Annotated in this window: 48 protein-coding genes (1 of these 48 cut by a window edge); 24 read left to right on the forward strand and 24 right to left on the reverse strand. The window is 70.0% G+C overall.

Features of this window, described 5'->3' with window-relative positions:
• Nucleotides 1-207, reverse strand: a 207-nt coding sequence (locus ACFXI3_RS19790) for a hypothetical protein (RefSeq protein ID WP_378401065.1), incomplete at its 3' end; no start/stop codon positions are given.
• A gap of 26 nt (nucleotides 208-233) precedes the next feature.
• On the opposite strand from ACFXI3_RS19790, the gene ACFXI3_RS19795 reads away from it, so the two are divergent.
• Nucleotides 234-737, forward strand: a complete 504-nt coding sequence (locus ACFXI3_RS19795; RefSeq protein WP_378401067.1) for a hypothetical protein — start codon at nucleotides 234-236, stop codon at nucleotides 735-737.
• 1 nt (nucleotide 738) lies between these two features.
• On the opposite strand, the gene ACFXI3_RS19800 is transcribed toward ACFXI3_RS19795, so the two are convergent.
• Together ACFXI3_RS19800 and ACFXI3_RS19805 are read right to left on the reverse strand one after the other, a co-directional pair.
• The gene (locus ACFXI3_RS19800; RefSeq protein ID WP_378401069.1) at nucleotides 739-2,811 is read right to left on the reverse strand and encodes a HelD family protein; all 2,073 of its coding nucleotides are present in this window, start codon (nucleotides 2,809-2,811) and stop codon (nucleotides 739-741) included.
• A gap of 87 nt (nucleotides 2,812-2,898) precedes the next feature.
• Nucleotides 2,899-3,642 carry an IclR family transcriptional regulator gene (locus ACFXI3_RS19805; RefSeq protein ID WP_378401071.1) on the reverse strand — a complete coding sequence of 248 codons (744 nt, stop codon included), beginning with the start codon at nucleotides 3,640-3,642 and terminating at the stop codon, nucleotides 2,899-2,901.
• 365 nt (nucleotides 3,643-4,007) lie between these two features.
• Here ACFXI3_RS19805 and ligA point away from each other — a divergent pair, with 365 nt between their 5' ends.
• Nucleotides 4,008-5,999 carry an NAD-dependent DNA ligase LigA gene (gene ligA / locus ACFXI3_RS19810; RefSeq protein WP_378401073.1) on the forward strand — a complete coding sequence of 664 codons (1,992 nt, stop codon included), beginning with the start codon at nucleotides 4,008-4,010 and terminating at the stop codon, nucleotides 5,997-5,999.
• 127 nt (nucleotides 6,000-6,126) lie between these two features.
• Nucleotides 6,127-6,513: a hypothetical protein gene (locus tag ACFXI3_RS19815; protein ID WP_378401075.1), complete on the forward strand. Its 387-nt coding sequence runs from the start codon at nucleotides 6,127-6,129 to the stop codon at nucleotides 6,511-6,513.
• 525 nt (nucleotides 6,514-7,038) lie between these two features.
• On the opposite strand, the gene ACFXI3_RS19820 is transcribed toward ACFXI3_RS19815, so the two are convergent.
• From ACFXI3_RS19820 to ACFXI3_RS19840, 5 genes are all read right to left on the reverse strand, one after another.
• Nucleotides 7,039-8,760, reverse strand: coding sequence for an ATP-binding cassette domain-containing protein (locus ACFXI3_RS19820; RefSeq protein ID WP_378401077.1), 1,722 nt, complete (start codon nucleotides 8,758-8,760; stop codon nucleotides 7,039-7,041).
• 166 nt (nucleotides 8,761-8,926) lie between these two features.
• A complete protein-coding gene (locus ACFXI3_RS19825; RefSeq protein ID WP_378401079.1) occupies nucleotides 8,927-10,579 on the reverse strand; it encodes an ABC transporter ATP-binding protein in 1,653 nt (550 codons plus the stop codon).
• 702 nt (nucleotides 10,580-11,281) lie between these two features.
• Nucleotides 11,282-11,416, reverse strand: coding sequence for a class III lanthipeptide (locus tag ACFXI3_RS19830; protein ID WP_158242558.1), 135 nt, complete (start codon nucleotides 11,414-11,416; stop codon nucleotides 11,282-11,284).
• Between the two features lie 32 nt (nucleotides 11,417-11,448).
• Nucleotides 11,449-13,986: a class III lanthionine synthetase LanKC gene (gene lanKC / locus ACFXI3_RS19835; protein ID WP_378401081.1), complete on the reverse strand. Its 2,538-nt coding sequence runs from the start codon at nucleotides 13,984-13,986 to the stop codon at nucleotides 11,449-11,451.
• Nucleotides 13,987-14,731: 745 nt separating this feature from the next.
• A complete protein-coding gene (locus ACFXI3_RS19840) occupies nucleotides 14,732-15,625 on the reverse strand; it encodes a LysR family transcriptional regulator (protein WP_378401083.1) in 894 nt (297 codons plus the stop codon).
• An 82-nt stretch (nucleotides 15,626-15,707) separates the two neighbouring features.
• Here ACFXI3_RS19840 and ACFXI3_RS19845 point away from each other — a divergent pair, with 82 nt between their 5' ends.
• The gene (locus ACFXI3_RS19845) at nucleotides 15,708-16,604 is read left to right on the forward strand and encodes a DMT family transporter (RefSeq protein WP_378401085.1); all 897 of its coding nucleotides are present in this window, start codon (nucleotides 15,708-15,710) and stop codon (nucleotides 16,602-16,604) included.
• Here the strand turns inward: ACFXI3_RS19845 and ACFXI3_RS19850 are convergent.
• From ACFXI3_RS19850 to ACFXI3_RS19890, 9 genes are all read right to left on the reverse strand, one after another.
• Nucleotides 16,601-17,383, reverse strand: a complete 783-nt coding sequence (locus ACFXI3_RS19850) for a class I SAM-dependent methyltransferase (RefSeq protein WP_378401087.1) — start codon at nucleotides 17,381-17,383, stop codon at nucleotides 16,601-16,603. The genes ACFXI3_RS19845 and ACFXI3_RS19850 overlap by 4 nt on opposite strands.
• Before the next feature lie 52 nt (nucleotides 17,384-17,435).
• Nucleotides 17,436-18,278 (reverse strand): endo alpha-1,4 polygalactosaminidase, encoded by an 843-nt coding sequence (locus ACFXI3_RS19855; protein ID WP_378401089.1) that lies wholly within the window; start codon nucleotides 18,276-18,278, stop codon nucleotides 17,436-17,438.
• Between the two features lie 178 nt (nucleotides 18,279-18,456).
• Nucleotides 18,457-19,761: an alpha-glucosidase/alpha-galactosidase gene (locus ACFXI3_RS19860; RefSeq protein WP_378401091.1), complete on the reverse strand. Its 1,305-nt coding sequence runs from the start codon at nucleotides 19,759-19,761 to the stop codon at nucleotides 18,457-18,459.
• Nucleotides 19,758-20,705: a carbohydrate kinase family protein gene (locus tag ACFXI3_RS19865; RefSeq protein ID WP_378401092.1), complete on the reverse strand. Its 948-nt coding sequence runs from the start codon at nucleotides 20,703-20,705 to the stop codon at nucleotides 19,758-19,760. Before ACFXI3_RS19865 ends, ACFXI3_RS19860 begins: the two co-directional genes overlap by 4 nt.
• 23 nt (nucleotides 20,706-20,728) lie before the next feature.
• Entirely contained in the window at nucleotides 20,729-21,616 is an 888-nt protein-coding gene (locus ACFXI3_RS19870; protein WP_378401094.1) for a carbohydrate ABC transporter permease, read from the reverse strand.
• A complete protein-coding gene (locus tag ACFXI3_RS19875) occupies nucleotides 21,613-22,527 on the reverse strand; it encodes a carbohydrate ABC transporter permease (protein WP_378401096.1) in 915 nt (304 codons plus the stop codon). Before ACFXI3_RS19875 ends, ACFXI3_RS19870 begins: the two co-directional genes overlap by 4 nt.
• 10 nt (nucleotides 22,528-22,537) lie before the next feature.
• The gene (locus tag ACFXI3_RS19880) at nucleotides 22,538-23,815 is read right to left on the reverse strand and encodes an ABC transporter substrate-binding protein (RefSeq protein ID WP_378401098.1); all 1,278 of its coding nucleotides are present in this window, start codon (nucleotides 23,813-23,815) and stop codon (nucleotides 22,538-22,540) included.
• Nucleotides 23,816-23,872: 57 nt separating this feature from the next.
• The gene (locus ACFXI3_RS19885) at nucleotides 23,873-25,054 is read right to left on the reverse strand and encodes a Gfo/Idh/MocA family protein (RefSeq protein ID WP_378401100.1); all 1,182 of its coding nucleotides are present in this window, start codon (nucleotides 25,052-25,054) and stop codon (nucleotides 23,873-23,875) included.
• A 79-nt stretch (nucleotides 25,055-25,133) separates the two neighbouring features.
• Complete coding sequence (locus ACFXI3_RS19890) at nucleotides 25,134-25,922, reverse strand: DeoR/GlpR family DNA-binding transcription regulator (RefSeq protein WP_378401102.1); 789 nt, start codon at nucleotides 25,920-25,922, stop codon at nucleotides 25,134-25,136.
• A 233-nt stretch (nucleotides 25,923-26,155) separates the two neighbouring features.
• Here ACFXI3_RS19890 and ACFXI3_RS19895 point away from each other — a divergent pair, with 233 nt between their 5' ends.
• The 5 genes from ACFXI3_RS19895 to ACFXI3_RS19915 all read left to right on the forward strand — a co-directional run bounded on the left by ACFXI3_RS19895 (nucleotide 26,156) and on the right by ACFXI3_RS19915 (nucleotide 32,566).
• Complete coding sequence (locus ACFXI3_RS19895; RefSeq protein ID WP_344274459.1) at nucleotides 26,156-26,983, forward strand: SIS domain-containing protein; 828 nt, start codon at nucleotides 26,156-26,158, stop codon at nucleotides 26,981-26,983.
• Complete coding sequence (locus ACFXI3_RS19900) at nucleotides 26,983-27,870, forward strand: 1-phosphofructokinase family hexose kinase (RefSeq protein WP_378401104.1); 888 nt, start codon at nucleotides 26,983-26,985, stop codon at nucleotides 27,868-27,870. The genes ACFXI3_RS19895 and ACFXI3_RS19900 overlap by 1 nt, the downstream gene beginning before the upstream one ends.
• Nucleotides 27,867-28,703 (forward strand): ketose-bisphosphate aldolase, encoded by an 837-nt coding sequence (locus ACFXI3_RS19905; protein ID WP_378401106.1) that lies wholly within the window; start codon nucleotides 27,867-27,869, stop codon nucleotides 28,701-28,703. The genes ACFXI3_RS19900 and ACFXI3_RS19905 overlap by 4 nt, the downstream gene beginning before the upstream one ends.
• Before the next feature lie 273 nt (nucleotides 28,704-28,976).
• The gene (locus tag ACFXI3_RS19910; RefSeq protein WP_378401108.1) at nucleotides 28,977-31,601 is read left to right on the forward strand and encodes an HAD family hydrolase; all 2,625 of its coding nucleotides are present in this window, start codon (nucleotides 28,977-28,979) and stop codon (nucleotides 31,599-31,601) included.
• A complete protein-coding gene (locus ACFXI3_RS19915; RefSeq protein ID WP_378401110.1) occupies nucleotides 31,601-32,566 on the forward strand; it encodes a class I SAM-dependent methyltransferase in 966 nt (321 codons plus the stop codon). Before ACFXI3_RS19910 ends, ACFXI3_RS19915 begins: the two co-directional genes overlap by 1 nt.
• A 50-nt stretch (nucleotides 32,567-32,616) precedes the next feature.
• On the opposite strand, the gene ACFXI3_RS19920 is transcribed toward ACFXI3_RS19915, so the two are convergent.
• A complete protein-coding gene (locus ACFXI3_RS19920; RefSeq protein ID WP_378401112.1) occupies nucleotides 32,617-34,074 on the reverse strand; it encodes a glucosyltransferase in 1,458 nt (485 codons plus the stop codon).
• 414 nt (nucleotides 34,075-34,488) lie between these two features.
• Between ACFXI3_RS19920 and ACFXI3_RS19925 the strand changes: the two genes are divergently transcribed.
• Nucleotides 34,489-35,700, forward strand: a complete 1,212-nt coding sequence (locus ACFXI3_RS19925; protein ID WP_378401114.1) for an amidohydrolase family protein — start codon at nucleotides 34,489-34,491, stop codon at nucleotides 35,698-35,700.
• Between the two features lie 214 nt (nucleotides 35,701-35,914).
• On the opposite strand, the gene ACFXI3_RS19930 is transcribed toward ACFXI3_RS19925, so the two are convergent.
• Nucleotides 35,915-36,571 (reverse strand): GntR family transcriptional regulator, encoded by a 657-nt coding sequence (locus ACFXI3_RS19930; RefSeq protein WP_378401115.1) that lies wholly within the window; start codon nucleotides 36,569-36,571, stop codon nucleotides 35,915-35,917.
• A 137-nt stretch (nucleotides 36,572-36,708) separates the two neighbouring features.
• On the opposite strand from ACFXI3_RS19930, the gene ACFXI3_RS19935 reads away from it, so the two are divergent.
• Nucleotides 36,709-38,175, forward strand: a complete 1,467-nt coding sequence (locus ACFXI3_RS19935) for a chlorohydrolase family protein (RefSeq protein ID WP_378401117.1) — start codon at nucleotides 36,709-36,711, stop codon at nucleotides 38,173-38,175.
• A gap of 70 nt (nucleotides 38,176-38,245) precedes the next feature.
• Here the strand turns inward: ACFXI3_RS19935 and ACFXI3_RS19940 are convergent, their stop codons facing one another.
• From ACFXI3_RS19940 to ACFXI3_RS19950, 3 genes are read right to left on the reverse strand one after another with little or no spacing between them, the layout of a single operon-like run.
• Complete coding sequence (locus ACFXI3_RS19940; RefSeq protein ID WP_378401119.1) at nucleotides 38,246-39,418, reverse strand: amidohydrolase; 1,173 nt, start codon at nucleotides 39,416-39,418, stop codon at nucleotides 38,246-38,248.
• Nucleotides 39,415-40,869 (reverse strand): sodium:solute symporter, encoded by a 1,455-nt coding sequence (locus tag ACFXI3_RS19945; RefSeq protein ID WP_378401121.1) that lies wholly within the window; start codon nucleotides 40,867-40,869, stop codon nucleotides 39,415-39,417. Before ACFXI3_RS19945 ends, ACFXI3_RS19940 begins: the two co-directional genes overlap by 4 nt.
• Nucleotides 40,866-41,081: a hypothetical protein gene (locus tag ACFXI3_RS19950; protein WP_162834513.1), complete on the reverse strand. Its 216-nt coding sequence runs from the start codon at nucleotides 41,079-41,081 to the stop codon at nucleotides 40,866-40,868. The genes ACFXI3_RS19945 and ACFXI3_RS19950 overlap by 4 nt, the downstream gene beginning before the upstream one ends.
• Before the next feature lie 302 nt (nucleotides 41,082-41,383).
• Here ACFXI3_RS19950 and ACFXI3_RS19955 point away from each other — a divergent pair, with 302 nt between their 5' ends.
• Nucleotides 41,384-41,731, forward strand: a complete 348-nt coding sequence (locus tag ACFXI3_RS19955) for a hypothetical protein (protein WP_378401123.1) — start codon at nucleotides 41,384-41,386, stop codon at nucleotides 41,729-41,731.
• A 22-nt stretch (nucleotides 41,732-41,753) separates the two neighbouring features.
• On the opposite strand, the gene ACFXI3_RS19960 is transcribed toward ACFXI3_RS19955, so the two are convergent.
• On the reverse strand, nucleotides 41,754-42,359 hold the full coding sequence (locus ACFXI3_RS19960) for a TetR family transcriptional regulator (RefSeq protein ID WP_344272820.1): 606 nt from the start codon (nucleotides 42,357-42,359) through the stop codon (nucleotides 41,754-41,756).
• A gap of 101 nt (nucleotides 42,360-42,460) precedes the next feature.
• On the opposite strand from ACFXI3_RS19960, the gene ACFXI3_RS19965 reads away from it, so the two are divergent.
• From ACFXI3_RS19965 to ACFXI3_RS19975, 3 genes are all read left to right on the forward strand, one after another.
• Nucleotides 42,461-43,246 (forward strand): SDR family NAD(P)-dependent oxidoreductase, encoded by a 786-nt coding sequence (locus ACFXI3_RS19965; protein WP_378401125.1) that lies wholly within the window; start codon nucleotides 42,461-42,463, stop codon nucleotides 43,244-43,246.
• Between the two features lie 88 nt (nucleotides 43,247-43,334).
• The gene (locus ACFXI3_RS19970; RefSeq protein ID WP_378401127.1) at nucleotides 43,335-44,243 is read left to right on the forward strand and encodes an NAD-dependent epimerase/dehydratase family protein; all 909 of its coding nucleotides are present in this window, start codon (nucleotides 43,335-43,337) and stop codon (nucleotides 44,241-44,243) included.
• Between the two features lie 48 nt (nucleotides 44,244-44,291).
• Complete coding sequence (locus ACFXI3_RS19975; protein ID WP_344272826.1) at nucleotides 44,292-44,936, forward strand: GntR family transcriptional regulator; 645 nt, start codon at nucleotides 44,292-44,294, stop codon at nucleotides 44,934-44,936.
• 283 nt (nucleotides 44,937-45,219) lie between these two features.
• Here ACFXI3_RS19975 and ACFXI3_RS19980 read toward each other — a convergent pair whose 3' ends face one another.
• Nucleotides 45,220-46,149 (reverse strand): carbamate kinase, encoded by a 930-nt coding sequence (locus ACFXI3_RS19980; protein WP_344272828.1) that lies wholly within the window; start codon nucleotides 46,147-46,149, stop codon nucleotides 45,220-45,222.
• A 98-nt stretch (nucleotides 46,150-46,247) separates the two neighbouring features.
• On the opposite strand from ACFXI3_RS19980, the gene ACFXI3_RS19985 reads away from it, so the two are divergent.
• From ACFXI3_RS19985 to ACFXI3_RS20025, 9 genes are all read left to right on the forward strand, one after another.
• Nucleotides 46,248-47,123, forward strand: a complete 876-nt coding sequence (locus ACFXI3_RS19985; RefSeq protein ID WP_378401129.1) for a DUF2877 domain-containing protein — start codon at nucleotides 46,248-46,250, stop codon at nucleotides 47,121-47,123.
• Nucleotides 47,120-48,661 carry an acyl-CoA synthetase FdrA gene (gene fdrA / locus ACFXI3_RS19990; RefSeq protein WP_378401131.1) on the forward strand — a complete coding sequence of 514 codons (1,542 nt, stop codon included), beginning with the start codon at nucleotides 47,120-47,122 and terminating at the stop codon, nucleotides 48,659-48,661. The genes ACFXI3_RS19985 and fdrA overlap by 4 nt, the downstream gene beginning before the upstream one ends.
• On the forward strand, nucleotides 48,658-50,100 hold the full coding sequence (locus ACFXI3_RS19995; protein ID WP_378401133.1) for a DUF1116 domain-containing protein: 1,443 nt from the start codon (nucleotides 48,658-48,660) through the stop codon (nucleotides 50,098-50,100). The genes fdrA and ACFXI3_RS19995 overlap by 4 nt, the downstream gene beginning before the upstream one ends.
• Entirely contained in the window at nucleotides 50,097-51,386 is a 1,290-nt protein-coding gene (locus tag ACFXI3_RS20000; RefSeq protein ID WP_378401135.1) for a cytosine permease, read from the forward strand. The genes ACFXI3_RS19995 and ACFXI3_RS20000 overlap by 4 nt, the downstream gene beginning before the upstream one ends.
• A gap of 214 nt (nucleotides 51,387-51,600) precedes the next feature.
• Nucleotides 51,601-52,602, forward strand: coding sequence for an ABC transporter permease (locus tag ACFXI3_RS20005; protein ID WP_344272840.1), 1,002 nt, complete (start codon nucleotides 51,601-51,603; stop codon nucleotides 52,600-52,602).
• 26 nt (nucleotides 52,603-52,628) lie between these two features.
• Nucleotides 52,629-54,350 (forward strand): ABC transporter substrate-binding protein, encoded by a 1,722-nt coding sequence (locus ACFXI3_RS20010; protein ID WP_378401138.1) that lies wholly within the window; start codon nucleotides 52,629-52,631, stop codon nucleotides 54,348-54,350.
• A gap of 48 nt (nucleotides 54,351-54,398) precedes the next feature.
• Complete coding sequence (locus ACFXI3_RS20015) at nucleotides 54,399-55,427, forward strand: ABC transporter permease (RefSeq protein WP_378401140.1); 1,029 nt, start codon at nucleotides 54,399-54,401, stop codon at nucleotides 55,425-55,427.
• A 6-nt stretch (nucleotides 55,428-55,433) separates the two neighbouring features.
• Nucleotides 55,434-56,426 carry an ABC transporter ATP-binding protein gene (locus tag ACFXI3_RS20020; RefSeq protein WP_378401142.1) on the forward strand — a complete coding sequence of 331 codons (993 nt, stop codon included), beginning with the start codon at nucleotides 55,434-55,436 and terminating at the stop codon, nucleotides 56,424-56,426.
• A protein-coding gene (locus ACFXI3_RS20025) for an ABC transporter ATP-binding protein (protein WP_378401144.1) crosses the window boundary here: on the forward strand, nucleotides 56,423-57,343 show its 5' portion. 69 nt of this gene lie beyond the right edge of the window; only the first 921 of its 990 coding nucleotides appear in the window; it begins with the start codon at nucleotides 56,423-56,425; its stop codon lies beyond the right edge, outside the window. The genes ACFXI3_RS20020 and ACFXI3_RS20025 overlap by 4 nt, the downstream gene beginning before the upstream one ends.

Consider the following 57,343-nt stretch of genomic DNA (forward strand, 5'->3'; position numbering starts at 1 on the left):
AGTGCGCACGGCCCCCCGGGCCGGGTGCACTGCCCCTCCGCACGTCGACTTAAAGGCGATCCCGCCCGCGGCGGCGAAGCCGACGCCATCAAACACCGCGCCATCAAACACCGCGCCATAGATACCGGCTAAAATCCCCTCACCCCTCCTGTCCCGGCACGCATAATCTCCCCTCACCGCCACGTCGTGATCGACAGCGGAACCCATCGACGAGTCGGGAGAGGCTGCAGATCGTGACGCTGCGGGAGAAGGTCGAGAGCCGTCTGGCCGGGGAGTTCGTGCCGGGGGAGCGCGTGCTGAGCGCACTTGTCGCTTTCCGGGTGGGTGGCGTGCGGAAGACGATGATCGGCGGCGCGGCGGGCATCGCCGGGCTCGCGGGCGCGGCCGGGATGGCGCTCGCCGTGCGTCGTGGGCAAGCGGAAGCCCCGCAGGTCGCGATCCCGACGCCGGGTCGGTTCGTTTTCGCGCTCACCTCGCACCGGGTGGCGCTGTTCACCGTGGGCGGCATCGTTCGCGCCGCGCCGGGGAAGCCGGTGCGCTCCTGGACCCTCGACCAGCTCGCCTGGGTCTCGGAACCCGAACTGAATTCCGGGGTCGCACAGGCGCTTCGGGGTCAGATCGGCGTCACCGGCGAAGGCGTCCTCGGCTACGAATTCGCGCGCCTCCAGGTCGACGACGGACGCTCCCTGATCAAGCGCCTGGCCCGCGCGCTGAAGGAACTCGACACGGCCTCCTGACCTACTTCTCCCGGATCCGCGCCAGCTCGGCCGGCACCGGTCCGAGATGGAGGATTCCCAGCCGCCGGGTCGCGCGCGTCATCGCGACGTAGAGGTCGTTGCGCCCGAGGGGAGCGTCGAGAATCCGCTTCGGATCGACGATCAGCACCGAATCGAACTCCAGGCCCTTCGCTGCCCCGGGCGTCAGCACCGTCGCGGCGCAACCCTCCCGCAGCGCGGCGAGATGACACGCCGGAGCGATGATCGCCAGCTGCCCGCTGCGGTGCTCAGCGGCAATAGCGCCGACCTCGGCAAGCGTGCCCTCCTGACGCCACGGCGATTCACCAGCAGCCCGCACCGACGGCGGCGGCTGGAGCCCAGGGTGCTGCGCCGCGAACAACTCGCTCGCAGCCGCCATGATCTCCCGCGGAGTCCGGTAGTTGACGCTCAACTCCGCCAACCGCCAGCGATCCGCGACATGCGGTGTCAACACCTGTTCCCACGACGTGGCTCCCGCCGGATCGCTGGTCTGCGCGAGGTCTCCGACGACCGTCATCGACTTCGCCGGACAGCGTCGCATCACCATCCGCCACGCCATCGCGGACAGCTCCTGCGCCTCGTCGACCACCACGTGCCCGAACGTCCCCACGGATTCGCCGATCACCGCGGAAGCCTCGTCCAGCAACGGAATGTCCGCCGCGCTCCAGCCGCCGTCCGGCTCGCCCGGCACCTCATCGTTTCGCGCACGGGTTCCGCTCGTCGCCGCATCCGCGAGCTGGACGCCGCCCAGCTCGCCGAACACCTCCGCCACCACCCCCTCCGCGGTCAGCGCGGGCCACAGCTCATCCAGCACCCGGCACACCGCGGCGTCGGCCAGCAACGCCTTGCGCAGGTCAGCCAAATCGACCTCGTCCAGCAGCCGCCGAGGCCCGTCGTCCTGATCCGGCCCGACCACCACCCCCGCCGCGGCCAGCGCCCGCAGGTCGGCCGCGCTGAGCCGGCCGTCGGCACTCCCGCCGTCGAGGGCCTCGCCGCTCTCGGTGAACACCACGTTCTCCATCCGGTCGGCCAACCGCTGCGCGAGAAGTTCCGCCATCCGCTGCTGAAAGACCCACCGCGCCGGGTGGTACGGCAACCCCTTGCCGGAAGCGAACTCCACCGCGGCTCGCCATTCGGCTGGCTCCAGCCGCACCGCCTGCTGCTCGAATTCCGCCTCGACCGCCTCGCCGGACGCCCCCGCGCGGCCCCACACCGCCGCGACGATCCGATCCGCCGCCTCCGCCCGCCCCTTGACCTCCGCGACCCCGGCCGGATCCACCCGGCTGACCTCGACGTCCGGCCGCAACCGGGCGATCGTCGCGGTCGCCACGGCGTGCTCGCCCAGCCCCGGCAGCACCTGTCCGATGTAGTCGAGAAAGACGTCGCTGGGCCCGATCACCAGCACCCCTCGCGTGCGCAGCCGCGGCCGGGTGTACATCAGATACGCCAGCCGATGCAGCGCCACCGCGGTCTTCCCGGTCCCCGGTCCGCCCTGCACCACCAGCACCCCGGCGTAACCGTCGCGGACGATCCGGTCCTGCTCTTCCTGCAGCGTCGTGACGATGTCGCCCATCCGCCCGGTCCGGTCCGCAGTGAGCGCCGCCAGCAACGCGGCTTCGCCGACCAGGGTCCCGGTCCCGGCGGCGTCGGGATCGAGCAACTCGTCGTCGAGCGCTGTCACTGTCCGTCTGCGGGTGGTGATCCGCCGCCGCCTCCGAACGCCGTGCGCCTCCGCCATGGTCGCGGTGTAGAACGGCTGCGCCGCCGGAGCCCGCCAGTCGAGCAGCAACGGTTCGTCCGCCTCGTCCCGGAACAGCCCCACCCGGCCGATGTACCTCCGGCTCCCGTCGTGCATCTCCAGCCGTCCGAAGCAAAGCCCGTCCTCGACGGCTTCGAGGCGCGCCAACTCCGCCTTCCAGCGCGCCGCCGCCTCCGGGTCCTCACTTCCGCAACCGCTCGCCGCTTGCGCGCGCAACGCGTCGAGCCTGCCGTACAAGGCGGTCACGTACTCCTGCTCGAGGACAAGCTCACGATCCACGTCGTTTTCGGCCGGCACCCCTGAACTCCCCGCTGTCGGGTGATCGATGGCACCGAGGGTGCGCGGGATTCCGATGGAATAACAGTCTTGTCTTTACCGGCGGCCTCAGCCGAGCGGGTCAAGGCCGCATGGCCCGTAGGACGGAAACCGCGCGAGATTCGCGCTGGCGACGTTCGCCGCCCGCCGCACCGCTTCCGCCAGCGACGGCAGCCTCCGCTGGTCCAGCGCGACCGCGCCCACCGCCGCGACGACGTCGCCCGACGCCGACCGCACTGGTGCGGCCACACAGCACAACGGCGAAACCCCGTCGCTATAATCGAACGCCACGCCCCGGTCCCTGGCCTCGGCGAGCAGCTTTTTCCATTCACGTCCGGAATACTTTTCGGGCGGCTCGGCCTGCGGCCCGGAAGCGGTGAGAACTATTTCCGCCGCGGCACCGGGCGGCAGCACCCAACCGGCGCGCATTGCGCAAATCTCGTCGGCTTCGCCGCGGATTCCGCAGCCGATCAGGATCCGTCCGGAATCAGCGGCGGGCACGCCGACGCTGACGCTCGTCCGGCGACTCGCCGCCGCGAGTTGCCGCAGCGGCGGCCCGACCGCGGCCCGGAGCACCCGGACCGGTTCCCACGCTTGCCCGAGCCGGAACATCTGCGGCCCCACGCGATAGCGACCGGCGCAGCGCTGGACGGCGCCGACGCCGACGAGCTGATCGAGCAACCGGTGCGCGGTCGCCTTGTGCAGCCCGGTCGCGGCCGCGAGCTGGGTCGGTCCCGCCTCGCCGTTTCGCGCCAGCTCCTCCAGCAGCAGAAAAGCGCCCTCCAGTACTCCGCGACCTGCTTTACGCTTCATCGGCAATCCCCTCCGGATTCCGCGAGCCGCCTTCTCGCGGTTTCATCGCCGGATCCGCCCTTTTCGTGACACGGTGTCTCGGCTGATTCGGGAAACCGGATTGCCGATGTCCGGAACAGGCATTCCAGAAAAGCATGCGGAGAATATTCCTGGCTGTGCTGGCGAGGCGGCGCCGGTGGCGGGTCGAAGCCGCGCGGAGCCTCCGGAACGACTGCCCCGCCGGGTCTGAGCGACGACGGACCTGTACGGACCGCCGTCCCGCCGCCCGGTCAGGCTCGGCGCCGGCGCGCGGCGACTGCCGTCCTGACCTCCCGGTTTGCGTCGCAGCCGGGTTTTGTCGGTGGGGCCGGGTAGCGTTCCGGGTCGTGGACGTTCGGGAACGTATTCAGGAGCTCGCTGATCAGGTCGTGGTGCTGCGCGACGCGTACTACCGGGGTTCGCCGGCGGTGGCGGACGCGGAGTACGACGCGATCGAGGACGAGCTGCGCGGGCTGATCGAGGCGAGCCCGGAGCTGGCCCCGGACCCGAACCCGCTGGACCAGGTGGGCGGGCCCGCGGTGCTGCACGCGCCGATCCGGCATTCGCGGCCGATGCTGTCGCTGGAGAAGGCGACGAAGCCGGAGCAGGTCGAGGCGTTTTTCGGCCGGTTCCCCGGCCAGCCGGTGGTCGTGATGCCCAAGCTCGACGGCCTGTCGCTGGCACTGGTGTACGAGGACGGCCGCCTCGCCCGGGCGGTCACCCGCGGCGACGGGACCACGGGAGACGACGTGACCATGCTGGTCCGGGCGCTGACGGACGGCATTCCGCACCAGGTCGGCGCCCCGGGCCGGGTCGAGGTCCGCGGCGAGGCGGTGATGCTGCGCTCGACGTTCGCCGCTTACAACACCGCGCACCCGGACAAACCGCTGATCAACCCGCGCAACGCCGCGGCGGGCACCCTGCGCGCGAAAGACCCGGCCGCGGTCGCCGAGCGCCGGCTGCGCTTTTTCGCCTTCGACCTGGACACCGAGCCCGGCAGCGCGGAAACCGACCTGGACAGCGGCCTGCTGGCGCTCGGGTTCACCGCGGCGGACATGCGCCGCTGCGCCGACGCGGCCTCCGCGCAGGAGGTGATCACCACGATCGAACAGCAGCGCAACGACCTGGACTACGACATCGACGGCGCCGTCCTGCGCCTCGCCGACCGCGCCGCGTACGCCGCCGCGGGCACCCGTTCGAGTTCGCCGCGCGGGGCGCTGGCGTACAAGTTCGCCGCCGAGGAGAAGACGACCGTACTGTCCGATGTGGTCTGGGACGTCGGCAAGACCGGCAAGATCGCGCCGGTCGCGTGGCTGGAGCCGGTGTTCGTCGGCGGGACCACGGTCACGCGCGCGACGCTGGCCAACCAGGAGGTCATCCGCGCTCGCGGCATCAAGATCGGCGACACCGTGCTGGTGCGCCGGGCAGGCGACGTCATCCCGTTCGTCGCCGGGGTGCTCGACGAGTCGAAACGGACCGGCGCGGAGCAGGAGATCGTGCCGCCCTCGGCGTGCCCGTCGTGCGAGCAGCCGCTCACCGAGCAGGGCAACAGCCGGGAACTGTTCTGCACCAACGTCTCCTGCCCCGCGCAGACCGTCCGGCGGCTGATCCACTGGGCGTCCCGGGCGGCCGCGGACATCGACGCGATCGGCGGCGTGTGGATCGAACGGCTGGCCGAGGCCGGGATCCTGGAGCACCCGTCGGACTTCTACCGGCTGACCAAGGAACGCCTGCTGGAATTCGACCGCATCGGCGAGGTCTCGGCGACGCGGATGATCGAGTCGATCGACGCCAGCCGCCGGGTCGGGCTGCGCCGGGCGCTGATCGGGCTCGCGATCCCGATGGCGTCGGAAGGCACCGCCGCGCGGCTGTGCCGGGCCGGATTCGCCTCGCTGGAAGCGGTCCTCGACGCGGGCGCCGACGGCTTGGTGGCGGTGGAGGACATCGGCCCCAAGGTCGCCGCGTCGCTGGTGGAACACCTCACCCGGCTGCGCCCGGAGCTCGAACGCCTGCGGGAACGCGGGGTCTCCCTGGACGTCCTGGAGGAAGACCTCCCGCCCGCGGTCGTCGCGGGAGCGCCGCTGGAGGGCAAGACCGTGGTGGTCACCGGCGCGATCAGCGACCCGCGATCGGGGGAGAAGGTGCCGCGCCCCACGTTCCAGCGCCTGTGCGAGACAGCGGGCGCGACCACCGCGTCGTCAGTCTCGGCGAGCACGGACCTGCTCATCACCGGCGCCGACGTCGGCGCCAGCAAACTCACGAAGGCCGAGAAGTTCGGCGTCGAGGTAGTGGACCAGGGGGTGATCTGGGACCAGCTGATCGCGGCCGGAGTCGTCTGACCCCGAGCCGCGCCGCCTCGCCGGCACGAGACCGGTGCCGCCCCAGGGACTTCCCGCATAATCCCGCGCCGCACGCCGCGGCCACGTACGATTCCGCCCAGAATCGACCATCCCTGGGGGAAACGCCATGAAACGCATCGCCATCGGCCTTGTCCTGTCCGCGGTCGCCGCACTCGGCGGCGCGGGCGTCGCGAACGCCGCGGGCTACCCGACGTCGGACTTCGGCGGCGACATCATCGGCGGCCGCACCGGCGGCACGCTGACCTGGTACAACCGGGCCGTCGGCGTCAGCGGATTCGTCATCGACGACCCGTCGGCGGGCAGCACCACGGTCACCTTCGAGTTCCGGCAGGCGGCCACGCTGTTCGACGTCCAGACCCGCACCGCCTCCGACGCCCCGAAGACCTTCGGCTGGACCGAACCCGGCCCGTCCGGCGGCTTCAGCAAGGTCGACATCTACCTCGGCCGCAACGGCAGCAAGATCCTCATCGCCTCGGTGCCGCGCAAGGTCTGACCGGGGTTCGCTCGGCGGCTGGTCGCGGGGACGTTTCGCGACCAGCCGCGAGACGGCGATGCGGGATGCGCCGGGGGACAGGCGAATCGCTCCGCGACGGCAGGCTGTGCGGCGTCGCGGGCCGCTGCTGGCGAGGACCATCAGGATCTCGGTTGTCGCGCCCGGTTGGGTGCGCTGACGTTGGCCGGATCTCGGCTGTCGGTTGTGGTGCCCAGCCGGGTGGTGTTGCCTTGGCCGGACGTTGGCTGTTGCGCCCAGCCCGACGCGCTGGCTTTGCCGGACCTCGCCTGTCGTGCTCGGTTGGGTGAGCTGCCTTTGCCGGACCTCGGCCGCTGGCATGGCTCAACCCTGCCTGCGGAGAGGCCTGGCGCTGTGCATGTCACCGAGTCCCCCGGGCCTTCGCCGCAGTCACGACCTAACGGCAGGCACCGGACTCACCCGAGCGACTGCCCGGCCAGAGACAGCGGATCAGTAAGTCGCACGGCTGCTGGCTCCTCCGCGGTCGAGCCTCCCTAACGCCCCACTTCAACTGGCCTCGAGCCGCGACCCGGCCTGCTCCGGAAGCCAAGCCCGCATCATCTCCGCATACCTCGGCGCCGCGGCGAGAAGTTCGTCGTGGCGGCCGAGCAGCGTGTCCTGCCCGTCCATCAGCAGCACGCGCCGCGCCCGGACCGCGGACGACAGCCGGTGTGCGATGACCACCAAGGTGCCTCCCCGGGCGGCGAAGGCGCGTTCGGCGTGGATCTCCGCCGCCGGGTCCAAAGTGGACGTCGCTTCGTCGAGGACGACGACGCCTGCCGGTGACGCATAGGCTCTCGCCAGGGCGAGGAGCTGCGCTTCCCCGGCGGACAGGCCCTCCGCGCCGGGACGGAGTTCGGCGTCCAGGCCGCCGAGGCGGGCCAGCAGCGGGGCGGCGCCGACGGCTTCGGCGGCCGCGACGAGACGTCGGTCGGAGGCTTCGGGGTGGAACAGCGACAGGTTCTCGCGCAGCGTCCCGGCGAAGACGTAAGCCTGTTGCGGCACCAACACCAGATGCCGAGGCCGGTCGGCCAGTTCTCCGGCTCGCATGCCGCCCAGCCGGACTTCGCCGTGGTGCGGGTCCAGCAGACCGGTGAGCAGACCGGCCAGCGTCGATTTCCCGATGCCGCTCGGACCGACCACCGCCAGATGCTCGCCCGGGCGCAGATCGAGATTCAGGCCGCGGACCACCGGTTCCGGCGCCGCACCCCAACGGAACGTCAGGTCGCGCACGGTGAGGGCGATTCCGGCGGGACTCTCGGTCGCCAGGCGAGGTTCCGGCGGGGCAGTGGTTTCGGCGAGCCGCCGCAGCGCTACGAGCAAGCGGAGGACGACCGTGGACGCGGTGGCGGCGAGCCCGCGCAACGCGGGTTGCAGGGTGGCGGCCAGGTAAACGAGCGCGCCCAGCGCCGCCCCGGCGGTCAGCTCGCCGCGGGCGACCATCGACGGCGCGAGAGCGAGCGCGAGCACCAGCGGGACGAACCCGCCCAGCGCCACGATCAGCGACCGCAGCGCCGCCGACCGAGCCACCCGTACCGCGGCAGCGGCTTGGCGGTCCAGCGCTTGGTCGGCAGTCAGCGCGGCGACCGGTTCGGCTCCGCAGGCGACGACGTCCCGGATCCCGGCGAAGATCGAACCGGTCGCGGCGGCGGTGCCTTCGTCGGCCAGCGTGAGCGCGCGTTGCCGCCGGGCGAGCGAGGGCAGCAACGCGGCGAATCCGGCCAGCGCGAGCACCACCGGAACTACGACCGGCAACGCCAGCGACCCCGCGACGGTGACCAGCCCCGCGATCGCCGCCGCGGTGGTGACGATCATGGCGCGGGCCTGGACCAGGAGCCCGCCGGTGGCGTCGCGCACGACCTCGACGTGCTGGGTGATCCGGGCGACCCCGCGCGCGTCCGGCCCGCTCCGCGGCGGTGCGGGATCGTGCAGCACTCCGCGGACGACGGCGGTCACCAGCGCGTCGCGGAGAGGCTCCACGACCTTGCCGAGCTGCCGCCACACCAGCCGCGACCCGACCGCGCCCGCGAGAGCGGCGAGGCCGAACACCCCGAGCCAGACCAGGCCGACGCCGGGCTTGCCCGCGGCGAACCCGCTGTTGACGGCCAGTTCGACCAGCCGTCCGGAGAAAAACGCGGGCAGTCCTTCGAGAAGGGAGCAGGCGAGGAGCACCAGCCCGCCGCGCCATTGCCCGGCGAGGGCGTTCCAGTAAAGGCGGCCGACGGTCATGGCCGCTCCGCGGGCACGGTGTGGTTGCGTGCGCGGGCTGGTTGGGGCGCGAGGCTGATGCGCCATCGCGCGCTGCCGGGCGGCTTCGGGGTTATCGCAGGCGCGGCCCGACGGCACGGACCTGCTGCACCGCGTTGTCCGGCCAAGGCGTTCCACCAGCGCGGCATCACGTTTCCTCCGTGAACACCGCGCGATACCCCGGCATCTGCCACAACCGCGCATGCGGTCCGACCGCACGGACCTGTCCCGCCGCCAGCCACACCACCACATCCGCCCGCGCGGCCATCGCGGCCCGGTGCGTGACGACCACCCGCGTCCGGCGGCCCAGCTCCGCCGTCACGGCGCGCTCGGTGACCGTGTCCAGGCTGGCGGTCGCGTCGTCGAGCAGGAGCACCCGCGGGTTTCGCGCGAGCGCACGAGCGAGCCCCATCCGGGCGCTTTCCCCGCCGGACAACGGAGTTTCGGCGAGCAGCGTGTCGTAACCCCGGGGCAGCCGCACCAGGACGTCGTGAATGCGCGCAGTCCGGCAGGCCGCGTCCACCGCCGGGATGCTGGCCCAGGATCCATAGCCGACCGCATCGGAAACGGTGCCGCCAAGCAGCGCGGGCTCGGCAGCGGCATACCCGACAACGGCGCGAAGTTCGTCCGGACGCAGCACGGAGAGGTCGCGGCCGTCCAGCAGCGCCTGTCCGGCGTCGGGGCGGCGGAGACCGGCCAGCAGACTGACCACAGTGGACTTACCGGAGCCGGAACTCCCTACCACGGCGGCGAAACAGCCACCGGGAATGGTGAGGTCGACGTCGGTCAGCGCACCGTGCACTGTCGCGCCGCGGAGTTCCAGCGTGCCGTTTCCGGGCAACAGCCCGAGGGCGCCGCGAGGCGGTGGCTCGGTGTCGAGGACCTCGGCGATCCGGTATGCGGCCGAGCGGATCCGGGAAAGTGTGGTGAGCAAAGGAATCTGCGTCACCAGGCCGAGGCCGAGAGCGACGTAGCCGAGTGCGGCGAGGACGTCCCCGGCGCTCAACCGTCCGTCCAGGACACCGAAACCGGCGGCCGCGAGGGTGAGGATCTCGACGGCGGGAAGCAGCAGGCCGGCCCGCCACACCATCCGGGCTTGGGTGCGCCACATGCCCTGGCCGGCGAGATTCAGCCGAGGCAGCGGCCGCAGCACCCGGGCAGCCTCGGCGTCGGCGGTGCCGGACGCGGCGATCGTCCGCAGGCCGGCGACCGCGTCGAGCAGCCGGGCGGACAGTTCGCCGGAGACCTGTTGGTAGGCAAGGACGTCCTTCGCGGTGCCTCGCAGGTGCGACCTCGCCAGCAGCAAGGCGAACGGGAGGCTGCCGAGGAAGACCAGCGCCAGCCGCCAGTCCAGAAGCGCGAGCAGGACTACCGCGCCGGAGGACATCAGCGCGGTCGCGATCAGCTGCACCACGACCGCGGCGATGCCGCCTGCCGCCGCGCAATCGCCGCTGACCCGGCTGACCGCGTCCCCGGGCGCGAACGGCGAATGCGTGCCGAGAGCGAGCAGCCGGTCGGTTACCCGACGACGCAGCCAGGCGCTCGCATTGCTGGTCAGCCGAGCGGGAAGGAGCATGGTGACGGCATCAGCGGCGATCTCCGCGACGCCTACGACAAGCAGCCACACCACCGCGCCGGTGCTGCCGCGCCCGCCGAGCACCGCGTCGGTGGCGGCGGCCAGCGCTCCGGGAAGGAGCAGCCCGGCGCCGGCGGAGATCAGCGACGTCACGACAACCGCGGCCAGCCGGGGCCGGTCCAGCAAGGCGGCGGAGCGCAGCAGCCGATCGGCGGATCGGGCCATGTCGCTCCTCTCGCTGCGGTGCAACGTCCGCCCGCCCGGCGACTTTCGCCGGGCGTCGTCGGGTTCGCGGCCGGTCAGGCAATCGGCGGCGAGCGCGCGGAGGCGACTCGCCGACGCCCGCCTCGTTCTGACCCGAGGCGGGCATCCTCGGGCTCATGGCCAGCCAGTGCCGGGCCGCGAACCCGCCGAGGCAACTGGCCCGCACCAACCGCTGTCGGGTCGGCGACGTCTGCGGCGCTCGGTGCGGGTGTCACTGGGCGTGTGGTCGGCTAAGCGCTGTGCCGGGGCAGTTCGCCGCGCCGATTGCTGTCGGGTCGGCGACGTCCGCGGTGATCGGTTCGGGTGTCGCCGGGCTCGTGGTCCGACCGCGAGCCCGCGGAAGCACTTCGCCGATCCGAAGGCTTTCGGATCGCCGACGCCACCTCGCCACAACCGAGGCGAGCGTCACCGGACTCGTGTCAGCCAGCCCTGCGACCGCCGACCCACGAGACACCTCGCCGGCACCAACCGCCGTCGAGCCGCGGGTTCCGGCTCGACCGATGCGGGCGTCACGAAGTGGCCAGCCAGCCCCCCGACCGCTGTCCGGCCGAGCCGCCTCACCGCACCAGGCCCGCCTCGACGCGACCGCCGCGGCTCGCCGGGGCAGAATGAACGGGGCGGGAACGGCGCACTTGGCCTGTGCCGTTCCCGCCCCGCCCGCGGTCAGTAGCAGAGGAGCAGGCTGAGCGTGCTGTCGCCGCAGTACGCGCTGTAGTGGCTGTGGCCGTGGTGGTCCAGTCCCTGGCCTTCGAGGGCTTCCGGGGCCTCCAACGCCTGCAGCTCCAGGACGTGTTCCATGGGTGTTCCCTTCTCTCGGGGTCCGCCGGCGCTCATCGGCCGGAGGTGTGCGGGGACGGCGCGGAGCCCAGGAAGGGCAGCAGTTCCGCGCCGTCCAGTAGTGCGGCGAGCGTGCGGAGGACCCCCGCGCTGCCGGTATTGACGTCGGTCGACAGGCGAAGCAGCTGGTTCCCCGGGAAGGCCAGCCCGCCGTGGTACGGGACGCCGTGCCAGGACAGCCGGGACAGGTGCAGGTCGATGGCTTCCCGGTCCGGCTCGTCGGCGAAGGACAGCGCGGCGGCGAGTCCGCACCGGCCGTAGAGCAGGCCGGGGTGGATCACGAACTCTCCTCGGCACGCCGCCCGCAGGCCGGGCAGGCTCTGGGCGGTCGCCGACTCCGGCAGGCGCCGGGCGACCTGTTCGGCGACCAGCAGGATTCCGGCGCTGCCGATCGCGGCGTAGGGGAGCGTGCGCAGGACGCCGTCGCGGACCTGCAGCGATCCGTCGGACGCCGGGGCGCATTCCTCCAGGTCGCGGGCCAGCACCCGGTCGGCGAGGGTGAGCCAGGACGGCTCGCCGGTGTGCTCGTGCAGGCGCAGGAACAGCAACGCCGGTCCGGACCAGCCGCTCAGCAGGCCGGCCCTGGCGAAGCGGCCGGGCGGTTCGGCGGTCTCGAAAGCGGTCGCGAGCCGGACGGCGATGTCCAGGGCTTGGCGGCCGAATTCGTTGTCGCCGCGGGTCGTCGCGAAGTGCAGGCGGGTGAGGCCGATTCCGGCCAGGCCGCTTTCCAGGCCGTGGTCGGTGGTCTGGCCGGCCAGCGACTGCGACGCGGCCAGCAGTTCATCAGCCTCCGCCGAGTAGCCGAATTCCTCCAGGACGTACGCGATGCCGTGGCTGCCGTCGAAAAATCCGGGCCGAGAGGGCGGTTGCCGCCGGACCGCGGCCAGCAGCCATTGCTCGTATTCGGGATAACGGCCTGCTCCGGCGATGTGCAGCGAGTGCAGCACGCCCGCGGCTCCGACGCCGAATCCCGCGCCGCCGGAGCGGAACTGCTCGATGTCGCCGGGGAACAGCCGGTCGGCGCGCTCCGGCGTGGCGCTCGCGAGGATGGCTTCCGCGATCTGCTTGCGCACCAGCGACCAGTCCGGCCGCGGTTCGTCCAGCGCGGTGTGCGTCGCGGCGGGCGGTGTGCCGCGCGGGGTGAGCACCGAGACCACGCGGTCGGCGTACTCCTGGGGAAGGCCGAACCGCTGCTGGGCGAAGTCCGCGATCCCGCGCAGTTTGCTCGGCGCGAGTTCCAGCAGCATCACCAGCGGCAGGAAAAGCCACAGCCGGAGCGCGGCCAGCGCGTGCTCGTCGATTTCGAACCCGTGCCGGTCGGCGGGGGCGCGGAAGCCGGGCGCGCCGAGCCCCGGGCGGTCGCCGGAACCGGCGTCGACGGCCAGCTCGAAGTCGACCAGCGACACCCGGTCCTGCTCGTCCACCAGGATGTTCTTCCCGTGCAGGTCGCCGAAGACGATCCCGTGCCGGTGAATGTCGGCGAGGATGCGTTCGACCTGCACCAGCACGGCCAGCGCGCGGTCGCGATAAGCCGCGAGATCGGCTTCGTCGCGGGAACCGCTGGTGAGCGGGTAGTGCCGGGCGAGCCAGCTGCTCAGCGCGATGCCGGGCAGGTGCTCCATCGCCAGGTAGTGGTGCTCCCACACGGTGAACTGCTCGTACACCCGGGGGATCCCCGGAACGGCCGCCAGCCGTTCGAGGACCTCGCGCTCGTGGTCGAGCCGGGCGACCGCGTCGGCGCCGTCCCGGTCCAGCCCGGCGTGCGGGCGCGCCTCCTTCAGCACGACGGTTTTCCGGTCGACCCCTCGTTCGGCCAGATAAACGCCGCCGCCGTTGGAAAAGTGCAGGGAACCGGTCACCCGGTACGGGAACCGGGCGCCGTTCTTGCGCGCGGTCAGGCTGTCGGACAAACAGGCCGGAATGGACACCCAGTCCGGCACGGAAAAGGACGGTTCCCGCCGGTCGGGCACGAGCGTGCCGTCCGGATGGCGGATTGCGAGCACCCGGGTTCCGGCGTGTTCTGTCCACTGTTCGGAGAATCCGCCGTACCGGACGTAAAGCGGGCCTTCGCGGTAGCGGAGATCGCTCAGAATATACGCGCCGTGCTCGCCTTCCAGCTCGGCGGAAAGGTCGCTGAGTATCCGGGCGAGCGCCTCCTCGGACTCCGGGTAAATCGTGACCAGCTTGCCGCTTCCTTCGCGCGGCGCGTATTTCGAATTGCGGCTGATGAGGATCGCCCGGGAGCGCAGGTGCTTGTACGCGACCCGATGCTCCACACAGTACTGATGCACCGCGGCCAGCACGCGCCCGGCGTTGTCCAGACCTGCGGAGACGTGGATTTTCCAGCCCTGGGCGGGAAGTTCCCGGCCCGCCGGGCGCAGCGAACGCCAGATCCCGTGCTGCTCGGCCGTCCACCCGGGTCCCGGCTGCGGCAGGGCCGCGGCCAGGTCGCCTGCCGCGCCCGGGATTTCCCACGGTTCGTCGAAGAACAGCGGATCGGCGAAGCAAAAAGCCTCGTACCGGACGTCCATGAAAACGAACCCTTCCCTTTCCCTGAGGAAAACCGGGCGACTTCGATGTCGGACGGTGACACCATTCCCGCACGGAGGGGGTCCCCCGGCCAATCCGCCAACCCGGGGGTTCGCCGCGCCTCGTCAGAGTGACGGAGGCGGGTCGGGGCCGGTTCAACGGGGACTGCGCGTGAGTTATCCCTACCCGATCGGGGTGTAACGATGTCGGTTTCCGGTCGGCCGCCCAGGTCGGCGCGGAAAGAGCGGGAGAAATTGGCGGAAGGCCATCAACCCGTTCCGGTGAGCCCGCTTCCACCCGTCGTCCGGCGCGAACCCGGTACCGGCTGGTCCGTTCGGGGTCACGGCCGCACATTCGCGTCGTGAATGTGGTGCTTTCGTTACCGGGGAAGGTTTGGTCGCCCGATTCGCGCCTCCGGTCGCCGTGCCGTGAAGGGCTCCTTGAGGGAATCTGGTTCCCTCAAGGAGCCCTTCACGGCTTCCTCGGCTCCGAGGTTGCCGGGCTGGGAGCGCGGACCCCTCATGCTTCGCGACCTGGCTGTCCGTGAGGGGAACCTTCACGGACTCTGATTCCGTGAGGGTTCCCCTCACGGCTTCTCCGGGCGGCGCGGGCGAAATCTCGGCAGTCCAGCGAGCCCTGCTGTCCGTGAGGGGAACCTTCACGGATTTTGATTCCCTCAAGGAGCCCTTCACGGACTTCGGCGGCATCCGGGTGGTGCGTCAGATTCGGCGTGTCAGGCTTGGTGCGTCAGCCGACGCTGGTTTTCTCCGGGCACACCAGGCTTTCCAGCAGTTCCACCGCGCGCCGGGCGGCCGGGTGTTCTGCGATCGGCTTCTTCACCGCGAGGCTGAGGTGCCGGACCGGCGCGGGGGAGGCCAGTGCGACGGTCGTGAGGCCGTCCGGCAGTTCGCCGATCCCCAGCGCCGGCACCACGGTCAGCCCGATTCCCGTTGCCACGAAGGACATCGCGGTCCGGTAGTCGTGCGTCTCGACGACGAAACTCGGCGAGAACCCGGCTTGCGTGCACGCGTTGAGCAGCACCTGCCGGCACGGGCCCTCGCGCAGGTCGTTGTCGACCCAGTGTCGCTGCGCGAGCGCGGCCAGCGGCACCTCCGGCAGGCCGGCGAGCGGGTCGTCGAGGCGGACGACCGCCAGGTACGGGTCCTCGGCCAGCCGGTGCACGATGACCGACCCGGGGTGCTCGGCGCCGGTTTCCTCCACGAAGATGTCGATGTCCGGGTCGCCTGGCGTGAACTCGGTCAGCATCAGGTCCAGCCGCAGTCCCGGGAATTCGGCGCGCAGTGCGGCGACGGTCGGGGCCAGCCAGGTCGAGCCTGCCGAGCCGAAGTAGCCGATCGACAGCCGGCCGACGCGTCCGGCGCGCAGTTCGGCGACGACCTGCTCGACCCGGCTGAAGGACTCGAACAGCAGCTCGGCCTCGGCGGCGAGCGTCCGTCCGGCCTCGGTGGGCTCGATGCCGCGGCCGGACCGTTCGAACAGCTGCAGCCCGGTCTCCCGTTGCAGCGTGGTGATTTGCTGGCTCACCGCGGACGGCGTGTAGCCGAGCGCGGCGGCGCTCGCGCGGATCGACCCGGAAGCGACGACTGCGCGCAGCACGCGGAGGCGGGGGAGGTCCAGCATGCTTCGAATGTACAGCGGTCCTTAACGGAGGTACAGAACTCATCGCTTGTGCTGTACATCAGGGCGAGGTGACGATGGTCAGGTGACCGATCTCGTGGAAACCGCCCAGCCCGCCGTCAAGACCGACCTCGGCAAGATCGCGGCCGCCGCCGGGCTCGCCGTGGTGCTGTGGGCCTCGTCGTTCGTCGCCATCCGCAGCGTGGGGCACGCGCTGTCCCCGGCACCGCTGGCGCTGCTGCGGCTCGCCGTGGCGGCCGTGACGCTCACCGTGTTCGCAGTGGCCAAGGGCGCGGTCCGGGTCCGGCTGTCGCGCAAGGCGTTCCTGCTGGTCGCGGCGTACGCCGTGCTGTGGCTGGCCGCGTACACCGTCGTGCTCAACGCGGGGGAGCGGCACGTCGACGCCGGGACCGCGGCGTTGCTGGTGAACCTCGCGCCGCTGATGGTCGCCGTCGCGGCCGGGAAGTTCCTCGGCGAAGGCTTCTCGCGCTCGCTGATCATCGGCTCGCTCGTCGCGCTGGGCGGGGCCGCGCTGATCGCGACCGGAGCCACCGGAAGCAACGACTGGGCGGGCGTCCTGCTGTGCCTGCTGGCTGCCGTGCTCTACGCCGCCGGGGTCATGGTCCAGAAGATCACGCTGCGCCACGTCGACGGGCTGACCGCGATCTGGCTGGGCTGCGTCGTCGGGACCGTGGTGCTGCTGCCGTGGGCGCCACAGCTGATCAGCGAAGTGCAGGCGGCGCCCACGGGCGCGGTGCTCGGCAGTGTCTACTTGGGAGTGTTCCCCACCGCGGTCGGCTTCACGGCGTGGGCGTACGCCTTGCGCCGCACGGACGCCGGTCGCCTGACGATGGTGACCTACGCCGTGCCAGCGGTGGCGGTGCTGCTGTCGTGGCTGCTGCTCGCCGAAACCCCGAGTGCGTACGGGCTCATCGGCGGGGTGCTGTGCCTGGCGGGGGTGGCGATCTCGCGCCGTCGTTAACGGCGGCCCCATACGGACACGAGGGGATAGGAAGACACGGTGAACCGCGGATCGGCGAGCACCCGGCGGAACTGCTCAAGCTCCTCCGGCGACACGCCGTCCGCGGCCAGCTTTTCGGCCAGTTCCACCGAATTCGCGGCCAGCAACCGGATTTCCGGCCCGCCGCCCGGCCACCTGGTCGTCACCCGCGCGCTGCCGACCTCGCGCAATCCGGCCCCGGCGAGCACCTCCGGCAGCCGCCCGGCCCATTCGACGTCGCTGCCCGCTCGTTCGAGCAGGTCCAGGATCCGCCCTTGCACAGAACCGAAAACCGCCGCGCTCTCGTCGTCGGGCGCGGCGAGCACGGTTTGGCCGCGCGGCTCGATCTCCTCCAGGACCAGCCAGCCGCCGGGGGCGAGGGCACCGGCGAGTTTCGCCACCAGTTCGTCGCGTTCCGGGAAGTGGATCAGCACCAGCCGGGCGTGGATCAGGTCGAACTTCCGGTCCGGCAGCGGCTCTTCGCGCACGTCGTGGCGCACGGCCGAGGCGTTCGCGGGCAGGTCGGCCAGCAACCGGGTGTCGAGGTCGGTGGCCAGCACCTGCCCGTCCGGCCCGGCCCGCTCGGCCAGCCACCGGGCGATCGACCCGCCGCCCGCGCCGATCTCCCAGCAGGACCAGCCCGCGCCGACCCCGAGATTCTCCAGGTGCCGGACGGTGGTCGCGTCGTAGCTGGCTTCGAGGGCGGACATCCGGTCGCTGGCCGGGGCGGCCGCGTTGTCGAACGGGTACTCGTCGTCCATTCCGCCACCCTGCCAGCAACCGCGCGGCGGTGCTGGCAGGATGACGGAAGTCTCAGCAGGTTTCGCGCACGTACGCGGAATCGCCCTTCGGCGTGACGTCCCGGTCGCGCCGGACGACGCTGAGCGTGCTGCCCCACTTGGCACACGCGTTCCGGAGTCCGTCCGCAGAATACTCGATGACGATCACCTGGTTGCCGAAATGCTGGGTGTACTCCGCGCAATTGTCCTGCTCGCCGCATTCCTCGGCGACGGCGAAGTCCAGACCGTTGTCCGCCCGCGACGAAGCGAGTTCCGAGGTGTTCTTCTGGCCGATCGCGAGGCCTTTCCCGTGCGCGCGCTGGGAAAGCAGCTTGACGAGGTCCTGGGCGTTCCGCGCGCTGAGCAGGCCCTGGGACCGGGTGAAGCTGTCGTAGTTGTCCGGCTCGACGGCCTGGTAGCCCTTGCCCGCGCACTCGTCGATCCACGTGCCGACCTTGTCCGCGATCCGGCTCCGCTTGTCCGCGGTGCGCAGGTCGAGCAGCGCTTCGTTCCAATCGTGATCGATGACGACGTTGCCGTCGTCGTCACGCAGAACCAGGTCGCCCCAGTCCTTTTCGGCGCCGGGCTGAGCCTGGAAAGCGTTGATGTAGCAGATGTTGTACAGCCCGGCGGCCGCCGGGGCGCTGTGGTCGCGGCTGACGACCTGGACGCCCGACGGCGGCTGGTACGGGCCGCCGATCTGGTAGTCGAACCCGGCGTGCGGGGCCGGCAGGGGGACGTCCTTGACCTGGCTGTGCGGCGAGGGCAGCGGCGCGCTTTCCGCGGTGCCGCCTGCCCCGAGCGCGCACGCCGAACTGCCGATCAGCAAGGCGGCGGCCGCGGTTCCGCGAGAAATCCGACCAGGAAGCGAATGCATCTGGTGACTCCAGCGTTGGTGAGTACGGCCCCGCCTCGGACGCTGGAGAAGACATCCTGGCGACTGGGTCCGGGCTCGCGGAACACTCCGCATTACCGGCTGGGCGTACTTCTGGCGCCTGCCCGTCCGGCAGGCACCAGAAGTTTAGCCGATCACCGCGTCGCGCCGTCAAGAGTCGTTAGCTGCCCAGTGTTTTCCGCAATCCGGGCTGGAGCGCGTCGCCGTGTGCGAGCACCATTTCGTCGCACAGTTCCCAGATGCGTTCGACCGGAAGCGCGGCCGCGGTGGCGGGATCGGTCATCGCGGCGTGGCGGATGTGCCGGGGATCGTCCTCGACCGCCGCGCGCACCACGAGTTCGGTGGTGCTCAGGTAGGTGCGGTTGAGCGCGGCGAGCTGCGGCGGAAGCGCGTCGACGCGCGTCGGACGGATGCCGGTGGCGTCGGCGAGACACGGCACCTCGACGGCCCCGGTCGCCGGGAGATTCGGGATCAGCCCGCGGTTGAGCACATTGCCGTAAACGGTGCGCGGCGTGCCGGTGACGACACTGTGGATGATCTGCGGCGCGTATTCGTTGGTGCCTTCGACAGTGAGCGGTTCGTCGCGCTCGATGGCTTGGCGGGTCCGTTCGTATTCGGCCTCGTTCTCCGCCACGACGTCCAGGTACGCGCCGATCGGCAGCCGCAGCCGTTCGATTTCGCTGGCGTGGCCGAGATACCAGGGCACGTATTCGGAGGAATGCTCGCTGGTTTCGGTGGGGTAGTAGCCGAGCCGCCGGAACATGTCGAACCGCACGCGCCGCCGCAGCTGCGGATCCTCGGCGAGTTCGGCGAGCCGCGGGTACAGATCGTTGCCCTGATGTTCCAGGCGCAGGATCCAGGCCTGGTGGTTGATGCCCGCGGCGTGGTAGGTGACCTCGGACAGCGGCACCTCCAGCAGTTTGGCCAGGTCGTGCACCGTCCAGTACACCGAATGGCACAGGCCGACGACGCGGTCCGGGCCGAGCGTCTCGGAGAGGTACTGCACGTTCATCGCCATCGGATTCGTGTAGTTCAGCAGCCACGCCCGCGGGCACACCTGCGCGATGTCCTCGCCGAGTTCGCGCAGGAACGGGAAAGTGCGCAGGGCACGGAAAATCCCGCCGACGCCGAGCGTGTCGCCGATGGTCTGCTTCACGCCGAAGCGGGCGGGAATGTCGAAGTCGACCCGGGTGGCCTCGCCCATTCCGATTTGGACCATGTTGACGACGAAGTCCGCGCCTTCCAGGGCTTCCCGGCGGTCCGCGTGCGCGGTGAGGACCGGCTTGGCCCCGCGCGCTTCGGCGATGCGACCGGCCGCCGCGTGCGCGATGCGCAGGCGTTCCGGGTCGATGTCGTGCAGCGCGACGTGTACCTCGGCCAGTTCGGGATAGGCGAACAGGTCCGCGAGCAGACCCTGGGTGAACACGACGCTGCCGGCGCCGATGAAGGTGATCTTGGTGGTCATGCGCTTTCCGTTTCAGTGGTTTCGGTGAGATTGAGTTCGTTCCAGGTCGGTTGGCCGTCGATCCCGCCGCGCGCGAGCGTCGAACGGCCGCCGCCCTCGACCCCGGCCCCCAGCGCGTCGCGGAGCGGCAGACCGCGCAGCGTCGCGGCAAGGAACGCGGCATTGAAGCTGTCCCCGGCACCGACGGTGTCGAGCGGGGTGATCGGGGACGCGGGAACCGTGACGGTTTCGCCGCGGTGGTGCGCGAGAGCGCCGTCGGCACCGTTCTTTACGACGACAGTCGGACCCTGGGCGGCGAGGTGCGCTGCTGCGTCGAGCAGGCTGGATTTTCCGGACAGTTGCAGAGCTTCGGCGGCGTTGGGCAGGAGGTAGTCGGTCTCCTGAAGCACCAGCGGGATGCCGCTGGGATCCCATTGCCGGGCCGGATCGTCGTTGGTGTCCAAAGAGGTCGTCGCGCCGTGTGCGCGGGCGGTGCGGAACAGCTCCGGCAGCCCGGCGGCCAGCTTGGGCATCAGGAAGTACGACGAGGCGTGGACGTGCCGGGAGCTCATCAGCAAATCAACGGGGACGTCCGCCGCCGACACTGCGTCCAGCACGCCGGCGCTGGTGATGATGGCGCGGCTGTCGTCGCGGGTCAGGATCACGGTGAGCGGAGTCGGCAACGTCGGATCCACCGTGAGGGCCTGCGTGTCGACCCCGCGGTCTTCGAGGATGTCGCGGACGAAGCGACCGGCGGCGTCGTCGCCGATCCGCCCGGCGAAGGCAACCTTGAGCCCCAGCCGGGCGGCGCCGGCGGCGGTGATCGCGGCGGACCCGCCGAGCGTGAGCGAGCCGTGGCCGACGAGGTTCTCCCGTTGCCGGAAGTCGAGGTCGTCGGTCAGCGGCCCGAGGACGACGTCGGGGTTGACGTCGCCGAGCACGAGCAGGTCGAAGCGGTGCGGCATGCGTGGTTCCTCTGGACGACTCGTCAGCCTTTGAGGCCGCTGGAGGTGATGGACTGGATGAACGTCTTCTGCGCGCCCAGGAACGCCAGCAGCACCGGCAGCACGGTGATGACGTTCCCGGCCATCACCGCCGCCCAGTTGGTGTGGTGCTGTCCCTGGAAGGTGGTCAGGCCGAGCTGCAGCGTGTACTGGGTGTCGTGGTTGATCGCGATCAACGGCCAGGTCAGGTCGTTCCAGGTGCTGAGGAAAGTCAGCACCGCGACGGTGCTCAGCGCCGGGCGCGACAGCGGGAGCACGATCCGCACCAGCACTCGCAGCCGCGAACAGCCGTCGATCCAGGCCGCTTCCTCCAGTTCGCGCGGGAGCGAGAGGAAGAACTGCCGCAGCAGGAACACCGCGAACGGCGTGACCAGCGACGGGACGATCAGCGCGCCGAGCGAGTCGATCAGGCCGAGCTTCTTCATCACCAGGAACGTCGGGATCATGGTGAGCTGGAACGGCACCGCCATGGTCGCCATCATCAGCCCGAGCATCGCCTTCGAACCGCGGAACCGCATGCGCGCGAACGCGTACCCGCCGAGCGAGCCGAAGACGAGGTTGGCCGCCACCGTCACGAACGACACGATCAGCGAGTTGGAGAACCAGCGCAGGAACAGCGCGTTCTCCAGCACGTACCGGTAGCCGGAGAAGTCGATCCCGGACGGCCACAGCGACGGCGGGAACCGGTTGATCTCCGCGTTGCTCATCACCGAACTGAGCAGCAGCCACACCAGCGGGGCCGCGAACACCAGTGCCAGCGGGGCCAGCAGCAGATGCCACGGGCTGAACGGCAGCCGCCAGCGCCGCGGCTGGCGTGCGACGTCAGGCAGCCGGGCCGCGGAAACCGGGGCAACGTGGGCACGCGTCGTCATCGGACCTCCTTGTTACGGCGCAGCAGCCGGACGCCCAGCCCGAGCGCCAGCAGCACGACGGCGAGCACGTACGCGGCAGCAGCGCCGTAGCCGGCGGTGAAGTTCTGGAACGCCTGCTGCCAGATGAAGTAGACGATCACCGTGGTCGAGCCGAGCGGCCCGCCCTTGGTGGTGACGTAGGTCAGGTCGAACACCTGCAGCGATTGGATCAGCTGCCACAGCGTCAGAAAGGTGGTCACCGGCAGCACCGCGGGCAGGGTGACATGCCGCAGAATCCGGAACGGACCGGCGCCGTCCAGCCGCGCGGCTTCGACGAGCGACGGCGGCACGTCCTGCAGCGCGGCCAGGAAGACGACCATGCAGAACCCGGTGCCGCTCCACAGCGTGATGGCGACCAGGATCAGCAGCGCCTGCGACGGATCGGTCAGAAACCCTTGCGGGCTCAGGCCGATCCGGTGCAGCAGCGAGTTGGCGACGCCGAATTCCGGGTCGAGGATGAACGAGAACAGCACGCCCTGCGCGGTCGCCGACAGCACGAACGGAACGAACATCAACGTCCGGTACACGCCGATGAAGCGCACCCGCCGGTTCAGCGCGAGCGCCAGCGCGAGGCCCAGCACGATGCTCAGCGGAACGTATAACGCCGTGTACAGCAGCGTGTTGCCGACCGCTTGGCCGAAGTGCGGGTCCTGCGCGAGCGCCGCGTAGTTGTCGACGCCGACGAACCGGGACGGGGTGACGAGGTCGTCGGCCTGGAACGACAGGATCAGCGACCACACCACGGGCACGAGACCGAGGCCGATGATGACGACGACCGAGGGACTCAGGTAGGCCCAGGCGGCGGCGGTTTCGCGCCGGCGGCGGCTCTTGGCGGCCGGAGCGACTGTGATCGGGCCGGGATGTACGGACATGGGCGGGGTCCTAACGGGGGATGATGAGGGCGGCGTTGGCCGCGGAAGCGCAGTCGCGCATGGCGTCGGCGGGGGTCGCGCGCCCGAGCAGCACGGAGACGATCGCCGCGGCGACGGCCTGCGAAACCTGCGGGTAGGCGGGGTGGTTGGCGCGGACGTGCGAGTTTTCGAGCGACTTGACGAACACGGAAAGACCGGCGGTGTCCTGGGTTTTGCGCTGCCATTCCGGAAGACGCTGCGATTCGGCGCTCAGCGGGAGGCTGCCCGCGCCGACGTCCCAGACGACGTCCTGGGCCGGCGCGGTCAGCCACCGCAGGAACGTCTTGGCCGCGGTGAGCCGCCGCTCTCCGTTGTCGAACACCGTCCAGGTGTCCGGGCCGGAGATGGTGATCGGCTTTCCGGTGAAGGTGGGCAGCGGAACGATCGCGTAGTCGAGCCCCGAGTCGTTGATGTCGGGCAGCTGCCATGGACCGGTCGGCACCATCGCGATCCGGCCCGAGGCGAAGGCCTGGTACATCTGCTCGGAGCCGGGCTTCGGGTCGATGTAGACACTGCGGTCGGCGGACAGCTGCCGGAGCACGTCGAGCGCCCGCACCCCGCTGTCGGCGAAACCGATGCTGCGGCCGTCCTGGCCGACGATGGTGCCGCCGAGGTCCCAGATCATCGGCCACAGCCGCCAGACGGTGTCCTCGTCGCCCGCGCCGGGCCAGGCGGTGCCGAACTGGCCCCGGTCGCGGTTGGTCAGTTTCTTCGCGGCGGCCGCGAAATCCGGCCATCGCCAGTTCTCGTCCGGAAGCGGAACGCCGTGGTCCTGGAAGAGTTTCTTGTTGCAGGCGACGGCAAGCGAGTCGAGCATCGCGGGCACCGCGCGGACGCGTTCGTTCACGGTGACCGCTTCGAAGGCGGGCTTCCAGAACTGACCGTGCACGACGTCGTCCATGTCGGCCACTCGCGGGCTGCGGGCGATGCTGGCGAGGTCGGAGCCGAAGATGTACGCGATGTCCGGGTAAGAACCGGACGCGAGCGCCGCGGTGACCTTCTGCAGCATGGCGTCGGCGAGCACGCCGCCGCCGAGGTCGATCCGGATGTCGGGGTGCTCGCGCTCGAACGCGGCGACCAGTTGCTTGAGGACTTTGAGGCCGGTGTCGTTCTGGCCGTGCCACATTTCGACGGTGACCGGTCCGGACGTAGCGGCCGGGGCCTCGGCGCAGGCCGCGGCGGCGGGCACCAGCGCCATGGCCGCCGCGCCGCGGAGAAACCCGCGCCGGGTCAGGGTTCGCACGCGCATGGGGTCGTTTCCTTCCCTTGCGCTAGCGGTGCGGGCGGGGACGGCGGGAGGGCGAGGTCATCTGCGGTTTCCTTCCGGCGGGGAGAAATGGGCGACCAGCGTTTCGGGGAGGGGAGGGATGTCGATCGGCACGGAGCCGGAACGCAGGGATTGCGTGGCGAGCGCGCCCGCCGCCACGGCTTCGCGGGCGGCGATCGGCGACAGTTCCGGCGGGTCGCCGTGCACGACGTAGCGCAGAAATTCGGTCATGGTCAGGAGATCCGCGTCCTCGTGTCCTGATGAGACACCGTCGATCGGGTGCTCGCGGTCTCCGTCCGCTGACCATTCGCGGCGGCGATTCCACACTTTTACTATTCCGCCGCCGGTGTCGCCGAAGTTCTCCGCGCGGCCTTCGGTGCCGATCACCGTGTAGTTGCGCCAGTAATCGGGCGTGAAGTGGCACTGTTCGTAGCTGGCCAGGACACCGTTATCGAGTCGCATGTGGACCATCGAGAGGTCTTCGACGTCGACGACCGGGTTGAGGCCGGTTTGCGCGGCAGGGGGCCAATTGTCGAAGGAAAACCAGTCGTCGGCGAGCCGGTCGCCCTGGCCGCTTCGGTCGGTGATCCCGCCGTAGACGGCCAGATCGCCCATCGCGGTGACGCGGCGGGTGAAGCCGCCGGCGAGGTAGTGGATGACGTCGAGGTCGTGGCTGGCTTTCTGCAGCAGCAACGAGTTCACGCGGCTGCGGTCGGCGTGCCAGTCCTTGAAGTAGTAGTCGCCGCCGTTGCCGACGAAATGGCGGCACCACACGGCTTTCACCTCGCCGATCTCACCGCGCGTCACGACGTCGCGCAAGGTGCGGACGACGGCTGCGTGCCGGAAGTTGTGTCCGATGTAGAGCTTCGTGCCGGTTTCCCGCGCGGCGGCGAGGACCGCGTCCGCGTCGGGAAGCGTGGTGGCGAGCGGCTTTTCGAGGTACACCGCCACGCCGGCGCGGAGCAGGTCGACGGCGATCTCGGCGTGTGTCCAGTCCGGCGAGGTCACTATCGCGGTGTCGACCAGGTTCGCGAGTTCTCGGTGTCCGGACACGATCTCGACGGCTCCGAACATCTCGCGCGCTCGTGCCCGGCCTCGTTCGGCGGGATCCGAAGCGGCCACGATCTCCGCCGCGACCCCGGATTCCGCCACGTGCCGGGCGATCTCGGCGCGCAGGCCGACGCCGACCACGCCGACCCGTAGCACCCCGGGGTTCACCACGTCGCCACCTCACTTCTGCGTGATATTGATCTGCATGATGGCAAATCAATCAGAAATGCGCAATGGGTGGCGAGCCCGCTCATCCGGCGACGACGAGCTCCACGGACGCCGCGGCGAGGTCGGCGGCGAACGAGGCGGGCACCTCGGCGTCGGTGACCAGGACGTCGATCGCGTCGAGCCGGCAGATGCGGGCGAACGTGGCCTTGGTCAGCTTCGTCGCGTCCGCGACCACGATCACCCGCCGCGCGACCTGGCTGAAATGCCTGCTGACCTCGGCTTCTCCCTCGTGCAGCGTGGTCGCGCCGTACTGGGCGCTCAGGCCGTCGACGCCGAGGATGACCGTGTCGAGCGCGAACGCCGAGAGCGCTTCCGAGACGAGCGAGCCGACCAGCTCGTAGGACTGCCGCCGCGCGACGCCGCCGGTCACGACGATCTTGACCTGCGCGCGGACGGACAGCTCGTAGGCGATGTTGAGCGCGTTGGTGACGACGGTCAGCCCGGTTTCGCCGTCGGCGCGGACGAACCGCTCGCTCTTGCCCAGCGCGCGGGCGACCTCGGTGGTCGTGGTGCCGCCGTTGATGCCGACCGTTTCGCCTGGCCGCACCAGGTCCGCGGCGCGGACGGCGATCGCGGTCTTGGCCTCGGCCTGCCGGGCGATCTTGTACTGCAGCGGCAGCTCGTAGCCGGCGCCCAGCGCGGCCGCCCCGCCGTGGGTGCGGGTGATCAGCCGCTGGTCGGCGAGGATCGAGAGGTCCCGCCGCGCGGTCGCGGGGGAGATGCCGAGCGCGTCGCCGATCTCCGCGATCGTGACGTTGCCCCGTTCGCTCACCAATTCGAGCAGGGCGTTCAGGCGTTGCTGGGGCGTCATGCCGGGTCTCTCGTTCCTGGTCGGAGGCGGTTCGGTGCTCATCCTAGAGTGCGCGCCCCGGCAGCTGCGTGATCGAAACTGCTTTTGAACGTATGGACTGATCAAAAACGCTCAAGTAGGGTGCGGGAGGCGATCACGTCCCTCGCCCTGGATCGAAAGGCCTCCATCCCGTGTCCTCCCTTCCGGATGCCCCCGGCTCCTTCGCGGCCGTCGAACTGGCTTCCCAGCCCGACATGTGGCGCGCGGCCGCCGCCCTCGCCCCGTCCGCCGCTCTGCCCCAGCCAGGCGAACGCGTGGCGGTCGTCGGCTGCGGCACCAGCTGGTTCATCGCGATGAGCTACGCCGTCGCCCGCGAACAACGCGGCCACGGGATCACCGACGCCTTCGCCGGCTCGGAATACCCGGCATCGCGGGAATACGACCGCGTCGTGGCGATCTCCCGCTCCGGCACCACGACCGAGATCATCGACCTGCTCGCCGCCCTGCCCGCGCAGCGCACTGTGCTGATCACCGCGGTCGGCGACAGCCCCGCTGCCGAACACGCGGACGAGGTTGTCGAACTTTCCTTCGCCGACGAACAATCCGTCGTGCAGACCCGGTTCGCCACCACCGCGCTCGCCCTGCTGCGCGCCGGCCTCGGCGACGACATCGACCAGCTCGCCGCGGCCTGTTCCGAGGCGTTGACCGAACCGATCGACGACCTGCTCGACGCCGAACAGGTCACCTTCGTCGGCCGCGGCCCCGCGGTAGGCCTGGCCTGCGAAGCCGCGTTGAAAACCCGCGAGGCCGCCCAATTCTGGGCCGAGTCCTATCCCGCCATGGACTACCGCCACGGCCCGATCGCGATCGCTCAGCCAGGCCGTCTCGTCTGGTCGCTGGGTTCGCCGCCCGCCGGACTCGCGGACGACGTCGCCCGCACCGGCGCGCGATTCGTGCACCACGACCTGGACCCGCTGGCCGCACTCGTTGTCGCGCAACGCTTCGCCGTCGCCCTGGCCGCCAGGCGAGGCCTGGACCCCGACCGCCCGCGCTCGCTGACGCGCTCGGTCATCCTCGTCTGATGATCGTCGCCGTGACGCCGAACCCGGCGATCGACGTCACCTACCGGATCGGCGCCCACGCTCCCGGCGAAACGAACCGGGTGCTGGAGGTGCGACGACGACCAGGCGGCAAGGGCGTCAACGTCGCCCGCGTGCTCGCCGCCCTGGACGTCCCGGTCCGGGCGGTGCTCCCGCTGGGCGGCGATGCGGGCCGGTGGCTCGGTTCCGCTTTGGACATTCCGTTCGACGCCGTCCCGATTTCCGGCGAGAACCGCACCACCGTGACGGTGACCGGGGACGGCCATCCGACTGTCTACACCGAACCCGGGCCGGAAGTGTCCGAAGTGGAATGGGCAGCGTTCGGCAGGCGCCTGGCCGAGTGTTTGTCTGGTGCGAGGTTTCTGGTGGTCTCCGGTTCCTTGCCGCGCGGCGCTTCGCCGGACGTGGTCGTTGCGTGGGTCCGCATCGCCAGGGAGCGCGGGGTACGGACCCTGGTCGACGCATCTGGTCCAGCTCTGTTGGCCGCAGCGCGGGCTGGTGCGGTGGTGAAGCCGAACCGGGCCGAGCTTCTCGACGCTACGGCGGCCGCTGATGAGGCCGCCGGTGCGGCGATGCTTCTCCGCCTTGGCGCGGAGCTGGTCGTCGTCTCGCGCGGTGCCGACGGAATTGCTGCCTATACCCGGGGCGGTGTCTTCGCCGTTCCCGCCATCCCCGGCGTGCACGGCAACCCGACCGGGGCCGGAGACGCCGCGACCGCCGGACTGGCCGCCGCCCTCGTCGCCGGCCGCCCCCTGATCGAAGCCTTGCGCGCCGCCGCGGCGCTCGGCGCCGCAGCCGTCCTCCGCCCCGTCGCCGGCGAGGTCGACCTGCCCGCCTACCACCGATTCCTGAACGGAGCCCCCGCATGATCACCCGCCCCGACCTGCCCCGGCTGCTGGCCGCCGCCCGCGAGCGCGGCTCCGCCGTCGGCGCGTTCAACGTGATCATGCTGGAACACGCCGAGGCCATCGCCGAAGGCGCGGAACAAGCCGGATCGCCGGTGGTGCTGCAGATCAGCGAAAACTGCGTCCGCTACCACGGCGGCCTGGCCCCGATCACCGTGGCGTCGCTGGAAATCGCCCGCCGCGCGTCCGTCGACGTGCTGGTGCACCTGGACCACATCGAAGACCCCGAGCTGATCCGCGAAGGCATCGCACTGGGCGTCGACAGCGTGATGTACGACGGATCACGCCTGCCCTATCCGGAAAACCTGCGAACGACCCGGGAAATCGCCGACCGGTGCCACGACGCGGGCGTGGCTGTGGAAGCGGAACTGGGCGAGGTCGGCGGCAAGGACGGCGTACACGCCCCCGGCGCCCGCACCGATCCGGCCGAAGCAGCGGACTTCGTGGCCGCGACCGGTGTCGACGCGCTGGCAGTGGCAGTCGGCACGTCCCACGCGATGGTGGAACGGACCGCTCAGGTGGACCGCTCGCTGATCGCCCGATTGCGAGAAGCCGTCCCGGTCCCGCTGGTATTGCACGGCTCGTCCGGCCTGTCCGACGAAGAACTGCGCGGCGCTGTGGTGAGCGGGATGACGAAGGTGAATATCTCAACGCATCTGAATGGCCTGTTCACACGCTCGGTCCGGCAGTTCCTGGAAGAACAGCCGGAGGCGGTGGACCCGAGAAAGTACGTCAGGCTGGGAAGGACGGCGGTGGCTTCGGAGACTGCTCGGCTTCTGCGCCTGCTTGCCGCTTGACCCGTAATGCCGTAACCGGAAGCGCGAGCTCGCCGGTCAAAAATTTGCGGAGCGACGGCGGGCGGGACCAGGGTCTGCCCAGGAGCAGTTTACGTCGTTTAGCCTAGCCGGATCCGCTGATCGGCCGTCAATGCCGGGTGCGGTGTTCGCGGTCCGGCGGGGCTGGCGCCGAAGAAGCGGTCACGGCAAGATAACTAACCCGTCCGGGTGAATCGGGAAGAAAGGGCTGGGATATCTTTCTTCGAAGAAGACCAGCTTCGAAGAGGGGGAATCATGCCCGACCATAACGAGACCGAGCACCGAAGACTCCGGCAGGTGACCCAGGTCATCGCGGACGGTTCTTGTTCGGTTGTTTCTTTCGATGTTTTCGACACCATTCTCTGGCGGCGCACGCCGCGCCCCGCCGATCTCTTCGGCGTCCTGGGCTCCCGGCTCCGCCGCGGCGGACAGTGCGAGGACTGGGTGTCCGACGCGGCCTTCCGGCGGATGCGCATCGTCGCGGAGCGGAACGCCCGGCGCGAGGCCGCCGGCGGCGAGGTGTCGCTCTTCGACATCTGGCGCGCGATGCCGCTCCGGCATTTCCGGGGCTCCTCGCTGAAAGACCTGGTCCAGGCCGAGGTGGACGCCGAGCGGGACTTCACGGTTGTCGACCTCGACGTCGCGGCCGTCATCGAATCGGCGCGGGACAACGGCGTTCCCGTCGTCCTCGTTTCCGACACGTATTTCACCGAGGACCAGCTGGCGCTCCTGCTGGACCGCCCTGGCCTCGAAGCGCTGAAGGGCGCCCGGGTCTTCCGGTCCCACCAGCACGGCAAGGACAAGGCTTCCGGCCTGTGGGAGATCGTCCTGGCCGAACTCGGCGTCAGCCCCGAGCAGGTGGTGCACGTCGGCGACAACGAGGTCGCCGACTGCGAGGTCCCGGAGAAGCTCGGCATCCGGACCGTGCACTACGAGCGGGTCGACGACGCCTACGCGAGGATCCTCGAGCGGGAGCAGGAGCCGGTCGACCCGTTCGGCGCGTACGCTCCGCACTTCGACCCTGATCGCGGCGACTTCGGCCTCACGAGCCTGCGCGCGAAGACTCTGCAGAGTTTTTCGCCGGAGGGGACCGGCGGGGCGAAGACCGCTTGGCGCTACGGCGCGTCGATCGTCGGGCCGGTGCTGACCGGCTTCGCCGAATGGGTCGCGTTCAAAGCGCACCAGGACGGCACCCCGGTCGTCTGGTGTCCGATGCGCGAAGGCGAACTGTTGTCCGAGCTGGTCAACAACGCGGCACGGGCACGCGGATGGGACGTGACCGCGAAGCCGGTTTGGCTTTCGCGCCAGGTCACTTCGATCGCCGCGCTGGAGAGCGCGGACCGGGAAGAGATCGTCAAGTTCGTGCGAAAGCGCCACGAGCTGACCGTCCGGCAGCTGCTGGAGATGCTGCACCTGCGGGTCGGCGAAGTGCCGCACCTGGCCGAAGACCTCGACACGGTGCTGGACAACGACGAGATCGCGGAGCGGCTGGGCGTAGCGCTCACGGAGATGCCGCATCTGGTCAACCGGCTCGCGGTGACCGCGACGGCGTCGCGAGAGCGGCTCGTCCGGTCGCTGCGCGACGCCGGAGCCCTGGACCGGCCGGACCTGACGCTGGTCGATCTCGGCTGGGGCGGCACGATCCAGCTGCAGCTCGCGCGGGTGCTGCGGCTTGCGGGAATCGACATCGAACCGGCGGGCCTCTATCTCGCGACCGACGACCGGTCCGTCCAGGTCCTGCTCGCCGGCTTGCGCGCCGAAGGCTATCTCGGCCAGTCCGGGCATCCGGCGGACGCGGTCGGCGCGGTGGTCCGCAGCCCCGAGGTGCTGGAGCAGTCGGTCAACGCCCTGTGCGGCTCGCTCGTCGACTTCGCCGAGGACGGCTCGCCGGTGCTGGGCGTCGCGGCGGGCCGGGAGGCCCAGAACCTGGAGCGCGCCGCCGTGCAGAACGGAATCCGGGCGTTTCAGCGGCAGTGGAACCGCTATGTCGCGCTGAACGACACGATGTGGCCGACTCTCGTCGACACCGCGAAGGAACGTTTGGCCAACATCCTCGTCTCCTCGCTGAAGCTGCCTACTGCCGAAGAGGCGTCGGTGTTCGGCAACTGGGAACACGAGGACAACTTCGGTTCGACGGTGGTCACCCGGGTGCTGCCGGACGACCTCGTGCCCGCGGTCCCGTACCTCTCGCCGAGCGACCTCGAAGACCTGCAGATGCGGGATTCGTTCTGGCCCGCGTTGCTCGCGGCGGCCGACCCGCACCTCGGAGCCGCGGCCAGGGCGGTCCACAACGGACTCGTCGACCCGGCCATGTTCGAGCCCGCGGGGGAATCGTCGGCCACGACCCTGCGCTACCGGACCGGGGACGGGCAGTGGCACGACGGGACGAGCCGTCGCGTGCGGATCAACCACAACGGTCTTTCGTTCGCCCGGATGGACGTCCACGACACGGACATCGAACTGGTCTCGCTGGCAGTCCCGGGCAGGCCCGCGCTCGTGCGCGTGGACTGGATCGAGGTCAAGGCCATCGCGGGCGGACGGCCTCGGACCTTGCACTGGAACAGCACGGACGACTTCGCCCGGCTGCACTACGAAGACTGTGCGTGGCTGGGCGCGAACATGGTCGAGTTCCATTCGCCTCTCGCCGCGATCTGGCTTCCCCTCGGGGAAGCCGCGGGCGCGACTGTCAGCTCCCTCCAGGTGACCGTCGCCTTCGCGATGCTCCCGCGGTCCCGATCGGGGCTCGGCTACCGGATGCCGCCCGCCGACCGGACGGCGCGGCTTTCCGCGAAGGTGCGGGACGAGTTCCGCGAACGCGGCGTCATGGGCGTGACGGCGGGCGCCGCCCGGATCGCCGCGCGCCGGCTGAGGGGACACTGATGGACAGCTCTTCGTCGCTGGCCCGGCGTGCCGGAACGAGGGACGATCCGTACGGCCAGATGCGGGAAGCCCGGAAGCAGCCCCTGCTGCTGCATTCGATGACGGTGTTCCGAGAGATCTTCGAGGTCGTTTTCGCGCATCGCGAGATCCGTTCCGTCGTGGAGGTCGGCGTCGAATCGGGCCAGGTCAGCGGCATGTACCTGGATCTGGGAGCGACGGCGGTCTACTGCGTCGATCCCGGTGCGACCGCGCGGCTGCGCGCCACGCTGGCCGAGAACCCGGCTTTGCACCTGGTGACGACGCCCTCGCCGGAGGTTTTGCCGGAACTGCCGGTCGCCGATCTCTACGTGCTCGACGGCGACCACAACTACGCGGTCGTCGAGCGTGAGCTGAGCTGGATCTTCGAGAACGCGCCCGGCGCCGTCGTCGTCATGCACGACCTGATGTGGCCGTGCGCCCGGAGGGATTTGTACTACGAGCCCTCACCGCTCGCCCCGGCTGACAAACACGAGTCGAGCGCGGACGGCCCGACCGCTTGGCATGACGAACTGACGCCTGCCGGGTTTGTCGGAGCGGGAGCGTTCACGGTCGCGCGGCACGCCGGCGGCGAGCGCAACGGCGTGGCCACGGCGGTCGAGGACGTCCTTGGCAGAAAAGGGAATGAGCTGTGGCGGTTCGAACTGGTGCCCGCCGTCTTCGGGATGGGCGTGCTGTATCGCGCGACCCCGGACGCAGACGGGCGGCTGGCGGACGCGTTGCGCCCTTACTCGAATTCGAACCTGCTCGCGACAATGGAAAACAACCGCGTCGCGCTCTATACCCGCGTGCTGCAAATGCAGTACGAAGCGGCGGCGCAGGCCGGGCACGCCGATCAATTGGCTGACACGGTTTCCGCCCAGCGGCGCGAAATCGATCAATTGAAGGCGGAGCTGCGTCGAGCCTGGGAGGCGCTTCGCAAGCGCTGAAATGAGTTAGTTCGCGGCGCGCACCTGTCCGGCAGGTGCGCGCCGCGACGTTATTTCCGGAGCGCGGAGCAGGGGAGCACGACTCCGAACAACAGCGGCTCGCCGGGCGGCGGTTCAGGCGCCACGACGATCGTGACGTCGTCGGGCCCCGGGAAAATCGGGGCGGAGGTCTTTCCGTGTCTCTCGGCGACGAGGGGCACCGGTTGCGGGGCGCGCTCCGCGGGCGGCTTCTCGCAGACGGCTTCGGCGGACCGCAGGCTGGCGCTCCAAGAAGGGCCGAACGACCGGACCGTGGGCAGGGTCCAGTCGCTGAGCAGCTGGATGCCGAGGAACGCGGCCGTCACGATTCCGATCAGCGCGGACGTCCCGGCTCCGCGGGCGTTCCGTGCCGGATCGGAGCGGGCCGCCGCCTGGTCGAGGAGGACGATCACCGCGGTCCACAACAGCAGCAGCGGGACGATCGTGTACCGGGAATCTCCGAGCCCGAAGGATTCCCGGGGCAGGACGCCGCCGGTGCCGCGCAATCCGACCGAGACGAACAGGTAGGCGACGGACGCCAGGAGGGACGCGACAGCGACGACCCGGGCCGGCCGGGCGGCGACGCGCAGGAGGACTGCCAGCCCGGCGAGCACGAGAACACAGACGGCCACCACGATCGGCAATCCCAGGGGCACGTACACGGACGTGAGTTCGCGGTCGCCGACGACTGCGCTGAGGACGACGCGCAGCCCGTAGATCTTGGGGAGGTCCCAGACATTCGTCGGGCTCGCGCGGAACGGCACTGATTGCGTGAAATGCACCCAGGCCTGGACTGCCAGCGCGGCGCACATCGCCGCGGGGGCGAGCAAGGCGAGGCGCCGGCGCGACGTGCGGAGCACGCCGACGATCGCGATCGGCAGGACCAGCGCCGTCAACGGATCCGAGAGCGCCGCCAGCACGACTACCGCCGCGGCTCCGATCTGCCCGCGCAGCGACTTCGACGGAACCAGCAGCACCCAGAAAGCGGCGTACGCGAGATGCCAGTGCAGGTCGCAGATCGCGCCGTTGACTTCGAATCCGGCCTGCGGCAGAAGCGGGACCAGCGCGGTCAGCAGCGCGCGTGCCCACAAGGTCTGGACCACCTTGCCGCTGAGGAACCAGACCAGCAGGGAAACCAGCGCCACGACGAACGCCGCGCTCAGCGCGAGCCAGGCCGCGAACCATTCGACGGGGAGATGCCGGACCGGTTGGGCGAGCAGCCGGGCGACGACCTGGAGATACCCGGCGTGCTGCGCGAAGAGGTTGTCCCAGAAGGAATGCCGCAGCGCCTGATTGACGAAAACGCTGGCGTCCTCGGCCCACGGCACGTCGGGCGCGCGATGCCCGGGGCCGCGGATCAGCTGGAGCCAGGTCGCTGCCAGCAGCCAGGCCGCGCACCAGGCTCCGGTGCGCCAAGGCCGGCGGCCGGGCTCGGCGGGCGGGGAGCCGACGTCGTCGATGGGCCCGGCAACGTCCGGCTGGACGATCACGATCGAACTTCTCCTTGTGAAATCTGTCCCGTGGAACTCGAAGCGGTGCGCGCATTCGCGACCCGAGCCGGCAGGGCTAGGCTGAATGCAGTAATCGATTGCCGATCTGCATTCGATTACTGCTCTTATCGAAAAATCGGAGCAATTTCTTACCGGTATCGACTGTGGTGCGCATCACGTGCTCGCTTTGGCGGTGAGCGGGAAGAGTCACTGCGTCGCGCCGTCGATCGGGCTGATGGTCCCTGGCACCCGATGCCCTTCCCGCGGGCCGGTTCTCCGCTGGCGGGAGAGCGGCGATGAACCTGCTGAGCGGTCGTGTGGCCCGGCGGCTGGCCGCAGTGCTTTCAGATGCTCCGCAGACCTGTCCGGTACTCTTGGTATACCAAAGCGTTCCCGCTGAGAAAGGTGCTCTCCGTGTTGATCCGTGACGTCCGTCCCTGGGGCGGTCAGCGCAGCGACGTCGAGGTGGCCGGCGACCGGATCGTCGCGGTCCGGCCGCATGATCCGGCGGCGGCGCCTGGTCCGGACGCGGTCGAGGGGCGCGGGCGGCTGCTGTTCCCCTCGTTCAGCGACGTGCACGTCCACCTCGATTCGACGCGGATCGGGCTGCCGTTCCGGCCGCACACCGGCGCGCCGGGCGTGTGGGCGATGATGCTGAACGATCGCGAGAACTGGCGGAACGCCGAAGTCCCGCTGCCGGAGCGCGTCGCGGGCACGCTGGAGCGGATGATCGCGAACGGGACCACCCGCGTGCGCACCTACGCGCAGGTCGATGTGGACTGCCGGCTCGAGAAGCTCGACGCCGTGCTCGCGGCCAAGGAGCGCTTCGCCAAGCACGCGGAGGTCGAGGTGATGGCGTTTCCGCAGGCCGGGATCCTGCGCGAGCCGGGCACGGCGGATGTGCTGGAGGCCTCGCTGCGCTCGGGTGCGTCGGTCGTCGGCGGGATCGATCCGTGTTCGCTGGACAAGGATCCCAAGGGGCACTTGGACGTCGTGTTCGGGCTGGCCGAGAAGTACGGCGTCGAGGTGGACATCCATCTCCACGAGCCGGGGCATCTCGGCGTGTTCTCGGCCGATCTGGTGATCGAGCGGGTCCGCGCGCTGGACATGCGCGGCAAGGTGACCCTGTCGCACGCGTACGAGCTGGGGTCGGTTTCGGAGGCGGTGAGCCGCCGTCTGATCGACACGTTCGCGGAGCTGGACATCGCGATGGCGACCGTCGCGCCGTCCGTCGACCGGCAGTTGTCGCTCGCGGAGCTGACGACCTCGGGCGTGCGCGTGGGGCTGGGGGAGGACGGCCAGCGCGACTACTGGAGCCCGTACGGCAACTGCGACCTCCTCGATCGCACCTGGCAGCTGGCCTTCACCCACGGCTTCCGCCGCGACGAGCTGATCGAGATGGCGCTGGCGGTCGCGACGATCGGCGGCGCGTCGATCATGAGCCACGACGTCCCGCGGCTGGCGGGCATCGCCGACCGGCCCGGGGTGGCGGTCGGCGACCGCGCGGACCTCGTGCTGGTGGACGGCGAGACTCCGACGAGCGCGGTGATGGACCGCGGCAAGGACCGGACGGTGCTGCACGACGGGGTCGTGGTGGCGGACGGCTTGGCCGTGGTCGACCTCTGACGGGGCGAAGTCCGGCGGGCCGGGGGGAGCCCGCCGGAGTGGTGCCGAGATCTCGCGGCGGTGGCGAAATCTCACCGGTAGCACGCTGGAGGGCGGCCGTTCGTCGGCGCTGGCTGGTCGAATCGCGACGGCCGAGGGATGTCGCTGGCCGTTCGGCAGGTGCTGAGATCTCACCTGCCCGCCGGGCGGAAATGAAGGGCTGGCGGACGCAAGCTCACCCCGCCGAAGCGGCCTCCTCCGCCGGATGCCGCCGCACCGCCTCGCTCGTGCCCGTCGCCAGGTGCGCCAGCACGAGCCGTTCCACCCGTTCGACATCCCGGTCCACGATCGCCTCGTACAGAAGCTCGTGTTCCGCCGCCATGGCTTCCAGGTCGTCGTGCTGGCCGAGCAGCCATCGCATCCGGCTGCGCAGCGTCCGCTCCAGTTCGCCGAGCAGTTCGTTCGCCGACAGCGACGTCACGACCTCGTGGAAATCCGCGGCGGCGCGGCGAGCGGACACCGCGTCGCCCGCTCGGGCGGCGCGCAGTTCCGTGTCCAGCACCTCCCGCAGCCGCGCCAGGCCCTCGCGGGTGCGGCGTTGCGCGGCGAGCCGGAAAGTGAGGCCCTCGAAGGCGGTGCGCACCTCGTTGAGGTCCGCGACATCCGAAGCGGTGAACTCCCGCACCACCGACCACGACCGCGGCCGCGGCGTCACCAGGCCCTCGTTTCCCAGCGCGCGCAACGCATCCCGCACCGGCACCCGGCTCACGCCCATCTCCGCGGCCAGGTCCCGTTCGACCAGCTTGCCGCCGGGAGCCCGCGTGCCGTCGAGGATTTCGTTGCGCAGCCGTTCCGTCACGCGCTCCGATTCCGAGGCGAAACCCGGCTCCATCCGATCCCTTCCCGCCGCCGTCACCGACAGTATCGGCGAACCTTTCCCCAGGTTCCCGGAAAAACCCGCCCCCGGCAAGGTCTGGCCGCCAGGTTCCGCCGTTTGGTATACCTAAATGCACCGACGGAAGGAACCCGATGCGTACTCGCTGGCGTGCGCGCCATGTGCTGGCCCACCAGAACGGACGGCACGTCCTGCTGGAAAACGGCGAGGTCGTGTGGGAGGACGACGTCGTCACCTATGTCGGCCCGCGGTATGCCGGAACGGCCGACCTGGACGTCGACCTCGGCGAAGCGCTCGTCCTCCCGGGCCTGATCGACCTCGACGCGCTGACCGACGTGGACCATCTCGTCCTCGATTCCTGGGCTGCCGCAGACCGTGCGACCGGGCTGCAGTGGTCTGAGGACTACTTCGCGAACCGCCGCCACGACGTTTTCACCCCGGAAGAACGGCAGACCATTCGCGAGTACGCGCTCGTTCAGCTGGCACTGCACGGCATCACGACGTTCATGCCGATCGCGTCGGAGGTCCATTCGTCGTGGGCCGAGCCGTACGAGGAACTCGTCGCGATGGCGGACTTCTCGCGGAACCTCGGGCTGCGCGGATATCTCGGCCCTGCTTACCGTTCCGGCGTCAATGTGGCCACTGTGGACGGTACCCGGACGGTGGCCTTCGACGAGCCCCGCGGCGAGGAGGGGCTGGCTGACGCGCTGCGGTTCCTTGACCACGTAACGAAACTGGACGATCCGCTCGTCAACGGCGTTCTGTTGCCGTGCCGCATCGAAACCCTCACCGAAGACCTCATGCGCGCCACCGCCGACGCCGCGCGGCAGCGTGATGTCCTGGTGCGGCTCCACTGCTTGCAAGGCGTACTGGAGCGGGAACTGATCCTGGACCGTTACGGCGTAACGCCACTGGAAATGCTCAAGCGCACCGGCCTGCTCGGCGACCGGCTGCTGATCCCGCACGGTCAGGTACTCGACCGCCACCCCGACGTCTACGGCGAGGACCGCGGTGATGTCGCGGCGCTCGCCGCAGCCGGTGCGTCGGTGATCCATTGCCCGCTCACGTCCTTCCGCTACGGCCACGCCCTGCGCTCCTTCCGCGACTACCGCGAAGCGGGCCTGAACCTGTGCCTGGGCACCGATTCCTTCCCGCCGGACCTGGTGCGCGGCATGGACGTCGGCGTGCATCTGGCGAAGGTCATGGACGACCGCGCCGACGCCGCCCCGGCGGAGTGGTACGTCGAAGCCGCGACGCTCGGTGGTGCCCGCGCGCTCCGTCGCGAGGACCTCGGCAAGCTGGCTCCGGGCGCGCAAGCGGACCTTGTCGCGTTCCACGTCGGCGACCTCCGCGACGGTGTGCGGGACGATCCGATCCGGACGTTCCTGCTCAGCGGAACCGCCCGCCAGGCAACGCATTCCGTCGTCGCGGGGCGGCCGGTGCTGGTCGACGGACACGTGCCCGGCGTCGACGAGCAGGGCCTCCGCCGTCGTGCGCAGGCGTTGTTCGAGAAGATGCGCGCCGCGTATTCGGAGCGGGACGTCGAACGCCGGGAGGCGGGGGAGTTGTTCCCTCCGACCTTCCCGGCGTTCCAGGAATAACCCGGCTGCTGTCCGTGAGGGGAACCCTGAGGGACTCAGAGTCTCCCAGGGTTCCCCTCACGGACCGGGGCTAGCGCCGCGATACGACAGCCCCGCCCTTCACCACGAGCCGCCGCGGAGGATGGGACACGACGGCTTCGGCCGGGTACACTGTGTCTATCAAGAAGAAATCAGCGTGGTCGCCGATCCGCAGGCCGTAATCCTTGAGCCGTAACGCTTTCGCGCCGCCGTACGTCGCCGCGTGCAGCGCGAGTTCGATCTCCGGGTCGGTCCGGAACGAGCTGCGGTACGCCAGGTGCATGGTGCGCGTCAGCATGTCTCCGTCGCCGTACGGTCCCCACAGGTCGCGGATGCCGTCGTTGCCGCACGCGGCGTTCGCGCCCGCGGCGCGCATTTTGGCCAGCGGCGGCACCGGCCGGTCGTAGACCGCCGCGGTGGTGAGCGTGATCTGCTGCTCCGCGAGGCGCTCGATCAGCCGGTCCTGCTGCGCGTCCGGGATGCCGCAGATGCCGAACGCGTGCCCGATCGCGACCTTCCCGGCGAGGCCGAGCGCCTTCGTCCGCTCGATGATCAGCTCGATTTCCCAGGCCCCGAGCGGACCTTCGTCGTGCAGGTGCAGGTCGACGCCGCAGCCGTGCCGGGCGGCGATGTCGAAGATCGCGTCGAGATGCCCGCGCGGATCGCGGTCGTAGCCGGCCGGATCGATGCCGCCGACGTTCTCCACTCCGGACGCCACCGCCCGCTCCAGCAGCTCCAGCGTGCCGGGCCGGGTGAGCAGGCCGCCCTGGGGGAAGGCGACCTGCTCGACGGTGACCCGGCCGCGATGCCGCGCCGCCGCCTCCCGCACCGCCTCGATGCCGGACAGCCCCAGTTCGGGGTCGACATCGGTGTGCGTGCGGACGAAGGAAGTGCCGTTCGCGATCATCGCGCCGAGCAGCGCGGCCGCGGGTTCGGGCGAGGGGAGCCCGAACTCCTTGCGGCGGTGCTGTTCGTTCGAGATCCGGTCGGCGAGGACCGAGCCCGAGGTGTTCGGCACCCAGGGGAGGCCCCACAGGGTCTTGTCGAGGTGACAGTGGGCGTCGACGAGGCTGGGCAGGAGCAGCGCGCCCTCGCCGTCCTCGACCGGGACGTCAGCCGGGGCCTCCGCGGCGGAAGGTCCGAATCCGGCGATCCGGCCGGCGCGCACCAGCACGTCCGTCGGATCGCCGCCGCCGGGCCGGACGTTGCGCAGCAACAGATTCACGCGACCCCCTCCACGGCCTCGGCGCGAACCGTCGGCTCGCGTCGTTCGGAGGTGGCGAGGCTGACGCCGACCGTGAGCACGACGTTGACGATGATCGCGAGAAGGCCGGGATTGAGGCCCCACAACGTGTTCTTCGACGCGAGGACCGTCCACGCGACGATCGCGACGCCGACCACGAGCCCGGTCGCCGCGCCAGCCTTGGTCAGCCGCCGCCACACCAGCCCCAGCACGATCGCCGGGAAGAACTGGGAGACGCCGTTCTGGCCGGTCAGCAGCAGGTTCACCAGCAGCGCGGGCTGGAAGATCGCGAACAGCAGCGCCACCGCCGTCACCACGACGACCAGGCCGCGCGACAGCCGGAACACGCCCAGTTCGGAGGTCTTCGGCCGCAGGACGCCCTGGTAGACGTTGCGGGCCAGCAGCGTCGCGGACTGCAGGAGCAGCAGGCTGATCGGCACGATCGCGGCCAGCGCGCCCGCGCCGCCGACGAGCCCGACCACCCACGACGGCATGGTCTTCACCGTCAGCGAAAGCAGCGCGCCGTTGGTGGCGCTGCCCTTCAGGCCCGGCACGACCAGCACCGCGGCGAAGCCGACGAACAGCGTCAGCGCGATCAGGATCTGGTACAGCGGAAGGTAAATCGCGTTGCGGCGGATCGTCTGCTCGGACTTCGCGGTGTACATCGCGGCCAGCGCGTGCGGGAACATGAAGAACGCCGCGCTTGTGACGAGCAGGGTCGACATCATCCACGGCACGCCGAGCGGGCTGCCCGGCGCCGGCACGCCGAGGAAACCGGGGTGCTGTGCCTGCACGGTGTCGATGAGATGCCCGAAGCCGCCGAAGTAGTGCACCGGGATCGCGATGCCGACGACCAGCACGGTGCCGATCAGCAGGATGTCCTTGAGCACCGACACCCACGCGGCGGCCTTCATGCCGGACGCGTAGACGAACACCGCGATCAGCACCACCGCGAGCACCATGCTGGTGACCCGGTTGATGCCGGTCGTCGTCTCGACGATCTGGCCGAGGCCGAGCAGCTGCGCCTCGATGTAGGGGATCATGAACGCCACGCCGACGATCGCGGTGAGCGCGCCGAACCACGGGCTGCGGAACCGGTGGGTGAAGAAATCCGCTTGCGTGACGAGGTTGTGCTTCTTCGCGTACCTCCACAGTGGAGGGAGGAAGAAGTAGGACAGGACGAAGGCGCACGTGCCGTAGCCGGCGATGTAGAACGCCGCGCCGCCGTTGGCGTAGGCGAATCCGGAGGCGCCGAGATAAGTGAAGGTCGAGTAAGTCTCGCCTGCGGCGAGCACCCAGAACAGCAGCGTCCCGTACGACCGGCCGGCGACTGTCCACTGTTCGAGGTTCATCTGCTTCCGGCCGCGCGCGGCCAGTCCGATGACCACCGCCAGCGCCACCACGGCCAGCGCTACCACCGCGCCCGCGTTCATCGCTGCTCCTGCTCGGTTTCGGCGGCGCTCGGGCGCCGGATGCGGTCGGCGACGCCGAGGAAGACGGGCGTGAGGGCCACCCAGAGCAGGATCCAGAACCCGATCTCGGGCAGGAACCAGATCCGGCCGTCGCCGCTGAACCAGGGCAGGCCGCCGATCATCGCCACGTAAGGGGTGAAGGCCACCGCGGCCACCACTGCGGAACGCTTCATCGCGCACACCCTTCGTTGTTTGGTATACCATAAGCGCGGCTGGTGGCGGGTTGTCAAGGGTGCGGACGGGAACGATGCGGGCTCGCGACCGTTCCGGGCCGCTGGTGGCGGTTGGTGTGCTGGCGGTGGCGGAAAGTGGTTCGGCTGGTGCCGAGCGCGGACGCGGGGCCGTTTGTCCGATTTGGACGCGGCTTGGCCTGGCTGCGGTGCCCGACCCGGGCTTTGGTAGACCGAATTGCCTGGGTAAACCGGTCGCCCGCGCTTCCTGTCGGCGGTTACCGTGCCGTCGAAAGGGGGACATGATGGACAACCCGACGACCGAGCTGTGGCGTCCGACCGGCCCGGCCGAACTGGAGCTGGTGCGTGAGTCCGGCTGGCGCGCGTGGCCGCCGCGGCTGCCGGAACAGCCGATCTTCTACCCGGTGCTGAACGAGGACTACGCGGTGAAGATCGCGCGGGACTGGAACGTCCGGCACGACGGTGCGGGTTACGTGACCCGCTTCCGCGTCGAAACGGCGTTCCTGGCCCGCTATCCGGTGCGGCAGGCCGGTGGCGAGACGATCCTGGAGCTGTGGGTTCCGGCTGAGGAATTGCCGGAGTTCAACGAGCACCTGGTCGGGGAGATCGAGGTCGTGCACGAGTTCCGCTGACCGGCGGCTCGCGAGCGTGGTGCTAGCCGCTCGCGAGCCCGGCGGACAGCCCGCGGAAACACCGGACCGCCAGCTCGACCGGCGCCGCTTCCTCGTCGGTCCCGGCCCAGATCTCCAGCGAAATCCGGATCGCGTCCGTCGCCGCCGCGGCGACCAGGTGCACCGTCACCTCGTCCGTCTCCGGCGCCAGCCGGGCCAGCACCGGGCGCAGCCGGGTTTCGGATTCGCCGTTCACCCGGTGCCACACGGCCGCCAGCGCCGAATCGTCCCCGCTCGCGGCTCGCAGCAATCCGCGCGTCCACGAGAATTCCCGGGTGGCATCGGCGGCGGAGATCGTCTTGTGGATCGCGTCTTCGACCGCCTTCAGCAACGGCGTGCCTTCGGGTGTCGACGCGAGGTGTTCCCGCCACGAATCGGCGCCGACGACCAGCAGCGGTGCGACCGCGTCCTCTTTGGTGCGGAAGTAGCGGTAGAACGTGCGCGGCGCGACGCCCGCCGCGGCGGCGATCGCTTCCGCGGTCGTCCCCTGTGCGCCATGCTCGGTGAACAGGCGCGCGGCGGCGCGGGCGATGTCGAGTTGCGTCGCCGCTTTGCGCCGTTCGGTCAGGGTCGGGGTCTTTCCGCTCACCAGGGCCACGCTACCCGATTCCTGCCAAGCGTGCCTGTCTCGCCAGAGTGGCACAGTCTGCCATCTAGGCGTAACGTGACGGTTGGAGAAAGGAGCGGACCATGAACCGTTACGAAGGACGCCGCGTACTGGTCACTGGAGCGGGCTCGGGCATCGGGCAGGCGACGGTCCTGCGGATGCTGGCCGAGGGCGGGCGCGTCGTCGCCGCCGACGTGAGCGAAGCGGGCCTGGCGGACACCGTCGAGAAGGCGGGCGACGCGGCGGACCGGCTGGGCACTGTGGTCGTGAACGTCGCCGACGAAGCGTCGGTCAAGTCTGGGGTCGCGTCGGCGGTCGAGAAGCTCGGCGGGCTGGACGCGGTCGTCAACGCCGCCGGCATCCTGCGGTCGGCGCACACGCACGAGATGCCGCTCGAGGCGTTCGAGCAGGTGCTGCGCGTCAACCTGGTCGGCACGTTCCTGGTGATCCGCGAGTCGATCCCGGCGCTGCGCGCGGGTTCCGCGCCCGCGGTGGTGAACTTCAGTTCGACGTCCGCGATGTTCGCGCACCCGTACATGGCGGCGTACGCGGCGAGCAAGGGCGGCATCCAGTCGATGACGCACGCGCTGGCGTCCGAATACGCGAAGGACGGCATCCGGTTCACCGCCGTGCAGCCCGGTTCGATCTCGTCCGGCATGACCGACGGCAGCGGCAAGAGCAAGCAGAGCGTCGGCCCCGGCTTCCCCGAGGACGCCGATTTCACCCTGCTCGGCAAGCTGCTTCCCGCGCTGGGCCAGGGTTTCGCCGGCCCGGAGACGGTCGCGTCGGTCGTCGCGATGCTCGCCAGCGAGGACGCGGCGTTCATCACCGGCACCGAGGTCCGCATCGACGGCGGCACGCACTTCTGATGCGCGATTCGTTCAAGAACCGGCGGGCGGCCGGGCCGTAGCTTCGCGGCATGACAAAGTTTTCGACCGCCCGCTGCGAGGCGCCGCGATGATCCTCGTGACCGGCGGCCTCGGCATGATCGGCGCGCACACGGCCAGGGCGCTCGCCGATCTCGGACAAGACGTCCTGGTCACCGGGCACCGGCGGACGGACGTCCCGTCGTTCCTGGCCGGACGGGTCGCCGTGGAAACGCTCGACGCGACCGACCGGGACGCCTTCCTCGCGCTCGGCGGCCGGTACGACATCAGCGCGATCGTCCACCTGGCGGGCAGCATCCCGGGCGACGACCCGGTCGCGTTCTTCCGGACGGACCTGGCCGGCCTGACCAACGCCCTGGACGCGGCTCGCGCGTGGCAGGTGCGGCGGTTCGCGGTCGCGAGCAGCCTCGGCGTGTACATCGGACGCGACGAGCCGTCCTGGCACGAGGAGCTGCCGCTGCCGACCGCGGACCTGCCGCATCTGATCGTGGCGTTCAAGAAGGCCGTCGAACCGCTGACGACGCACAGCCTGCAGGGGAGCGGCGTCGAGCCGGTGGTGCTGCGGATCGGGACCGTGTGGGGGCCGCTCGTGGACCCGGACTCGCCGTTCTTCCCGATTCCGTCGTATCTCAACGCGGGCCTCAGTGGCGGCACGCCGCGTTCGCTGGTCGCGGACGAGGGGTTCGACTGCTGTTACGCACCGGACGCCGGGCGTGCGATCGCGTCGCTGATGACGGCGCCTTCGCTGAAATATCAGACGTACAACGTGTCGAGCGGACAGCCGGTGACGAACCGGGAGTTCGCCGAGGCACTGGCGGAACTGGTGCCGGGCCTGCCGGATCGGCTGCAGCCAGGCGGCGAGACCGGGCCGTATCTGGATATTTCGCGGCTCAGGGAGGAAACGGGCTTCGCGCCGGAGTTCGATGTGCGGGCGGCGGTGGCGGATTACGCGGCGTGGCGCAAGGCCAATCCGCGCTGATCGACTGGCCACAGTGGACGGTCCCGGCGGTGGTGCGAGAATGGCCGGATGGCAGCAGAACAGGGCGTCGAATCCGAGACGGACCGGGTCGTCCGGCAGCTCCGGGACGAGATCCTGGACGGGGCGCGCAAGCCGGGCAGCAAGCTGGTCGAACGGGACCTCGCCGCGGACCTGGGCGTGAGCCGCGTTCCGGTGCGGGACGCGCTGAAAGCGCTGGTCGCGGAAGGGCTGGTCACGCCGAGGCCCCGGACGTGGGCGGTGGTGCGGGAGTTCACCGCGAGCGACATCGCGGACCTGCAGGAAGTGCGTGCCGCGCTGGAGGTCCTGACGTTCAAGCTCGCGGCGATCCGCCATTCGCGCGGCGGGCTGGACCAGCTCCGGGCCGCGCTGGAGGAGGAAACGGCCGCCGCTTCCGCCGGGGACGCGGTGACGGCGCATCGCGCGGCGGCGGATTTCCACGAGGCCGTGACGGCGATGGCGGGCAACGAGCTGCTGAACGAGCTGGAACTGACGCTGCGCAGCCGGATGCGGTGGTTGCTGGGACAGCACGAGGATCTGGAGCGGGTCGCCGGGGAGCATCGCGAGCTTTACGACGCTATTGCGCGGCGGGATGTGGACACCGTCGAGGCGCTGTTGATGGAGCACATGGAGAGCGGGCGGCATTTGCGCGGGCTGGGGCGCGGGGAGGATTGAGGCCCTGCACAACTGCCCGTGCGTGCCGGGAGTTGCCGATCCCCGGGAGCGCAACGAGATCGAGCGCTGAGCCGCGCACCCGGCGCAGGCGGAGAGCGATCCGACGGCGAGAATCGCTCCCGGTCTGGAGAACGAGCGGCCGCCAGTTCGCCCGGCAACGGCCGGGGTGCGAGCGGCTGCGGAACGTCCGGCGCCGGGCGCGACCGATCCGGCCGAACGGAAACCGGCGGACGGCACCAGGACCTCCGCCCGGATAGCCCCCGCTACCGCCCGCCGGAAGAACTCAGGCGTACACGATCCCGTCCGCGTCCCCGCGAATCTCGGTGCCGATCTTCCGCGCGAGCAAGTCGTCCAGCCGGTCCAACGGCCCGATCAACGCCCGGCCACCGGCCCGCGCCACGCGGATCGCGGCGTCCACCTTCGGTTTCATCGAGCCTTCGGCGAACTCCAGCTTTCCGATCGCCTCCGCCGACGCGGTGAGGATGTCCCGCTGGTGCGGCGTTCCCCAATTCTCCGTGACGTAATCCGCGTCCGTCAGCATGATCAACGTGTCCGCGCCCAGCTCCGCACTCAGCGCGGCACCGGCGAGATCCTTGTCCACCACAGCCTGCATCCCGGTTTGCCGCTTGCCGTCCGGATCCGTCTTCACCGGCACGCCGCCACCGCCGACGCACACCACCAGGTGGCCGTTTTCCAGCAGCAGCCGCACCAGCGGCGCCTGCACGACGCGGATCGGCTCCGGTGACGGCACCACCCGGCGGAACGCGCCGCCGTCGCGAGCGATCGTCCAGCGGTACTCCGCCGCCGCTTCGGCCGCGTCTTGGGCGGAATACTGCGGGCCGATCAGTTTGGTCGGGCGTTCGAACGCCGGATCCTCCTCGTCGACCACCGTCGTCGAGATCAGCGCGACTACCTCGCGCTCGCCGCCGAGAGCGTTCGACAGTTCCTGCTGGATCACGTATCCGATCATGCCCTGCGTCTCGGCGCCGAGAATGTCCAGCGGATACGCCGCGACGTCCTGGTACGCCAGGTTCTGCAGCGCCAGCAAACCGACCTGCGGCCCGTTGCCGTGGATGATCACCAGTTCGTGCTCGCGGGCCAGGCCGGCCAGCGCCTGGCAGGTCGACCGCACGTTCGCCCGCAGCCGGTCGGCCGTCATCGGCTCTCCGCGCTTCGCGAGGGCGTTGCCGCCGAGGGCCACGACTACCCGCATCCTTGTCCTCCTCGCCCGCCGGTCCAGGACCGGTACCTGCATCAGAATAGATGGTATACCATATTGACGGGCAGGGTTCGGCGGGAAAGGCGGCGGCGATGCACGCAACGGCGGTCGCGTTGTCGATGGATGCCGTCGTCGCCGGGAAGGCGCGCGAAGGGGTCCTGCTAGGGGAAGTGCACTCCGTGTTCCGGCGAGTGCTGAACGTTGTCACGCAGCAAGATCAGCTCGTCGCGTTCGCTGCGGCCACTGTGGATGACGCTCCGTGGACGATCCGGGTCGACGTCGACGGCTGGTGTCGGCACCAGGTGGAAGCCGGGACGCCTGCGGTGGTCACAGCACAAGGTGCGACGTTCGGCGCGACTTCGGTCAAATTCGCCAAGCCGCGCTTATGGTATGCCAAAGATGCACCGTTGATCCTCGACCGGACGGAGCTCGCTGCCCGCGCCCGGCTGCTCGAGGAGCTGCTGGCGGCGCACGGCGTCCCCGGCGGAATGCGAGAAGGCAACACCTCCGACCCGTTCCAAGCGGCGGTCGGCATCCGGCTGCGCCAAGGACAAACGGCGCTCACCCAAGCCCTCCGGCGAAACGACGCCGAAGCCGCGCGAAAGGCCGCCGAAGGGCTCGTCGGCCTCGGCCCAGGTCTCACGCCCGCCGGGGACGACTTCCTCACCGGCCTGGCCCTCGTCGCCGCGCAGCCAGGCAGCCGCGCCACGAGCTTTCCCCGCCTGACCGGGAAAATCCTCGCCCGCACGACGCTGCTGAGCGCCGTCACCCTGCGCGAGGCAGCGAACGGCCGAGCCCGGGAAAGCCTCCTCGACCTCCTGCGCCGGCTCCTCGAGCCCGGCGGCGGGACCGGCCTGGCCGACGCCGTCGCGCGCGTCGCCGCCATCGGCCACACCTCCGGGACCGACCTGCTCTCGGGCGTGGCCGCCGGACTCCACCTGGAAAGCGAAATGAGAGGTTCCGTGTGACTGTCACAGCGGTGATCAAGAAGAACACCTATTTCGACTCGGTGTCCTTGATGTCCATCTCCACCAAGGCCAACCAGGCCGACGGCGTTGACCAGGCGTTCGTCGCCATGGGCACCGAGATGAACAAGGGCGTGCTGGACAACCTCGGCCTGCTCACGCCGGAACTCGCGGACGCGGCCAACGGCGACCTGATGATCGTCGTGGTCACCGAAGAAGGCACCGAAGACGTCGAGGAAATCCTCGCGCGCATCGAGGAACTGCTCGTCCGCAAACCGCCCGCGGAAGGCGAGACGGCCGTCGTGCACCGGACGATCGAGTCCGCTGCCCAGGGGAACGCGAACCTGGCGATCATCGCGGTCAACGGCGCCTACGCCGCCCGCGAGGCCCGCAAGGCGCTCGAGAACGACCTGCACGTGCTGCTGTTCAGCGACAACGTCCCGGTCGAGGACGAGATCGCGCTCAAGAATCTCGCCCACGACAAGGGTTTGCTGATGATGGGCCCGGACTGCGGCACCGCGATCATCAACAACACCGGCCTCTGCTTCGCGAACGCGGTCCGCCCCGGTTCGGTCGGCATCGTCGCCGCGTCGGGCACCGGGTCGCAGGAGGTCAGCGTCCGGGTGCACGCGCTCGGCGGCGGGATCTCGCAGCTCATCGGCACCGGCGGACGGGACCTGAGCGCCGAGGTCGGCGGCATCATGATGATCGACGGCATCCGCGCGCTGGCCGCCGACGACCGGACCGACGCGATCGTCCTCGTCTCGAAGCCCCCGGCGCCGGAGGTCGAGAAGAAGGTGCTCGCCGAGATCGCCGGCGCGGGCAAACCGGTCGTCGTCTACTTCATCGGCGGCTCCGAGGAAGCGGTCGCCGCCGCGGGCGGGCACTTCGCCGCCACCAGCCAGGACGCCGCGCTCCAGGCCGTCTGGCTCACCACCGATCCAGTCGCCGAGGTGCCCGCGCTGGACGCCGCGCACGTCGCCGCCGTGCGCGCGAAGCTCAAGTCGGAACAGCAGTACGTCCGCGGCATCTTCTGCGGCGGAACGCTGTGCGACGAATCGATGTACGCGCTGCTCAACGCGGGCGAGAACGTCTGGAGCAACATCCAGAAGAACCCCGAGTTCGTCCTCCCCGCCGGGGCCGCCAGCCGCGGCCACACCTTCCTCGACTTCGGCGACGACGAGTTCACCAACGGCCGTCCGCACCCGATGATCGACCCGTCGCTGCGCCTCGAACGCCTCGTCCGCGAGGCCGCCGACCCGACCGTCGCCGTGCTCGTCATGGACTTCGTGCTCGGCTTCGGCTCGCACGAAGACCCGGTCGGCGTGACGCTGCCCGCCATCGCCGAAGCCAGGCGCCTGGCCGAAAAGGACGGCCGTCACCTCGAAATCGTCGGCTACGTCCTCGGCACCGACCTCGACACCCCCGCGCTCGCCGGCCAGGTCGCCGCGCTCGAGGCGGCCGGGGTGACCGTCGCCCGCAGCAGCACCGAAACGGGCCAGTACGTCCGCGCCATCATCGGGAAGGAAGCCACCGCATGAGCACCCCCACCACCCGGCTGTTCGGGAGCGACCTCGACGTCGTGAACGTCGGCCTCACCATGTTCGCCGACGACATCGCCGCGCAGGGCGGGAAGGTCACCACCCTCGACTGGACCCCGCCGGGCAACGGGAAGCCGGACGTCATCGCGGCGCTCGACGCACTCGAAAAGCCCGAGCTGGCCGAGAAAATCGCCGCCGCGAACGCCGAGGCCGTCGACCGGATCACCAACGCCAAGCCGATGCTCGTCGGCTTCGGCCGCGCGCTCGACGTCGTCCCCGGCATGACGCCGAAGACCATCCTGCACGCGGGCCCGCCGATCACCTGGGAGCGGATGTCCGGCCCGATGAAGGGCGCGGTCACCGGCGCACTCGTCTTCGAGGGACTGGCAAAGGACCTCGACGAGGCCGCCGAAGTGGCTGCCAGCGGCGAAATTTCCTTCGAGCCGTGCCACGAACACGATTGCGTCGGCTCGATGGCCGGGGTGACGTCCGCGTCGATGTACATGCACATCGTCAAGAACGAGGCGCACGGCAATTACGCCTACACCAACCTGTCCGAGCAGATGGCCAAGATCCTCCGCATGGGCGCGAACGACGAAAGCGTCATCGAGCGTCTCGTGTGGATGCGTGACACCCTCGGCCCGATGCTCCAGGAAGCCATGGAGATCGGCGACCCGATCGACCTGCGCCTCATGCTCGCTCAGGCCGTCCACATGGGCGACGAATGCCACAACCGCAACATCGCGGGCACCGTCCTTCTGTTCCAGGCGCTCGCGCCCGCGTTGCTGCAGACGAATTTCAGCACGGAGAAGAAGAAAGAGGTCTTCGACTTCATCGCGAGTTCGGACTATTTCTCCGGCCCGACGTGGATGGCGATGGCGAAGGCCGCGCTCGACGCCGCGCACGGCATCGAAGGGTCCACAGTGGTCACCACGATGGCGCGAAACGGCGTGGAATTCGGTATTCGCGTCAGCGGGCTGCCGGGCAACCACTGGCTGACCGGACCCGCCCAGAAGGTCGTCGGCCCGATGTTCGCCGGGTACAAACCGGAAGACTCCGGGCTGGACATCGGCGACAGCGCTATCACCGAGACCTACGGCTTCGGCGGTTTCGCGATGGCCGCCGCGCCGGCGATCGTCGCGCTCGTCGGCGGCACGGTCGCGGACGCGGTGCGCTACACCCGCGACATGGCCGCGATCACCACCACTTCGAACCCGAACGTCACCGTTCCGTCGCTCGGCTTCACCGGCCTGCCGACCGGAATCGACGTCCGGAAGGTGCTCGACGCGGGCATCCTGCCGGTCATCAACACCGCGATCGCGCACAAGGAAGCGGGCATCGGCATGATCGGCGCGGGCATCACGCATCCGCCCGCCGAAGCGTTCGAGAAGGCGATCATCGCTCTCGCGGAAAAGCTCGCCGGGACTGATGCGCCATGACTACGCCGACAGTAGAGAACGGTCTCGAATCCGAGTTCGAGCATTCGCCGGTCCCGCAATCCCACCGCAAGTCGCTCTGGACGGTTTCGGCCGTGTGGTTCGGCTTCCCGATGATCCTGACGAACGCCGTGCCCGGCGGTCTCGTGGTCGCGATGCTCGGCTTCTGGCGGGGGCTCGCGGCGATCCTGCTGGCGAACCTGATCATGTTCGTTTACGTCAGCCTGCTCAGCCATCGCGCGGGGCAAACGGGCAAGAGTTTTTCCTTGCAGGCCACGGAAACCTTCGGCACCGCCGGATATGCGATCGCGTCCGGATTCCTGTCGACGGTCGTGGTCGGGTGGTTCGCGTTCAACACCGGCGCGACCGGCGCGAGTCTCAACAAAGCGTTCGGCTGGAACGAAACACTCGTCGCGTTGCTCGCCGGGCTGGCCTTCATCGCGGTGACCTACCTCGGTATCCGGGCGCTGTCCTGGCTCGGCGCGATCGCCGCGCCGTTGTTCGTCATCGCAGCGGGAACGGCGGTCTTCCTCGCCGCCGAGAACCACGATTTCGGGGCCATCACGAGCTATCCGGGCATCGGCGGGGGAGCGATGACCTTCGGCGTCGCGGTCACGTCGATCATGGCGACGTTCGCCGACTCCGGCACGATGACCGCGGACTTCACCCGGTGGTCGAAGAACGGCCGCCAGGCGGTGCTCGCCACGGTGACCGCGTTCCCGATCGCCAGCCTCGTCGCGCAGCTGTCCGGCGGCCTGCTCGTGGCCGCCGGGGCGATCGCGAGCGCGGACAAGGCGGGCGGCGATTTCACGCCGATCCTCACCGGGCCGGGCAATCCGGTGCTGAACGTGCTCGTCGTGGTGTTCGTGGTGGTCAACCTGGGTTCGGTGTGCACGCACTGCCTGTACAACGGCGCGCTCGGCTGGTCGCATCTGGTGCGGTCCAAGATGCGGATCCTGACGCTCGTGCTGGGCATCATCGGCGTCGTGGTGGCGCTGCTCGGCGCGTGGAACTACTTCGTGAACTGGCTGTCGATCCTCGGCGTGCTGGTGCCGCCGCTGGGCGCGGTGCTCATCGCGGACCAGATCCTCCTGCGCCGTCGCACCGCCGGACGCGCGGAGACCCGGTTCCGGCCCACCGCGTTCCTCGCGTGGGCGATCGGGGCCGCGGCGGCGTTGCTGGTACACCTCGTCGCACCGTCCTTTTCGGACGCCGTCGTGGGGCTCGTGATCGGGCTCCTCGCGTATCTGGCGATCGAGGCGCCGCGCACCCGCGCCGCCTCCTCCTGACCGGCAGCTGGGCCTCACGAGTTCAAGCGCGTGAGGCCCAGCTGCTTTCCATTCGCATTTGGTAGGCCGCATGTCGCTCCGGCGACGTGCGGCCCTTTTGCGCTGCGGCAAGAAGTACACAGCACGGCAACAATCCTCGAAGACACTCTTGTGATCTTGGGCGAGCACTTGGTATACCAAACGCCATCGTTTCGCTCTCGCTGAGGAGAACCCCGTGCAAGGTGTCGACACGGCCGCCGCCGCGCCCGCCCCGGTCGCGGCCGTCCGCACCGGCCGCACCCTCGTGGGCACGGCCTGGCTGCGGATCCGGCGCAGCCGCATCGCGATGGCGGCGCTGGTCGCGGTGTGCCTGATCGTGCTGTTCGCGATCCTCGCCCCGGTGCTGACCGGCATCGAGGGCTCCGACCCGTTCACCGCGCACACCGGCCCGGACTTCCTCGACGGCTTCACGACGCCCGGCCTGCCGCTGGACTACTACCGCTACCCGTCGTCCGAGCACTGGCTGGGCCTCGAACCCGGCCTCGGCCGCGACATCTTCGCGCGGATGGCCTACGGCGCGCGGGTTTCGCTGACCATCGCGCTGCTGGCCACCGTCGTCTCGGTCGTGCTGGGCACCGTGCTCGGCGCGGCGGCCGGCTACTTCGGCGGCAAGACCGACATGGTCATCAGCCGGATCATGGACCTGTTCCTCGCGTTCCCGCACCTGCTGCTGGTGTTGTCGCTGACGCCGATCCTGCAGTCCCGGCTGCGCGGCACCGCTCTCGATTCGGGCAGCCTGATCCCGATCTCCTCGCTGGTGATCATCCTCGGCTTCTTCGGCTGGGCGTATCTCGCGCGCGTGGTGCGCGGCCAGGTGCTCTCGATCCGCGAGCAGGAGTACGTCGAGGCGGCGAAGGCGTTCGGCGCGAGCCGTCGTTCGATCATCCTGAAGCAGATCATCCCGAACGTGCTGGGCGTCGTGCTCGTGTACGCGACGATGCTGATCCCGATCAACATCACCGCCGAAGCCGCGCTGTCGTTCCTCGGCGTCGGCGTGAAAGACCCGACGCCGTCGTGGGGCCAGATGCTCAACGCGGCGCAGGCGGGCAACTGGTATCTCTCCGACCCCTGGTTCCTGGCGGTGCCCGCGGGGGCGCTCGCGATCACGGTCCTGGCTTTCAACCTGCTCGGCGACGCTGTCCGGGACGCGCTCGACCCCAAAGCGTCCCGTCGCTGATTTCCCTTCTGCATAAGGAGTAGTTCGTGAAGAAAAGCACCACCGCGGCGGGAGCACTGGCGCTCGTCGCCGGGCTGACGCTGACCGCGTGCGGCGGCCCGAAACCCGCCGCGGGCGCGGGCAACGGGCAGCAGGACGTGACCAAGCGCGCCGCCGTGAAGGTGGCCGAGGGGTCCACGGCGAAGGGCGGCGACATCCACGTCCTGATGTCGTCGGACTTCCAGACCCTCGACCCGGGCAACAGCAACTACGTCCAGACCGCCAACGTCGGCCAGCTCTACTACCGCACGCTGACCATGGCGAAGGAGACCTCCGGCAAGCCGCCGACGATCGTGCCCGACCTGGCGACGGACCTCGGCAAGGCGTCGGCGGACGGCCTGACCTGGACGTACACCCTGCGCCAGGGCCTGAAGTACGAGGACGGCACGCCGATCACCGCGCAGGACATCAAGTACGGCGTCGAACGCACCTACGCGCGCGACGTCTACACCCAGGCCCCGCAGGAGCTCGACTCCGCGCTGACCGACGACGGCTACAAAGGCCCGTACAAGGGCGGCGATTTCAAGGCGATCGACACCCCGGACGAGCACACGGTCGTCTTCCACCTGAAGCAGCCGTTCGCCGAGTTCCCGGCGCTGGTGTCGCGGTCGAATACCGCGCCGGTACCGCAGGCGAAGGACACCAAACTCGACTACACGAACCACCCGGTGTCCAGCGGTCCGTACAAGATCGAGTCCTACGACCGCGGCCGCAGCCTGAAGCTGGTCCGCAACCCGAACTGGGACGCGGCGACCGACCCGAACCGCCCGGCGCTGCCCGACACCTTCACCTTCACGCTGTCGACCGCGCAGGCGACGATCAGCCAGCAGCTGCTTTCCAACGCGGACCCGACCGCGCTCACCCTCGACACCCAGGGCGCGCTGCAGCCGTCGGACATCGCGAAACTGTCCGCCGAGGACATCTCCAAGCGCACCGCCGCCGGTCTGCTCGGCTGCACTGACGTGCTGAACTTCAACACGACGACCATCACCGACCCGGACGTCCGCAAGGCGTTCGCGCTGGCGCTGGACCGCAACGCGATCCTGCTGCAGTACGGCGGCGAGCGGTTCGGCAACATCCCGCAGTCGTATATCAACGACGCGCAGAAGGGATACGTCGAGCAGCACACCGCACTGGACCCGAAGGGCCAGCCGAAGCTCGACGAGGCGAAGAAGCTGTTGCAGGGCAAGAACTATCCCAAGTCGCTGGTGTACGGCTACGCCGAAGCGTCCTCGAAGTACAAGGGCGTCGGCACCGTTCTGCAGCAGAACCTGAAGGCGCTGGGCGTCGACGTGCAGCTGCGCCCGATCCCGACTGCCAACTACTACACCGTGCTCGCCGGCGACCAGATGCCGGACATCGCGCGCTCCGGCTGGTGCGGCGGCGCGGACAGCGCGTCGGTGCGCTTCACCGTCGACCCGAACATCGGCCCGAGCCTCGACGGCAAGACCTACGGCTTCTCGAACATCCCGCGGTATTACGACGCCAAGCTGTCGGGCGAGCTGTACCAGCTGCGCGGGCAGAACGGGTCCGCCGAGGAGCTGGGCCGCAAGTGGGCTGCCGCGATGGACCAGATCATGCAGCAGTACCCGCTCGTGCCGCTGGTGCGCAACTACACCTACAGCGTGGTCGGTTCCAAGGTGCGCAACGCCCAGGTCGGCTACTTCTTCGGGTCGATCGACCTGTCGGCCGTCGGCGTCGGCCAGTAGCACCCCAGCGAGCACTCGAGCGACGAGAGAGGATTCCCCGGCGATGCGGTGTCCACAGTGGACCAGGCGGGTGCGGACGTGATCGGATTCCTGGCGCGGCGCGTGGCCGCGATGATCGTCCTGCTGGTCGTGATCAGCTTCGTCACGTTCGCGCTGTTCCAGGTCGGCCCGGCCGACCCGGCCGCCGCCGCGTGCGGGCAGGAGTGCACGCCGGAGCGGATCGACCAGGCCCGGATCGCGCTGGGCATGGACAAGCCGTTCTTCGTGCAGTACCTGGACTACCTGTCCGGCTTCGTGCACAGCCGGATGATCGGTGCGCCTGGCGCGCTGACGGTGTGCGCGTGGCCGTGCCTCGGCAAGTCGTTCCAGACCAACGAAGCGGTGACGGACGTGCTCGCGCGGGCGCTGCCGTACACGGTGTCGATCGCGGTCGGCGCGATTCTGCTGTGGACAGTCGCCGGGGTCTCGCTCGGTCTCCTCGCCGCGCTGCGCAAGGGACGGGCCGCCGACAAGCTGATCGTCGGCGCCGCCTCGGGCGGGGTGTCGCTGCCGATCCCGGTGACGGGTTTGCTGCTGCTGCTCGTGTTCGTGAGCACGCTGCACCTGCTTCCGTTCACCAGCAACGAGATCTCGTCGCCGTTCGGCCCGGCCGGCCCGCTCGGCTGGTTCGGCAACTACCTGCTCCCGTGGGTGGCGCTGGCGCTGCTGTTCAGCGCGCAGTACATCCGGATCACCCGGACCGCGATGCTGGAGACCTTCGGCGAGGACTTCATGCGCACCGCGAGGGCGATGGGGCTGCCGCGCCGGCGCGTCGTGTTCAAGCACGGCGTGCGGGCGGGCATCACCCCGATCGTCACGATGCTCGGCCTCGACATCGGCAGCCTGCTGGGCGGCGCGGTGCTGACCGAGCAGATCTTCTCCGTGCCGGGCGTCGGGTTCACCGCGGTGCACGCGGCGCAATCCGGCGACCTGCCGGTGACGATGGCGGTCACCATGATGGCCGCCTTCTTCATCATCGTGGCCAACGTGGTCGTCGACCTGTGCTACGCGGTGATCGACCCCCGAGTGAGAGTCTGAGGGCACGTGTCTGCAACCGAAACGCTTCTGGCGGTCCGCGATCTGCGCGTCGCCTTCCCGACCGACGACGGCGTCGTGCACGCGGTCAACGGGATGGACCTGACGCTGGGCAAGGGCGAGACGATCGGGCTGGTCGGGGAGTCGGGGTCCGGCAAGACCGTGACCAGCCAGGCGCTGCTGGGCCTGTTCAATGGAACGCCGGCGACGGTGACCGGAGAGATCGTGCTCGACGGGACCGATCTGAACACCCTGTCCGAATCCGCGATGCTGGCCTACCGGGGCAAGAAGATCTCGATGATCTTCCAGGACCCGCTGTCGGCGATGCATCCGTTCTACCCGGTCGGTTCGCAGATCGCCGAGGTGTACCGGACGCACAACCGGGTGTCGCGCAAGGCCGCGGCCGAGGTCGCGGTCGACATGCTCGGACGGGTCGGCATTCCGGACCCGCGCCGTCGTGCGGCCGGGTACCCGCACGAGTTCTCCGGCGGGATGCGGCAGCGGGCGATGATCGCGATGGCCCTGGTGTGCGAGCCGGAACTGCTCGTCGCGGACGAGCCGACCACGGCGCTGGACGTGACCGTGCAGGCGCAGATCCTGGACCTGATCGGCGAACTGCAGGCCGAGACGGGCACGGCGGTGATCATGGTGACGCACGATCTCGGGGTGGTGGCACAGGTGTGTCACCGGGTCGCGGTGATGTACGGCGGGATGTGCATGGAGGTCGCGTCCGTCGACGACCTCTTCGCCGCGCCCGGCCACCCCTACACCCAGGGCTTGCTGGCGTCGATGCCGTCGCTGGCCGAGGAAACCGGACGGCTGCGGCCGATCCCGGGCTTCCCGCCCGCGCTGCTCGACCTCCCGGCGGGGTGTCTGTTCGCGGATCGGTGCCCGCGGGCGTCGTCGGTGGCCGACGATCGATGCCGGACGGAGCTGCCGTTGCTGTCCGGTGCCGGGCATCTGTCGCGGTGCCATCTCGGTGATCTCGAGGAGGCGGCATGACCGAGCTGCTGGAGGTCCGGGACCTCGTGAAGCATTTCCCGGTGCGCTCCGGGCTGTTCCGTTCGGCCGGCGCGCTGAAAGCCGTGGACGGGATCAGCTTCTCGATCGGGGTCGGGCAGACGCTCGGCCTGGTCGGCGAATCCGGCTGCGGCAAGTCCACGACCGGCAGGCTGGTGATGCGCCTGCTGGACCCGACGTCGGGCAGCATCCGGCTGGCCGGGGAGGAAATCGGCGCCCTGCGCGGCGCCGCCCTCCAGGAATACCGGCGGCGCGTGCAGATCGTCTTCCAGAACCCGGCCTCGGCGCTGAACCCGCGCCAGTCCGTGGGCACGGCGATCGCCGCGCCGCTGCTCGCGCAGGGCATCACGCCGCCCGGCGGGGTGAAGGCGCGGGTGCGGGACCTCATGGACCGGGTGGGCCTGCGGCCGGACCACTACAACCGGTTCCCGCACGAGTTCTCCGGCGGGCAGAAACAGCGGGTGGGCATCGCGCGGGCGCTGGCGCTGGACCCGCGGCTGATCGTGTGCGACGAACCGGTGTCCGCGTTGGACGTTTCGGTGCAGGCGCAGGTGATCAATCTGCTGCAGGACATCCAGCAGGAGACCGGGGTGGCGTACCTGTTCATCTCGCACGACCTGTCCGTGGTGCGCCACTTCGCCGACCAGGTCGCGGTGATGTATCTGGGACACCTGGCGGAACACGGCCGGACTTCCGATGTCTTCGCGGCTCCTCGGCATCCCTACACGCGAGCCTTGCTGTCGGCCGTGCCTTCGCCTTCGCCGGGTGCGGACCGCTCAGGCCGGATCCGGCTGGCCGGCGACTTGCCGAGCCCCTCGGACCCGCCGAGCGGCTGTGTCTTCCGGACCCGGTGCCCGCTTTATGCGGCACTGGGGGAGGCGCGGCAGCGGTTGTGCCGG

It is taken from the genome of Amycolatopsis sp. NPDC059235, assembly GCF_042754125.1.
GTDB lineage: Bacteria > Actinomycetota > Actinomycetes > Mycobacteriales > Pseudonocardiaceae > Amycolatopsis > Amycolatopsis albidoflava.

Bases quoted from the DNA above. Each gene is read 5' to 3' on its own strand.
- ACFXI3_RS19805 (WP_378401071.1), bottom strand. From the start codon at position 3,642: ATGAAGCGTAAAGCAGGTCGCGGAGTACTGGAGGGCGCTTTTCTGCTG.
- ACFXI3_RS19815 (WP_378401075.1), top strand. From the start codon at position 6,127: ATGAAACGCATCGCCATCGGCCTTGTCCTGTCCGCGGTCGCCGCACTC.
- ACFXI3_RS19820 (WP_378401077.1), bottom strand. From the start codon at position 8,760: ATGACCGTCGGCCGCCTTTACTGGAACGCCCTCGCCGGGCAATGGCGC.
- ACFXI3_RS19825 (WP_378401079.1), bottom strand. From the start codon at position 10,579: ATGGCCCGATCCGCCGATCGGCTGCTGCGCTCCGCCGCCTTGCTGGAC.
- ACFXI3_RS19830 (WP_158242558.1), bottom strand. From the start codon at position 11,416: ATGGAACACGTCCTGGAGCTGCAGGCGTTGGAGGCCCCGGAAGCCCTC.
- lanKC (WP_378401081.1), bottom strand. From the start codon at position 13,986: ATGGACGTCCGGTACGAGGCTTTTTGCTTCGCCGATCCGCTGTTCTTC.
- ACFXI3_RS19840 (WP_378401083.1), bottom strand. From the start codon at position 15,625: ATGCTGGACCTCCCCCGCCTCCGCGTGCTGCGCGCAGTCGTCGCTTCC.
- ACFXI3_RS19850 (WP_378401087.1), bottom strand. From the start codon at position 17,383: ATGGACGACGAGTACCCGTTCGACAACGCGGCCGCCCCGGCCAGCGAC.
- ACFXI3_RS19855 (WP_378401089.1), bottom strand. From the start codon at position 18,278: ATGCATTCGCTTCCTGGTCGGATTTCTCGCGGAACCGCGGCCGCCGCC.
- ACFXI3_RS19860 (WP_378401091.1), bottom strand. From the start codon at position 19,761: ATGACCACCAAGATCACCTTCATCGGCGCCGGCAGCGTCGTGTTCACC.
- ACFXI3_RS19865 (WP_378401092.1), bottom strand. From the start codon at position 20,705: ATGCCGCACCGCTTCGACCTGCTCGTGCTCGGCGACGTCAACCCCGAC.
- ACFXI3_RS19870 (WP_378401094.1), bottom strand. From the start codon at position 21,616: ATGACGACGCGTGCCCACGTTGCCCCGGTTTCCGCGGCCCGGCTGCCT.
- ACFXI3_RS19875 (WP_378401096.1), bottom strand. From the start codon at position 22,527: ATGTCCGTACATCCCGGCCCGATCACAGTCGCTCCGGCCGCCAAGAGC.
- ACFXI3_RS19880 (WP_378401098.1), bottom strand. From the start codon at position 23,815: ATGCGCGTGCGAACCCTGACCCGGCGCGGGTTTCTCCGCGGCGCGGCG.
- ACFXI3_RS19890 (WP_378401102.1), bottom strand. From the start codon at position 25,922: ATGACGCCCCAGCAACGCCTGAACGCCCTGCTCGAATTGGTGAGCGAA.
- ACFXI3_RS19895 (WP_344274459.1), top strand. From the start codon at position 26,156: ATGTGGCGCGCGGCCGCCGCCCTCGCCCCGTCCGCCGCTCTGCCCCAG.
- ACFXI3_RS19900 (WP_378401104.1), top strand. From the start codon at position 26,983: ATGATCGTCGCCGTGACGCCGAACCCGGCGATCGACGTCACCTACCGG.
- ACFXI3_RS19905 (WP_378401106.1), top strand. From the start codon at position 27,867: ATGATCACCCGCCCCGACCTGCCCCGGCTGCTGGCCGCCGCCCGCGAG.
- ACFXI3_RS19910 (WP_378401108.1), top strand. From the start codon at position 28,977: ATGCCCGACCATAACGAGACCGAGCACCGAAGACTCCGGCAGGTGACC.
- ACFXI3_RS19915 (WP_378401110.1), top strand. From the start codon at position 31,601: ATGGACAGCTCTTCGTCGCTGGCCCGGCGTGCCGGAACGAGGGACGAT.
- ACFXI3_RS19930 (WP_378401115.1), bottom strand. From the start codon at position 36,571: ATGGAGCCGGGTTTCGCCTCGGAATCGGAGCGCGTGACGGAACGGCTG.
- ACFXI3_RS19935 (WP_378401117.1), top strand. From the start codon at position 36,709: ATGCGTACTCGCTGGCGTGCGCGCCATGTGCTGGCCCACCAGAACGGA.
- ACFXI3_RS19945 (WP_378401121.1), bottom strand. From the start codon at position 40,869: ATGAACGCGGGCGCGGTGGTAGCGCTGGCCGTGGTGGCGCTGGCGGTG.
- ACFXI3_RS19950 (WP_162834513.1), bottom strand. From the start codon at position 41,081: ATGAAGCGTTCCGCAGTGGTGGCCGCGGTGGCCTTCACCCCTTACGTG.
- ACFXI3_RS19955 (WP_378401123.1), top strand. From the start codon at position 41,384: ATGGACAACCCGACGACCGAGCTGTGGCGTCCGACCGGCCCGGCCGAA.
- ACFXI3_RS19965 (WP_378401125.1), top strand. From the start codon at position 42,461: ATGAACCGTTACGAAGGACGCCGCGTACTGGTCACTGGAGCGGGCTCG.
- ACFXI3_RS19970 (WP_378401127.1), top strand. From the start codon at position 43,335: ATGATCCTCGTGACCGGCGGCCTCGGCATGATCGGCGCGCACACGGCC.
- ACFXI3_RS19975 (WP_344272826.1), top strand. From the start codon at position 44,292: ATGGCAGCAGAACAGGGCGTCGAATCCGAGACGGACCGGGTCGTCCGG.
- ACFXI3_RS19980 (WP_344272828.1), bottom strand. From the start codon at position 46,149: ATGCGGGTAGTCGTGGCCCTCGGCGGCAACGCCCTCGCGAAGCGCGGA.
- ACFXI3_RS19985 (WP_378401129.1), top strand. From the start codon at position 46,248: ATGCACGCAACGGCGGTCGCGTTGTCGATGGATGCCGTCGTCGCCGGG.
- ACFXI3_RS19995 (WP_378401133.1), top strand. From the start codon at position 48,658: ATGAGCACCCCCACCACCCGGCTGTTCGGGAGCGACCTCGACGTCGTG.
- ACFXI3_RS20000 (WP_378401135.1), top strand. From the start codon at position 50,097: ATGACTACGCCGACAGTAGAGAACGGTCTCGAATCCGAGTTCGAGCAT.